This window comes from Pseudomonas sp. JDS08PS003 (assembly GCF_045013505.1).
In the GTDB taxonomy this organism is placed as follows: Bacteria; Pseudomonadota; Gammaproteobacteria; order Pseudomonadales; family Pseudomonadaceae; genus Aquipseudomonas; species Aquipseudomonas protegens_B.
Window position 1 is genome coordinate 2,395,474 of record NZ_CP120724.1, and the last position, 53,518, is coordinate 2,448,991.

The window sequence follows — 53,518 nt, forward strand, 5'->3', positions numbered from 1 at the left end:
CAAAGGTTCGCGCTATCGCGGTTGGCAGCGTCAGGCTTCTGGTGTGCCCAGCGTCCAGGAAACCCTGGAGAAGGCCTTGTCCAGGGTCGCGGACTCTCCCGTGGTGGTGGCCTGTGCGGGGCGTACCGATGCCGGCGTGCATGCCTGTGGTCAGGTGGTGCATTTCGATACTCAGGCCGTGCGTTCGATGAAGGCTTGGGTCATGGGGGCCAATATCAACCTGCCTCACGACATCAGTGTCAGTTGGGCCCAGGAGATGCCGGCGCATTTTCATGCTCGGTTCAAGGCCATCGCCCGCCGCTATCGCTATGTGATCTACAACGATCAGATCCGTCCGGCCCATCTCAATGAGGAGGTCACTTGGAATCACCGGCCGCTGGATATCGAACGGATGGCTCAGGCTGCCGCGTTTCTGGTGGGCACCCATGATTTCAGTGCGTTCCGGGCCGGCCAGTGTCAGGCCAAGTCACCAATCAAGGAGATTCACCACCTGCGGGTCACCCGGCACGGCAAGATGATTGTCCTGGATATTCGCGCCAGTGCGTTCCTGCATCACATGGTGCGCAATATTGCCGGGGTCTTGATGACCATCGGTGCGGGCGAACGGCCGGTTGAGTGGGCGCGGGAAGTGCTGGAGAGCCGGATTCGCCGCACGGGTGGGGTCACCGCCCATCCTTTCGGCCTGTATCTGGTGCAGGTGGAATACAAGGATGAGTTCCAGTTGCCGGAGCGATACATCGGGCCACATTTCCTCACCGGTTGGTCTGAACTTGACGGCTGACGCCCGGAAAAGCATTTGCTACCATCCGGAACTTTCCGAATTTGCCCCCGAGGTTCAAACGACATGTCAGCTGTTCGCAGCAAGATTTGCGGGATTACCCGCATAGAAGATGCGTTGGCAGCGGTGGCGGCGGGGGCCGATGCCATCGGTCTGGTGTTCTATGCCAAGAGTCCGCGGGCGGTCAGTGTGCAGCAAGCGCGGGCGATCATCGCCGCCTTGCCGCCGTTCGTGACCACGGTCGGGCTGTTCGTCAACGCCAGTCGCTGCGAGTTGGGGGAAATCCTCGATGCTGTGCCGCTGGACCTGCTGCAGTTTCACGGCGATGAGTCGGCGGCGGATTGCGAGGGTTATCACCGTCCCTATATCAAGGCGCTGCGAGTCAAGGCCGGGGATGACATTGCCGCGGTCTGCCAGGCTTATCCGCGTGCCAGCGGGATTCTGCTGGATACCTATGTCGAGGGGGTGCCGGGGGGAACTGGCGAGGCTTTTGACTGGTCCCTGGTTCCTCAGGGGCTGAGCAAGCCGATCATTCTGGCCGGTGGGCTGTCAGCGCAGAACGTCGCCGAGGCCATCGCTCGGGTTCGTCCCTATGCGGTGGATGTCAGTGGCGGTGTGGAACAGAGCAAGGGCATCAAGGATTCGGCAAAGATTCAGGCATTTATGCAGGCAGTGCGTCGCAGCAACGAGTCGATGTGACGGCTGGCAGTCTGCCGCCGTCCATAACACCACTGTACAAAACAGGCAGGCGCCGCCTTCAGGCGGGGTCGGAATCGAGTGGCAACCGCTCTATCGCGGGTTGTCGAGATGGCTGAGGAGCATTTCGTTGCAGGCAGGTCGAGCCCGGTGCTGACCGCGGTAGCGAAGTGATCATCGCCGCACACATGAATTTAGCTCAAGGGCATACGCGGGGTTGCGAACCAGAGCGTTCGGGCCGCCGGTACTGGAGAAAGAAAGCATGAGCAACTGGTTAGTAGACAAACTGATCCCTTCGATCATGCGTTCCGAGGTGAAGAAAAGCTCGGTGCCTGAAGGTCTTTGGCATAAGTGCCCGTCCTGCGAGGCAGTGCTTTATCGGCCGGAGCTGGAAAAGACCCTGGATGTTTGCCCCAAGTGCAATCACCACATGCGCATCGGTGCTCGCGCCCGTATCGACATCTTCCTCGACGCCGAAGGCCGTGCCGAACTGGGCGCTGACCTGGAGCCGGTTGACCGTCTGAAGTTCCGTGACGGCAAGAAGTACAAGGACCGCCTGACAGCGGCGCAGAAGCAGACGGGCGAGAAGGACGCTCTGATTTCCATGAGCGGCACCCTGCTGGGCATGCCGGTCGTGGTTTCGGCCTTTGAGTTCTCCTTCATGGGCGGGTCCATGGGCGCCATCGTTGGCGAGCGTTTCGTCCGCGCGGCCAACTACGCCCTGGAAAACCGCTGCCCAATGATCTGCTTCTCCGCCTCCGGTGGTGCGCGGATGCAGGAGGCACTGATCTCCCTGATGCAGATGGCCAAGACCTCCGCCGTGCTGGCGCGTCTGCGTGAAGAAGGCATTCCATTCATCTCCGTGCTGACCGATCCGGTCTACGGTGGTGTTTCCGCCAGTCTGGCGATGTTGGGTGATGTGATCGTCGCTGAGCCTAAAGCTCTGGTGGGCTTCGCTGGTCCGCGAGTGATCGAGCAGACTGTGCGGGAAAAACTGCCGGAAGGTTTCCAGCGCAGTGAGTTCCTCCTGGAGCACGGTGCCATCGACATGATCATCTCCCGTCAGGAGTTGCGTCCACGTCTGGGTAACCTGCTGGCCCAGCTGATGGGGCTGCCGACGCCGGAGTTCGTGGCTGCTCCCGTTGAGCCGATCGTGGTTCCGCCGGCTCCAGCAAACCTATGACCCAGCGTACCCTGGGCGATTGGCTCGCCTACCTTGAGCAGTTGCATCCTTCGGCCATCGATATGGGGTTGGAGCGCTCGCAGCAGGTAGTGGCCCGGATGGGGCTGGGCAAGCCGGCGCCTCGGGTGATCACGGTCACCGGTACCAACGGCAAGGGATCTACCTGTGCCTTTGTCGCTTCCCTGTTGCGGGCCCAGGGCCTGCAGGTAGGGGTCTACAGCTCGCCGCATCTGCTGCGTTACAACGAGCGGGTGCAGATCAACGGTCTTGAGGCCACTGATCAGCAACTGTGCGAGGCCTTCGCTGCGGTGGAGGCGGGGCGTGGTGATGTCTCCCTGACCTATTTCGAGATGGGCACCCTGGCGGCGTTCTGGCTGTTCCAGCGTGCGGCCCTGGATGCAGTCGTCCTGGAAGTGGGGCTGGGTGGGCGTCTGGATGCGGTCAATCTGGTGGATGCCGACCTGGCATTGGTCACCAGCATTGGTGTCGATCACATCGAGTACCTGGGAGATTCCCGGGAGTCCGTGGCTTTCGAGAAGGCTGGAATCTTCCGTGCCGGCGCGCCGGCGTTGTGTGGCGACCTGAATCCGCCGCAGCCATTGCTGGACAAGGCGCGGGAGCTGGGTTGTCCGCTTTTCCTTCGGGGGCGAGATTTCGACCTTGGGCTCACCGAAGAATATTGGCAATGGCGCGGTCTGGATGCCGAGGGCAATCAGGTCGAGCTGCGGGATCTGCCGCTGCTCGATCTGCCCATGGAAAACGCGGCATTGGCCTTGCAGGCCTACCTGCTTACCGGGTTGCCCTGGCAGCCTGAGCTGATCGGTGCCGCTCTGCAGCTGACCCGGGTGACCGGTCGTCTGGATCGTCGGCAGATCGAATGGCAGGGCAAGCGTCTGAACCTGCTGCTGGATGTGGGGCACAATCCCCATGCCGCGCAGTATCTGGCTGAGCGCCTGGCGCGTCGACCCGTAGCAGGCAAGCGCTTGGCGGTATTTGGTCTGCTGGCGGACAAGGATCTGTCAGGGGTGGTCGGCAGTTTGCAGTCCTCGGTCCAGCACTGGGCGGTAGCCCCCCTGGATTCGCCTCGGGCGCGTCCAGTGGAAGATCTGCAGGCCGCCTTGGAGAACCTTGGTGCTTCGGTAGCGTCTTATGCCAGTGTCGCTGCGGCGTTGGATGCGCAATGTGCACAAGCGACCGCAGATGACGAAATTCTGCTGTTCGGATCTTTTTATTGTGTTGCCGAGGCGCTTGAGTGGCTCGCCCGGCGCTCCACGGAGGAAGCTGCACATGGCAATGCTGGATAAGGTCTACAAGCAGCGAATGGTTGGAGCGCTGGTCTTGGTGGCTTTGGCGGTGATCTTTCTGCCGATGCTGTTCTCGCGAGAGGATGAGCAGCGCCACGTAACGGTTGAGGCGCCGCCAGCGCCACAGGCCTCGGCCATGCCTCAGGTTCAGGTTGAGCCGGTGGTTGTGCCTGAGCCCCAGGTGTTGCCTCAGGAGTCGGTTCCTGTCGAGGAGCCCGTGGTCCAGCAGGTTGCACCGTCGATGCCGATTGCTCCGAGTACGCCAGCGGTTGCACCGGCACCTGTAGTGGCTAGCAAGCCTGCGCCAAAGCCTGCTCCTGTGCCGGCCCCGGCCCAGCCGATTGTCGCTACCAAGCCTGATACCAGTCAGAGTCGGGTCGATGCCAATGGTCTGTCCATCAGTTGGTCGGTGCAGTTGGCCAGCCTGTCGAGCCGTGAAAGTGCGGAAAACCTGCAGAAAACCCTGCGCAGCCAAGGCTATAACGCTTATATCCGTTCCGCTGAAGGTAAGAATCGGGTATTTGTCGGGCCGTTGATCGAGCGTGCCGAGGCCGACCGTCTGCGTGACCTGTTGGGTCGTCAGCACAACCTCAAGGGGTTTGTGGTGCGCTTTCAGCCGGAGCGTGGCTGAGGCTATCTGGTTGATTTCAAAAGCACAGTGAATCGCAGCTTACCGACAGCCAAGCGCTCTGTTAAAATGCGCCGCCTTATCCGTCTGTAGGCTGCACTGTGCCATTTACCTGGGTTGACTGGGCGATCGTTGCAATAATCGCCATCTCCGCTTTGATCAGTTTGAGCCGCGGTTTCGTCAAAGAAGCCTTGTCGTTGCTTACCTGGATCATCGCAGGAGTCGTTGCCTGGATGTTTGGTGGCTCACTGTCCGAGTACCTCGGCGGTTATATCGAAACTCCTTCGGCTCGCGTGATCGCGGGCTGCGCAATCATGTTTGTCGCCACCTTGCTGGTGGGGGCAATGGTCAACTATCTCATCGGCGAATTGATTCGCGTCACCGGCCTCTCCGGGACCGATCGATTTCTCGGCATGGCCTTCGGCGCGGCGCGTGGCGCGTTGCTGGTGGTCGTGGCAGTCGGGCTCTTGAGCCTGGGGCCGGTTCAGCAGGATTCCTGGTGGCAACAGTCGCGACTGGTGCCACAATTTCTATTGGTTGCAGACTGGTCCAAGAACCTCATTCTGGGGTGGAGCAGTCAGTGGCTGGCCAGCGGTATCAGCGTACCCGCTGATATACCGTTCAAGGAGCACCTCTTACCGGCCAAAACGCCTCAGTAAGATGTGTTCAGTTCAGTTTCATTAAGTAGGGGTTGCGTCGCATGTGTGGCATCGTCGGTATCGTCGGTAAGTCGAACGTCAATCAGGCGCTGTATGACGCGCTAACCGTCCTCCAGCACCGCGGCCAGGACGCTGCCGGTATCGTGACCAGTCATGAAGGCCGGTTATTCCTGCGCAAGGACAATGGCCTGGTTCGTGATGTGTTCCAGCAGCGGCACATGCAGCGTCTGGTCGGTCACATGGGTATTGGCCATGTGCGTTACCCGACTGCGGGCAGCTCGACTTCGGCCGAGGCTCAGCCGTTCTACGTCAACTCGCCGTACGGCATCACCCTGGCGCACAACGGCAACCTGACCAACGTCGAGCAGTTGGCCAAGGAGATCTACGAGTCCGACCTGCGCCACGTCAACACCAACTCCGACTCCGAGGTGTTGCTCAACGTGTTCGCTCACGAGCTGGCCCAGCGCGGCAAGCTGCAGCCTACTGAGGAAGACGTGTTCGCCGCGGTGACTGACGTGCACAACCGCTGCGTCGGTGGCTACGCAGTGGTAGCGATGATCACCGGTTACGGCATTGTCGGTTTCCGTGATCCCCATGGTATCCGTCCGATCGTCTTCGGCCAGCGTCATACCGACGAAGGCGTGGAGTACATGATTGCCTCGGAAAGCGTTTCCCTGGATGTGCTGGGTTTCACCCTGATCCGCGACCTGGCGCCCGGCGAGGCGGTCTACATCACTGAAGAGGGCAAGCTCTACACCCGCCAGTGCGCGACCAATCCAAAGCTCACTCCGTGCATCTTCGAGCACGTTTATCTGGCTCGCCCCGACTCGATCATCGATGGTGTCTCGGTGTACAAGGCGCGCCTGCGTATGGGTGAGAAGCTGGCCGAGAAGATTCTGCGCGAGCGTCCAGAGCACGATATCGACGTGGTGATCCCTATTCCGGACACCAGCCGCACCGCGGCGCTGGAACTGGCCAACCACTTGGGGGTCAAGTTCCGCGAAGGCTTCGTGAAGAACCGCTACATCGGTCGTACCTTCATCATGCCGGGCCAGGCTGCGCGGAAGAAATCCGTGCGCCAGAAGCTCAATGCAATTGAGCTGGAGTTCCGTGGCAAGAACGTGATGCTGGTGGACGACTCCATCGTTCGTGGCACCACCTGCAAGCAGATCATCCAGATGGCCCGTGAAGCTGGTGCGAAAAACGTCTACTTCTGCTCGGCGGCCCCGGCTGTGCGCTACCCGAACGTGTATGGCATCGACATGCCAAGCGCTCACGAACTGATTGCCCATAATCGTTCGACCCAGGATGTGGCTGACCTGATTGGTGCCGACTGGCTCATCTATCAGGACCTGCCGGACCTGATCGAAGCGGTCGGTGGCGGCAAGATCAAGATCGAGAGCTTCGATTGCGCCGTGTTCGATGGCAAGTACGTCACTGGCGATGTGGATGAGGCCTATCTGAACAAGATCGAGAGCGCTCGTAATGATGCGTCCAAGGCCAAGACTCAGGCGGTCAGCGCCATCATCGATCTGTACAACAACTGATCCAGAGCATTTAAGAAGACATTAGGAGTAGGCGGCATGAGTCAGGATTGGGATGCCGGTCGGCTGGATAGCGACCTTGAAGGCGTAGCGTTCGATACCCTGGCGGTGCGCGCCGGCCAACACCGCTCGCCGGAAGGCGAGCACGGTGATCCGATGTTCTTCACCTCCAGTTATGTGTTCCGTACAGCCGCCGATGCGGCTGCGCGATTCGCTGGCGAGGTCCCCGGTAACGTCTATTCGCGCTACACCAACCCCACGGTGCGCTCGTTCGAAGAGCGAATCGCAGCGTTGGAGGGGGCGGAACAGGCAGTCGCCACGGCCACCGGCATGGCGGCCATTCTTTCGGTGGTCATGAGCCTTTGCAGTACTGGGGATCATGTGCTGGTGTCGCGCAGTGTATTCGGCTCGACCATCAGCTTGTTCGAGAAGTACTTCAAGCGTTTTGGTGTTGAGGTTGATTACGTACCCCTGGCGGAACTGTCCGGTTGGGATGCGGCAATCAAGAGCAACACCAAACTGCTGTTTGTCGAGTCGCCATCCAATCCCCTGGCCGAGTTGGTGGATATCGCTGCGCTGGCCGAGATAGCTCATGCAAAGGGCGCGATGCTGGTGGTCGACAACTGTTTCTGTACCCCTGCGTTGCAGCAGCCGCTGAAGCTTGGCGCGGACTTGGTGGTGCATTCGGCGACCAAGTTCATTGACGGTCAGGGCCGTTGCATGGGCGGTGTGGTGGCTGGCCGCAGCGAACAGATGAAAGAGGTGGTGGGTTTCCTGCGTACTGCAGGGCCGACCCTGAGTCCGTTCAATGCGTGGGTTTTCCTCAAGGGCCTGGAAACTCTGAGCCTGCGGATGCGTGCCCACTGCTCCAATGCCCTGGCCCTGGCGCAATGGCTGGAGCAGCAGGACGGTGTCGAGAAGGTGCACTACGCAGGTCTTGCCAGTCATCCGCAGCACGAGCTGGCCAAGCGTCAGCAGCGTGGCTTCGGTGCGGTGGTGAGCTTTGAGGTCAAGGGTGGTAAAGAGGGCGCCTGGCGCTTTATCGATGCGACTCGGCTGATTTCGATCACTGCCAACCTGGGCGACAGCAAAACCACGATTACCCATCCGAGCACCACTTCCCATGGGCGTCTCGCGCCTCAGGAACGCGAGGCTGCCGGTATTCGTGACAGTCTGATCCGCATTGCGGTGGGGCTGGAGGATGTGGCTGACCTGCAGGCCGACCTGGCTCGCGGTCTGGCAGCCTTGTGATCGAGTTGTCCACGCCTCAAGGCGGCAATGGTCGTGTTGCGCTGGTCACCGGCGCGGCGCGGGGCATTGGCCTGGGGATCGCTGCTTGGCTGATCAGTGAAGGTTGGCAAGTGGTGCTGACCGACCTGGATCGGGAGCGGGGTTCCAAGGTGGCCAAGGTGCTGGGTGAAAGCGCCTGGTTCATCACTATGGACGTGGCTGATGAAACTCAGGTGGCTCAGGGAGTGGCTGAGGTACTGGGGCAGTTCGGGCGCCTGGACGCCCTGGTCTGCAATGCTGCGGTGGCCGACCCCCACAACATTACCCTGGAAAGCCTGGATCTGGCCTATTGGAATCGGGTGCTGGCGGTGAATCTTGGCGGGCCCATGCTGCTTGCCAAGCATTGCGCGCCTTATCTGCGTGCCCATGGCGGTTCTATCGTCAATCTGGCTTCTACCCGTGCTCGGCAATCAGAGCCCGACAGCGAGGCCTATGCGGCGAGCAAGGGTGGTTTGCTGGCCTTGACTCACGCTCTGGCAATCAGCCTGGGGCCGGAAATCCGGGTCAACGCAGTGAGTCCTGGCTGGATCGATGCTCGTGATCCGGCAGCGCGACGTGCCGAACCATTGTCTGATGCGGATCATGCCCAGCACCCAGCGGGCAGGGTGGGGACGGTGGAAGACGTGGCGGCGATGGTGGCCTGGCTGTTGTCGCGCAACTCGGGATTCGTTACTGGCCAAGAGTTCGTGGTGGACGGTGGTATGACCAAGAAAATGATTTATCAAGGATGATGCGGTCTCGGCTTTTGCCTGAGCCTCGCAGCGTGTCGCTTGCTGCTGTTTTTTTAAAAAAACTTCAAGCCTGCTATTGACTTAGCTTCGTTACCTGCGTAAATTTCGCGGCCTCAGCGAAGCAAAGGGTGATTAGCTCAGCCGGGAGAGCGTCTGCCTTACAAGCAGAATGTCGGCGGTTCGATCCCGTCATCACCCACCATTTCCTGAGTGTCTTTCGCAAGAAAGACGGAAGCTTCCACGGAAGCCTCCAACCGACGCGCAGCGGTAGTTCAGTCGGTTAGAATACCGGCCTGTCACGCCGGGGGTCGCGGGTTCGAGTCCCGTCCGCTGCGCCATATTTTCCAGATCAGGCTTACCTGGTTTGAGACTGAAAAGTTTTAAGGCTTTTTAGTCAGACGATTTAAACGGTTCACATGGACGCAAGTCCAAGCGATACGCAGCGGTAGTTCAGTCGGTTAGAATACCGGCCTGTCACGCCGGGGGTCGCGGGTTCGAGTCCCGTCCGCTGCGCCATATCAGCCTCAAGGATCACTGAACACCTTGAGGCAACGGAACAAGCCTTTGGTTTGATTCGCATCGATAGCAAAGACCCTGGTCGAAAGACCGGGGTTTTTTGTTTTTGCGATCAGCGTGGGGTGGTTGTGCTGTTTGAGTGGCAATGTCCGAGCATAAAAAAACCGCCTGTTGGGCGGTTTTTTATTGGGGCGCAGAAAGGTCTTTTATCAGAAACCGAACTTGTCTCGCAGGCTGTAGTACCAGGCTCCTAGTGCCGTGAATGGGGTGCGCAGCAACTGGCCTCCAGGGAAAGGGTAGTGGGGTAGGTCGGCGAAGGCGTCAAAACGCTCTGCCTGGCCGCGTAGGGCCTCTGCCAGGACCTTTCCCGCCAGGTGGGTATAGGTCACGCCGTGTCCGCTGCAGCCTTGGGAGTAATAGATGTTGTCTCCCAGGCGGCCAACTTGTGGCAGGCGCGACAGGGTCAGCAGGAAGTTGCCGGTCCAGGCGTAGTCGATCTTCACGTTTTGCAGCTGCGGGAAGGTCTTGAGCATCTTCGGCCGGATGATCGCTTCGATATTGGCCGGATCACGGGCGCCATACACTACTCCGCCGCCGAAGATCAGGCGCTTGTCGCCGGAGAGGCGGTAGTAGTCCAGCAGGTAGTTGCAGTCCTCGACGCAGTAGTCCTGAGGCAGCAGGCTGGCTGCCAGCTCATCGCCTAAGGGCTCGGTAGTGATCACCTGGGTGCCGCAAGGCATGGATTTGGCTGCCAGCTCTGGAATCAAGTTGCCCAGGTAGGCGTTGCCGGCGACGATGATGAACTTGGCGCGGACTTTACCCTGCGGGGTATGCACTACAGGGCTGACGCCTCGTTCGATGCGTACTGCTGGGGATTGTTCGTAAATGGTCCCGCCCAGGGATTCCACGGCAGCCGCTTCACCCAGGGCCAGGTTCAGTGGGTGGATGTGGCCGCCACTCATATCGAGCATGCCGCCCTTGTACTGGTCGCAGGCTACGACTTCACGAATCCGCCGCTCGTCCAGTAACTCCAGCTGAGTGTGCCCATAGCGCTCCCAGAGACGCTTTTGCGACTCCAGGTGGCCCATCTGCTTGCCGGTCAGTGCGGCAAACACGCCCCCATCTTTCAAATCGCACTGGATCTGATACTTGGCGACGCGCTCGCGGATGATACGGCCGCCCTCGAACGCCATCTGGCCCAACAGTTGTGCTTGCTTGGGACCGACACTGCGTTCGATCACATCGATGTCGCGGCTGTAGCTGTTGACGATCTGTCCGCCATTGCGGCCGGATGCGCCGAAGCCGACCTTGGCGGCCTCGAGCACGGTCACCCGGAAACCGTTTTCCAGAAGAAACAGGGCGCTGGACAGGCCGGTGTAACCTGCGCCGATCACGCAGACGTCGGTTTCAACCTCGTCTTGCAATTGTGGGCGTTCCGGGGCCGCATTGGCGGAAGCAGCGTAATAGGACTGTGGGTAAGGAATGTTCGCCATCCTGCGACCTCATGTGTTTAATATATTTTACGAGTGCGTCGATGCTACCTGAGTTGAAAATCCGCTACCAGACAGGAAGAAAAACTTCTTCGCAGCCCCGGAATTAAAAAATTCGCATATTCATAGGCTTAGCTGCAAAAAAGGTGTTGACACCCCTTTGGAATTCCGTAGAATGCCGCCTCACAGCAGGCACGTAGCTCAGTTGGTTAGAGCACCACCTTGACATGGTGGGGGTCGTTGGTTCGAGTCCAATCGCGCCTACCAAACAAAATCCGCTCTGCTGGGCGGTCTAGAAGGGCTCACCGAAAGGTGGGCCCTTTTTTGTTGTCAGCGATTTTCAAGGCTTTGCAAAACGCCCACCTCAGAACGCCAATTCGGCGCCTACCTCCAGGTACTTGATCTTCTTTTCGCCGTGCCCCTCTTGATAGTGTTTTGTCATCTTCTCGTCCGAGTGCCCATAAGCGTCTGGATGTATTCCTGGGGGAATTGCTGCTGCTCATACAGCCAGGCGCCCAGTGCCCGGATCTGATGAAAAGTGGGGCGCTCACCGGCTGGAACTTGGTCATGTGCGTACGCTGCGTCCCTGGCTTTACTGCGCTTCTTGGTCGGGTAGTCAGGTGTGACCGACGTCTAGTGGTTCTTGGCGTCGATCTGTTCCCGCCGGCGGGCCTTGGGCTTGTAGTGGATGGGTATGGCGAGCCCAGTTGCGAGCGCAGGCATTCCCTGACCACGTCCCGAAGCTCAGCGTCCATGGTGATTTTGAGGTGCGCAGGGTTTTCATTGTCCTGGGGCTTTCCTGGCGAAACGGTTGGCGTGTTCTTCTCTATGTCGGCAGCCGACTTCAGCCAGGTCACGATGTCGTCCCGGCGCTGAAGGCTGGCTAGGGGAGGCGGATTGCACGCTTCAGCCAGGGCGGCGAGGTCGCGGCGTCGATGATCAGCTTTCCCATGGCGCACAAGTAACGCGACACGCGCACGTATGTCCGAACCCGAACATTGAGCCGGGTTTTTATTACCTGAAATTCATCCACGGCAAAGTCGGCCTCACAGGCGATCTGGATACTTATAAGCCGATAGCGCAGTGCTAAGGCAGTCTGTCTTCGTCTTATATATTTGCTGGGCGGGGTGATGTTGGCGCCGTTGGTCGAGTTTTTGATATCGACAATCTAGGTGATGGCTTACTAATTTATTTGAGCAAAGCTCTGCTTTAGTGCTTAGGCACTATCTGATCCGCTTTTGGTACAGATTTGCACAATGATTGATGCGGTAAGTTAGGTTTTTTGACAGCTGTCGATAAATTTGCTTTCAAGAAAAAGTGCTACTCTCAAGTTTCCGTCAGGATTGTTTGAATGGAGTTAGGCGGATAACTTATACAAAAGGAGTGTTGTTATGGCGAATGTTGATACTGGAAACGCTGCTGGCTTCAAAGATATCAATGTCTTGGTTGTGGTGGATGTTGAGAATGCTTTGGCAACGAAAAACCTACAAGATAATGCATATTTGGTAGACAATAATAAAAGCTCAGGGTCTGTTTCTGAAGGCCGGTCAGGGCTCATTACAGCCTGTCTGAATGGGCAGTTCGTCAACTGGCGTGTGGCCCCGGTTGTGCCTCAGAACCATGTAAAAATCATCAGCTTTTCCGGGCCGATGATTGCCGAAGAAATCTGCGTGCCAATGGAAATAAAGAGCCCTGGCGATCATCACTTTCGCGGTCAGATCCAGTCGCGGAGTAAAACGGGTAGGTGGGAATACGAAGTTGCTCTTGAAATGAATGGTGCGGTTCTGAAGTGCAAGACATTCATTCAGGTGAGCCAGAAATTGTGAGGAGCGTAGTCACAGCGTAGATAAACTACAGGTAGATTGCTTTTGCTTGTAAGGCAGTTTGTTTGGTTGCCTCAGTATGAAGTTTAAAAAAGCCCAGTCATCGAACTGGGCTTTTTTGTGTTTTTTATCTGTCTGTATCCAGGATAGCCCTCGGGAAGATCTAGATGTCGAGAGCCGTATGGTGCAGTGAACTGAATCAACACTGACAGCCCGCGCACCCTTGCTTCACCTGCTGTCGGGGTAGCGCGAGACTGGAATAGCGAGATCGATGCAGTGGGGCGTCGACGTTGTGGTCCTCCTCGGCGGACAGAGGGAAATACTGCGTATCTAATTCGATTGCAAACCATAGAATCCGCTCGCTCTCCGGTCACGAATGTTTGATTGAATCTGGCAGTTTTTCGTTGCCTCTACTGTGAGTAGATGGTGGTTCAGGCAGATGTGATAACCATTAGGATTGCTCCTGAGCGTCAGCTAAATGTGTCTATTGGAGTGCGCATGATAAAGGACTGCTTCGGTTGCGCTCCTTGGTAATGTCCGCAGCGAGCTTTTAAAGATGCCCGCTCTTCAGTAATCCATTTGAACTCAGTTCGAGGGCGGGGAGCTTTAGTAAGCAGATCATCGTTTTGCTGCTGTTCGTCTTTGGGCTGGTTGTAGTGGCTTTTTAACAGTATTTGCCGCCATGCGCTTTATGGTGAGAGTGGACTTGGCGGCTGGATTCAGGAGGTATGAGTTATCAATTTTTCTTGTGTTGTTGGCCTGGTTCTTATTCTCGTCCAATTTTAAGGGGCTTGGATACAATATTTCTTGCGTTATTATCAAGGATGATAATTATCCGGCGCTCAGTCTCAGTGGGCCTTCCATTGGAAGATGTAACGTGAAAGTGTTCGTCACTATCCGGAGCGGTTTTAGAGAAGTAGTAATTTGAAACGCAGCAGCGTGGAAAATCGATATTTACTCCGCTGGCTGAGTGTCAGGAAGTTTTATTTGTTTCCGTTGCGACTAGTCGATTGAGTTTTGAAGTAATAGTCTTTTGGGTTTTTACTTTGTCATCCCAGCGCTCAAGGTTTTCTCCACTTTCAAGTGTCCAGTCTGGAGGGGCGTAATAAAGCAAGTTTAAGCGTCGGTAAAGATTTCTCGAGCTGTCATGGCTGTTGTCAATGTGAGAGTTTAAGAAGTCGTCTTTAAACATCGTTGAGAGCCCTCCGACATAGAGGGTCGGGTCTGGGACTATATTTTCAAATCCCAGAAGTGAGGCGATTTTATTGACGACCGAAGGGTGTTGCATTGCATAAGTGATGGTTCCGAGGACTTCGGAGTGATTATCCTATGGCACGTGGTCTTGAGGGGTGAATCCGTTGCCGTTGAAGCTGCGTACCGGGTTGCCGCGCTCCACTCGATGGTGGGCGTCGCGGCGTTGCAGGCGCAGTGCTTCCTCGGATTGTTGTTGCCGATCTGCCAAGCGCTGCAGGATTAGCAGGCGTGCTACGCGCTTGTTGTCGTGCTGGCTGCGTTCGGACTGCACTTTGACGCTGATTCCGGTTGCCAGGTGCGTGGCGCGTACGGCGGAGTCGGTGGTGTTCACGTGTTGCCCGCCCGGACCTGAGGCGCGCATGGCTTCAAAGCGGATTTGGCCGTCCATGCTGTCCTGTGGAGTCTTGAACAGTTGTCCGGCTAAATACCAGTTCTTGCGTTTGTGTCCAGGCCGGAACGGGCTCTTGCAGGTCCAGAGCAGGGTGCCGGTCCAGCGTTCGGCCAGTCTTGCAGCCTGTTCGCCATCGAGGCTTATCAGGACCGACTTGTGGGTGTCCCGGGCGTGGCCAGCTACCTGCTCGACGAGGCTGGTAAGTACGCCTTGTGCCTCGGCTTCGCGATACAGGAGACGCAAAGCCTTGGTCACCGCCAGCTCGCACTCGGCAGGCCCCTGGGCAGAGGACAGTTGTAAGAGCAGCATCAGCAGCACCCCCGGCGTTTGTAAGTCAGTACCGGCTTGAGCCGGGCGATGATCTGTACCAGGCCGGCGTCCCGCAGGCTGCCGACTACGCTGTCGATGCTCTTGTAGGCTTCGGGTGCTTCCTCGTACATCAATCCGCGGTCCTCGCAGATCACTCGGCTGCCCAGTTGAGTGCGCTTGAGCTGGTCGAAGCTGAAGCGGGTCGCCAGCCGGCCCTTGCAGTCGCTGCGCAGCCATTTGCGTCCGGCGCCGTGGGCCAGGGAGAACAGGCTGACAGGCGTCGGATTGGGCTGTACCAGGTAGCTGTAGTCACCCCGGGAGCCCGGAATGACCACCGGACCCTGGTCCGATGGTGTGGCGCCCTTGCGATGCAGCCAGCCCGCGACGCCATCGATATTCGCCGGGGACACCAGGTTGTGGTTGATGTCCAGAGTGGCGTGCCCCTTGGCTCGTAGGTTGTGCAGCAGGCGTTCGGCAATCAGTCGTCGGTTGGCTTCGGCGAAGCGCAGGGCTTCGTCGTGCTCTTGCAAGTACCGGATGCCAGCGGCGCTGGTCATCTCCAGACCGTTGTGCCTGTGCTGATCCACATGGCGCCGCAGGATGGCCTCTCCCAGGCCTCGAGAGCCGCTATGCACTAGCAGCAACAAGGTTTTTGGATTCAGTTCCAGAGCCTGCAAGGCTGCGGCGTCATACACCTGATCGAGCTGCTGCAGTTCGGCGAAGTGATTGCCGCCGCCAATGGTGCCCAGTGAGTGCTCGTGGCCGGTGAGGGGCAGTCCCAGTTGCGCTCGTTCTTCATCCCACTGTTCATCCAGAGGGAGGTCGATATTGCCAATTTTCTTTTCCAGCTTGTCGAGGTTGAGGCGGCTGCTGGAGAGGTCGGTTTGCCACAGCGCCATGCCGCAGCCGATGTCATTGCCCACCAGGGCCGGGTAGGCCCGCTCGGTGGAAAAAAATGCCGCACCCACCGGGTAGCCCCGGCCTGGGTGCAGGTCCGGCATGCCGACAACCTGGCGCATGCCGGGTAGTTGGGCGGTGGTGTGCAGTTGTTGGAGCGCTTTGTCTTCGATCCAGGTGGTGTCGGAGGCGATAAGAGAGACGCCATTCGACAAATGACGGATGCAAGTGTCCATGTCCAATTCCTGATTGGAAAAAAATATTCAGGTAGTGGCAGGACGGAACGGGGTTAAGCGAAGACGCTAACGGGTAGCGGATACAGCGTTTAAACCAGGCACGTCCTGCAAGGGGTGATCAGCTGTTGCATGGTGGATCTCCTTGGCAAAAGTGTGGGAAGGGGCGCGAAGATTAATCCTTTGCCTGAGGCCTGGCAATGGGGTTTGTAAACAAAAGGCATCTGGCCTCGCGGCATTTTTTCTTCTGCCCAAACGGCTTTTTCCCGCCGTGTAAGCGATACTCTCGCGTTTTATGGACGAGGTGGCAGCATGCGGGTTTTGATGGCAGTGATGGTTGCAGTGTTATTGGCTGGCTGTGCGAGTTCCACCATGGACGATGCCCGGACAAGAACACCCAACAAGACCCTGACCTCGACCAAGGCCGATCAACTGGTGGCGCAATGCGTACAGTTCGCCTGGCAGGATGAAGCGGTCTTTGGTGTGGATGCGGCGGCCTACCTGCAACCTGGCAAGGTAGGCGGATATACGGTGTATACCCGTTCTGCGGAAGTCTTCGTGGATATCAAGGCCGAGCCCTCGGGCACCGCTGTCCACTATTTCGCGATCGAGGACAACTCTGTTTCGAAGCGTCGACTGGCGGCGTTGGCGACCTGTCTGTAAGCCCAGGCAGCGCTTCAGGCGCAGGCACTCAGCCTTTCTGGCAGCAAACCCGGCAATCGCCGGGTTTTGTTGTTTCTGGGTGTCGTGTTTTCAACGCAAGTTGTGCGGCTTGATATTTTATCTCGGTAGAAAGTATGAGTTTTAGTGTAGAAAAGCGTGTAATACATTGACTCTTTAAAGTGTCAGTTCAAATAACGAAGTCTAGGGTTTAATAGGGCTGGCGCTGAGTTGTGCAAATTGTTCTGAATGGTTAGTTTGTGGCGTGATGAAAAAAGTCGAGAAAAGTGCGCTAAGTTAAAGGTGCTCAACAAGGAGCAAGACTTAATTAATCAATGGAGTGAAATATATGAACAAGCCACAAGCTCAACTTAAACATGGTCGCGTCGTTTCGCCTTCCAGTCGTGGTGCGGTTGCTGTAGAGCTGGGATTGCTGGGAACCTGGCAGGTGAATGAAATGGAAGGCGGGAAAAACTTCCCGGCTCTGACCGCCGGGCCTTTCCCGAAACCTTACGACAGCGATGTAGGGAGCGCCGTACCACCCGCAGATGGCCACATTCTCAGTGGTGGCAAGGTGGATGAGCGCGACTGCATCAACTTCACCAACGAGGAAATGTCGAAGAAAATCAATCGTGCCTTCAGCTGGCCGCTGCTCAATGTGGACCCCGGCCAGGTATTCCAGGTGCAATGGGAGTACACCGCGCCTCACGTCACTCGTGGCTACAGCTGGTTCATCACTAAAGATGGTTGGGACCCTAAGCAGCGCATCAGTCGCGCGCAGCTGGAGCCTCAGGCTTTTTATCAGGATTTTTATACCGAAGTTCCATTCGACAAGTTCGGCTCGGTATTGAAGGCCAAAACTAATCATGAAGTTGTGCTGCCAAAAAACAAGAAAGGCCACCATGTTGTGGTGCTGGTGTGGGTTGTCGCCAATACTGGAAACGGGTTTTATCAGGCCTTCGATCTGGACTTCAAGTAAGTCTCGGTCGTACAGCACCCTTTAACAGTTCTGAAGGATTAGAGCGTGAATAAAATCGACTTTGCATTAATCAAGAGTCAAGCAGCAGATGCGGCATCCATGATGCCGAGCATTGCCGGCAAGAAGATCCTCATGGGTTTCTGGCATAACTGGGCCGCCGGTCCTGCCGATGGTTATCAGCAGGGGCAGTTTGCCAACCTGAACCTGTTGGATGTCCCCAAGGAATACAACGTGGTGGCGGTAGCCTTCATGAAAGGCAACGGCATTCCCACCTTCAAGCCCTACAACCTCTCGGACGCCGAGTTCCGGCGTCAGGTCGGTGTGCTTAACAGCCAGGGGCGGGCCGTGCTGATTTCCCTGGGCGGTGCCGATGCGCATATCGAGTTGCACAAGGGCAACGAGCAGCCTTTGGCCAACGAAATCATCCGCCTGGTGGAGACATACGGCTTCGATGGTCTGGATATCGATCTGGAGCAGAGTGCCATTGATTACGCCGACAACAAGAGCGTGCTGCCGGCAGCCTTGAAGCTGGTGAAGGATCACTATGCAGGCCAGGGCAAGCATTTCATCATCAGCATGGCGCCGGAGTTTCCGTACCTGACCAGCAACGGCAAGTACGTGGCTTACCTGCAAGCCCTGGAGGGCTATTACGACTTTGTCGCACCGCAATACTACAACCAGGGTGGCGATGGACTCTGGGTGCAGGAGGCCAACGGCGGGCAGGGTGCATGGATTGCCCAGAACAATGATCAGATGAAGGAGGACTTCCTGTTCTACCTGACTGATAGCCTGGCTTCGGGCTCTCGCGGTTACACCCGAGTTGCGGCGGACAAGCTGGTAATCGGTTTGCCCAGCAACGTCGATGCTGCGGCCACTGGCTATGTCATCGATTCTGCGGCTGTGAGCAATGCGTTCAAGCGCCTGCAGGATGCTGGTCACGCCATCAAGGGCTTGATGACCTGGTCGGTGAACTGGGATGCCGGAGTCAGCCGGCAGGGTGTGCAGTACAACTGGGAGTTCCGTAACCGTTATGCGCCGCTGATCCATGGCGATGGCGCAGAGCCTGAGCGTCCCGGGGCGCCGGGCAATCTGCAGGTGGTGGGCACCAGTCGCAGTAGCGTCAGTTTGAGTTGGAGCGCTTCCAGTGGTGTGCGTCCGGTGGAGTTCTACACCCTGTACCGCGATGGCAATGCAGTGGGGCAGGCGACTTCCCTGGGCTTCGAAGACAAAGGGTTGAGTGCCGATACCCAGTACAGCTACTTCGTCACGGCCACTGATACTCAGGGTCGTGAATCGTTGCCCAGTCGTAGCCTGAGTGTCAGGACCGCGGGTGGCGTCGTCGATCCGAGTTTCCCTGAGTGGCGTACCAACCAGCGCTATCTCCGGGAGGACGGGGTGAGCTATGAGGGTAATCGCTATCTCTGCCTTCAAGAGCACACTTCAAACCCGGCATGGACGCCCTCGGTGGCTTTCACCCTGTGGAGCAAGGTGTTGCTGGAGCGTCATGGCTGAGCAGTGACGTCATTGTTCTGCTCAATGGCAAGGCGACCCGCACGGATGTTGTCGATCCGAATGCGGGTCGCCTTTATTTGTCTCCTGAAGGCTGTCCATGGCTGACCGGCGGCAGGTGTGTGGGCATGGCGCGGGGTGTGACTTTGGCCCAGTTGTAATCATTGGTAAGCGGGGGTGCACCTGGGGGCGGCTTGGGAGTAGTCTCGCGGCTCGATCAATGAGCAATGGAAGCTTGCGATGTTTCAAATGAATAACCTGGTTCCGGAAATGCTGGTCACGGACCTGGAGCGCAGCCTGTCTTTCTATCGCGATACCCTCGGCTTCAAGGTGGAGTATCAGCGTCCGGAACACTTCTTTGCTTTTCTCTCTTTCAATGGCGCTCAGTTGATGCTGGAACAGGATGATCAGGAGGAGTCCGCGTGGCGCGTCGGCCCCTTGCAGGCGCCTTTTGGCCGAGGCATGAACTTGTCCATCGAGTGCCCGGACATTCGCCAACTGGCTGCCGCTCTGGCGCATGCCGGTTTCGCCCTGCGCAGGGAGATCCAGGAGTGCTGGTACCGGCATGATGAGTTGCTGCACGGTGAATTGAACCTGCTAGTGCTCGATCCGGACGGCTACTTGCTGCGGTTCACTGAGGGTCTGGGGTTCAAGCCAGTGGTCAGCGCCTGACCGCCGAACCCCGGTGCGACGCCTGCATTGCTGAGGCGCCGCGTACCGGGAGGCCGCGGTCGGTTATTTGCCAGAAAAGGGCGATAGTCAGTGCTTGACGATAATCCAGTGGGCGGGAATCTGTTGTAGCCGCAATCCGGTCAGAGCATGCAGGTGTTCTGTGGGAGAAGCTCAAGGCAAACAGGGCACGCGCCGCGCCAGCTGTTGGGCACAGGCAGGGAGCGGGTGCTCATTGGATTCATGGGGTTTCGCGTTTGTCCGGGGCGGTCAGTCCGGCTTGAATGCGTTGATAGATTTCCTCGCGGTGTACCGCGACGTCTTTTGGCGCGTTGATACCGATGCGGACCTGTTGGCCGCTGACGCCAAGAATGGTGATCGTAATGTCGTCACCGATGTTTATGCTTTCACCGACTTTGCGGGTGAGTATCAGCATGATCTTCTCCTTGATGGCTTTGTAGGGCACCAGATTCAAACAGTGCAGAGGTCGGTCTTAGGTATAGATTAGTGCGAAGTTCCACTGAGTGGGTGCCTCTTTCTGACGCGCATACGATCTATTAATTCCCAAGGCGCAACTATACAGAGCCAATAAATATCATTCTTCCTGTTTCGACCTGATTTTGTGACGAGGTCTCTCGTGCCTTGAGTGCTAAAATCGCCGCCTCAGACTTTCTAGGGGTAGGTTGTGCGCACAGTAGCGATGATGATGGCGGCGTTGGCATTGGCCGGTTGCGGCGAAGGCAAGCAAGTCGAGGCGAACAAGAGTGCTTCAGCGGCGGCGCAGGTTCAGCCGGTTCAGGCCTCCACCACGCCGCAATGGGATGTGTGGGTGGGCAGCGAACTGCCCCTGGCGGTAAGTGATCTCACCGGTTGGCTGATCGAGCACGGGATCATGTCCAATGTGGTGACCGTGGAAGGCAAGAAGCGGGTGCTGCTCGGGCCTTTTGCTTCCCAGGCCGAGGCCGAGGCGAAAAAGACTGAAGTGGTCGAGAAACTCGTGAAGGCCAAGAAACGTGACATCGATGTCACGGTCATCGAGCACCAGGCTGCGCAGTAAATCCTCTTCCCGCCACATCGAGAGGCGCCCGTATCCAGGGGGCGCTTCTGGGTCAGCCGCAGCTCTTGAGGTTGACGGCTCCGACAAACTCGTTTCCGCGCCCCATCACGCAAGCCACGCTTTGATTGCGTTGGCGTTCCCAATCCTGCACCGGATAGGTTTTGTTCCAGGCCTCGAAGAGCTGTCGATCCTGCTTCGACAGGCGCAGACCGTATTGCTTGCTCATGTAGAAGTAGGTGCGGGCGATCATGCCGCGAATCGAAGGGCGGGGCATGACCTTCTTGGCCTTGAAGTCCACCTGGGTCAGGCATGAGCCATATTGCCCCGATTGCTCCGGCAGCCAACCGAAACTGAAGTTGCTGCGGTCGCCATTCACTTCGCCAATGCTTGGTACCAGGTTGTGCAAGTCGGCTTCGGCGCGCTGATAAACCGAGTCGGTACGGGTGCAGTTCTTGCGCCCGCCTTGCTGCCAGCATTGGCGCTGATGACCGATTTGCCAGGCCGGCACTATGTGTTCCCATTCGATGCGTTCTGCGCGCTTGGCGTTCTTGCGCGGTACGTAGCCACAAGCGGCGAGGTTTACCCGGTTGCCGTTGTATTTACAGCCGCAGTAGAACTCGGTTGATTGAGGGGCATAGAGTTTCCAGGCAACTTTCTTGGCTTCGCTGAAGGTGCGTGGGGCATCGGCTTGGGCGGTGAAGGTGACGAAAAACAGCAGTACGGCAAAACAGCGGACACTCATCAACTCAGTCTTCCTTCGGTACGACCCAGAAAATTTGCACGCCACCATCGTCGCGATAGGCGAGGGTGACGTTGTCGTTCTCGGCGATTTCCTCCAGGAGCCGTTCCCACTCGTCCTGAGGCTCATCGGCGAGACGGAAAATCAGGGCTGCCTTGGCTTTCTGTGCGGTAGGGGAGTTGATGATTTTCTGGATGCGTACTCCCAGGCGTTCGTAGGAGCTGAGGGGCGTTTGGGTCGTGGCCACGGAACAATCCTTAATAAGCTGTACGTGTATACAGTATTTAACTGTAGGACATTTCGCAACTGCTTAAGATTCAAGAAGTTCCCCTGACCACGCTTTACGCATTTGTCTCGCGGGTGGGGGAGAATTTTTACGGGGGGAGGGTGCGGCGAGGCTGTCAGGGGGGGGCGGAACCACTCGCCCGGAGGGGGCGAGTGGTTGACGCCTGCTCGACCGGGACCGGTCGAGCGGGGGGGCTGTCAGTATTCCCAGAACATGCGTTGCAGTTCTTTACTGTCCTGAGTCTTGGTCAGGGCGACCATGGCCAGGATGCGGGCTTTTTGTGGGTTCAGGTCGTGAGCCACAACCCAGTCGTTCTTGTCGTCAGGCTGTTCGGCGTTGCGCAGTACGAAGCCGCCAGCATTGACGTGGGAAGAGCGAATGATCTGCACGCCATTTTTGCGCAGCTCTTGCAGGGCTGGCACTACGCGGGAGGACACAGAGCCGTTACCGGTACCGGCGTGAATGATGGCTTTGGCGCCGCTTTGCGCCAGGGCCTTGTAGGCAGTGTCGCTGACGTTGCCGTAGCCGTAGGCGATTTCTACGTCAGGCAGGCTCTTGATGTTCTTGATGTCGAACTCCGAATCCATGGTGTGACGCTTGGCAGGCAGGCGGAACCAGTAGGATTTGCCTTCCACTACCATGCCCAGTGGGCCCCATGGGCTCTTGAAGGCTTCGGTCTTGATGTTGATCATCTTGCTGACATCGCGACCGGATTGGATTTCGTCGTTCATGGTAACCAGCACGCCTTTGCCGCGGGCGTTCTTGCTGCCGGCTACGGCTACTGCGTTGTACAGGTTGAGCATGCCGTCAGCCGACATGGCGGTGCCTGGGCGCATGGAGCCGACGACCACGATCGGCTTGTCGGTCTTTTCCACCAGGTTGAGGAAGTAGGCGGTTTCTTCCAGGGTGTCGGTGCCGTGGGTGATGACGATGCCATCGACGTCTTTGCTGTCGGCCAGCTCGGCGACGCGGCGACCCAGTTGCAGCAGGTTCTCGTTGGTGATGCTTTCCGAGGCGATCTGCATGACTTGCTCGCCACGCACGTTAGCCAGTTGGCTCAGCTCGGGGATGCCGGCGATCAGTTGTTCGATGCCGACTTTGGCTGCTTGGTAGGTGGCGCTGTTGGCGGCGCTGGCGCCGGCGCCGGCGATGGTGCCACCGGTGGCGAGGACCACGACGTTGGCGAGTTTCTGTTGGGTTTCAGCCTCTTTGGCCTGCACGGCCGCAGGCAGAAGCAGGAGGAGGGCCAAAGCGCCCGGAACGAAGGTTTTGAAGGCAGATTTCATTATTTTCTCTCTAGTAGTGAGACGGTGCTGATGCAGGTTCATCTAGAAACACCTCGGCCGCAGATCTGTATGCGGCGAGGCAGTGAGGATTGAGCAGGATCTGTACCAGCGCTACCTTGGCCTGATAAGTATTTTAAGTTACTGATTTATATCAATTTTATTTCTATTTTTGATGACGGCGGAGTGGTGCGCGTCCGGGTTTCCGAACGTTTGCGCGGGTGGGCGTTCGGCAATCCGAAAATGCCCGTCAGTGGTTCGGCACAAGGGGGGAGGGGCCGTCATTAAAGAATGTCGCGGGGCGGTCGATGACCCGACAGGATCTTTTTTTTCAGGAGTTCATATGTCTCTGTCAGTCGGATTTCCTGGCGCAGGAGCGATTTTGATCAATGGCAAATCGCCGGCGACCATTGATGCATTGAGTAAGGCCGCTGCCGAGGAGGCATCCACGGCGCTGGGTACCGATGAGTCGGGCACCCTCCGGGTTGGTTCCAGCAAGCAGGCCGAAAAGTCCGAAGCCGCAGACTCGGGTGGAGATAATCAGAGTATCGTCGTCAAGATGCTGCTCAAGCGCATGCAAGAGTTGCAGGAGCAGCTCAAACAGCAGCAACAGCAACTGGCTGCCGCCCAGGCCGCCGACTATCCGACCCCTGAAGCCAAGCAGACCGTGGTCATGGGGCTTCAAGGGCAGATCGCCCAAACCAACGGGGCCCTGGCAGAGGTATCGGGCAATCTGGTTCGTGAGCTGGCCAAGGACTCCTCCTCCTCAGGCGGCCTGTTAAACACCACTGCATGACCCTCAGAGCCTGTTCGCCGCTACGGTGCGGACAGGCTTCTCCTCTCGTACAGCTGGGTTTTGCCCGCTGTCTGTGTCCTTTTTCCAGGCTCTGATCGGCGTTGACAAACTCTGGCGAGGTTCGCATAGTTCGTTTTACGCAAACGTTTGCGCGGCCTTTGGATAACGACAATCGTCTATCTTTCCAGGGTGCGGCACCGGCCTCCCATCCATGCCGATGACGGCCTGCTCACCCTGCCGTGCGAACGCTGCTCACAATAATCATAAGATCGGAGTGAATTCATGAAGCTGCCCTTCGCTGGACGTTTACTCGCTGTTGCTGTTCTGGCTGCTGCATCCGCTGCCCTCCCTCTCTCATCGGCCTATGCCGAGACCTCGCAGAAACCCAAGGTCGCCCTGGTCATGAAGTCCCTGGCCAACGAGTTCTTCCTGACCATGGAAGACGGCGCCAAGGCTTATCAGAAAGAGCATTCCGCCGATTTCGACCTGGTGTCCAACGGCATCAAGGACGAAACCGACACCGCCAACCAGATCCGCATCGTCGAGCAGATGATCGTCTCCAAGGTCAATGCCCTGGTGATTGCACCCGCCGACTCCAAGGCCATGGTGCCAGTGATCAAGAAGGCGGTGGATGCCGGGATCACGGTGATCAATATCGACAACCAACTCGATCCCGGTGTGCTGAAAAGCAAGAACATCAGCGTACCTTTCGTAGGTCCGGACAACCGCAAGGGGGCTCGCCTGGTGGGTGAGTACCTGGCCAAGCAACTGAAGGCCGGCGACGAAGTGGGGATCATCGAAGGGGTCTCCACCACCACTAACGCACAGCAGCGCACTGCTGGCTTCAAGGACGCAATGGACGCCGCGCAGATCAAGGTGGTCTCGCTGCAATCCGGCGACTGGGAAATCGACGCAGGCAACCGTGTGGCTTCGGCGATGCTCAGTGAATACCCGAATCTCAAGGCATTGCTGGCCGGTAACGACAGCATGGCAGTGGGGGCGGTCTCCGCGGTGCGGGCTGCCGGTAAGGCAGGCAAGGTCCAGGTGGTGGGCTACGACAATATCAACGCCATCAAACCAATGCTCAAGGATGGCCGGGTCCTGGCCACTGCCGACCAGTTCGCTGCCAAGCAGGCGGTGTTCGGCATCGAGACCGCACTGAAGATCCTCAAGGGCGAGAAAGTCGACAGCGGTGCCAACGGCGTGATCGAAACTCCAGTCGAGCTGGTCACCAAGTAGTCCTTCCGGCGGCACAACGGCGCTCGCCCGTTCAGGCGAGCGCATGGAGAGTTTCTTATGTCAGTTTCCGCTGCGAACGCTGTCCTCTCGGTCAGCGGTATCGGCAAGACCTATGCACAACCGGTATTGACCGGCATCGACCTGACGCTGATGCGCGGGGAGGTGCTGGCCCTGACCGGTGAGAACGGCGCCGGCAAGAGCACCTTGTCGAAGATCATCGGTGGCCTGGTCAGCCCCACCACCGGCCACATGCAGTTCAACGGCCAGGACTATCGTCCCGGTAGCCGGACCCAAGCGGAAGAGGCGGGGGTTCGCATGGTCATGCAGGAGCTCAACCTGTTGCCAACCCTGTCGGTGGCCGAGAATCTGTTTCTCGACAACCTGCCCAGCAACGGTGGTTGGATCAGCCGCAAGCAATTGCGCAAGGCGGCAATCGAGGCCATGGCCCAGGTCGGCCTGGACGCTATCGATCCCGACACGCTGGTGGGTGAATTGGGCATCGGTCATCAGCAGATGGTGGAGATCGCCCGCAATCTGATCGGTGATTGTCATGTGCTGATTCTCGATGAGCCGACGGCCATGCTCACTTCCCGTGAGGTGGAGATGCTCTTCGAGCAGATCACCCGCCTGCAGGCCCGGGGCGTGTCCATCATCTATATCTCCCATCGCCTGGAAGAACTGGCCCGCGTAGCCCAGCGCATTGCTGTGTTGCGTGATGGTTGCCTGGTGTGTGTCGAGCCCATGGCCAACTACAACAGCGAACAGCTGGTGAACCTGATGGTGGGGCGCGAGCTGGGCGAACACATTGATCTGGGCGAGCGCAAGATTGGTGCGCCGGCGCTGACGGTGAACAACCTCAGTCGCTCGGACAAGGTTTGTGATGTGTCCTTCGAGGTACGCAGTGGCGAGATCTTCGGTATTTCCGGCCTGATCGGGGCAGGGCGTACCGAGTTGCTGCGGCTTATCTTTGGTGCCGACGTCGCCGACAGCGGCAGCATTGCCCTGGGCACGCCGGCCCGGCCAGTAAGCATTCGCTCCCCGGTGGATGCGGTGGCCAACGGCATTGCGTTGATCACTGAAGATCGCAAGGGCGAAGGGCTGCTGCTGACCCAGTCCATCAGCGCCAATATCGCCTTGGGCAACATGCCGGCGATTTCCAGCGGCGGCCTGGTCAATGCTCAGGACGAAGAGCAACTGGCCCAGCGGCAGATCGATGCCATGCGCATTCGCAGTTCCAGTCCGGCGCAATTGGTGTCCGAATTGTCCGGCGGCAACCAGCAGAAGGTGGTGATCGGCCGCTGGCTGGAGCGCGACTGTTCGGTGTTGCTGTTCGACGAGCCCACTCGCGGTATCGACGTCGGCGCCAAGTTCGATATCTATGGCTTGCTGGGGGAGTTGACCCGCCAGGGCAAGGCCCTGGTAGTGGTGTCCAGCGACTTGCGTGAGTTGATGCTGATCTGCGATCGCATTGGCGTGCTCTCGGCTGGGCGTCTGATCGACACCTTCGAGCGTGACAGCTGGACCCAGGATGAATTGCTTGCCGCCGCCTTTGCCGGCTATCAAAAACGAGATGCGTTGCTCAGCGAAGCGACGCCTAGGAATGCATCATGAAAACTGCACCTGCAAGCGGCAAGCGAGGCGGCCATTACTACGGCCTCGGCACCTACCTGGGCCTGGCGGGGGCGTTGTTGGGGATGATCGTTCTGTTCTCCCAGCTCAGCAGCCACTTCCTTTCCTATGACACCTTCAGCACCCTGGCCAACCAGATCCCCGACCTGATGGTGCTGGCGGTAGGCATGACCTTCGTCCTGATCATCGGTGGTATCGATCTGTCCGTGGGGTCGGTGCTGGCCCTGGCGGCCTCGACGGTCAGCGTGGCAATTCTCGGCTGGGGCTGGAGCGTGGTGCCTGCGGCGTTGCTGGGCATGGCCTGTGCGGCGCTGGCGGGAACCATCACGGGCTCGATCACTGTGGCCTGGCGCATCCCGTCGTTCATCGTTTCCCTGGGGGTGCTGGAAATGGCCAGGGGCGTTGCCTACCAGATGACCGGCTCGCGCACGGCCTATATCGGTGATGCTTTCGCCTGGTTGTCGAATCCAATTGCCTTTGGCATTTCGCCGTCGTTTATCATTGCCCTGCTGATTATCTTCCTGGCCCAGGCGGTGCTGACGCGCACCGTGTTCGGCCGCTACCTGATCGGCATCGGTACCAACGAAGAGGCGGTGCGTCTGGCGGGGATCAATCCCAAACCCTACAAGATCCTGGTGTTCAGCCTGATGGGGTTGTTGGCGGGCATTGCAGCGCTGTTTCAAATTTCTCGCCTGGAAGCGGCAGACCCGAATGCGGGCTCCGGTCTGGAGTTGCAGGTCATCGCCGCGGTGGTGATTGGCGGCACCAGCCTGATGGGCGGACGCGGTTCGGTGATCAGTACCTTCTTCGGCGTCTTGATTATTTCCGTGCTGGCTGCAGGCCTGGCGCAAATCGGCGCATCAGAACCGACCAAGCGCATCATCACCGGTGCGGTCATTGTGATTGCCGTGGTGCTGGATACCTATCGCAGCCAGCGCGCCAATCGGCGGGTTTGATTCATGGCAACAATCAAGGATGTGGCGGCGCTGGCGGGGATTTCCTACACCACGGTGTCCCATGTACTGAACAAGACGCGGCCGGTCAGTGAAGAGGTGCGGGTCAAGGTCGAGGCGGCGATCAAGCGCCTCGACTATGTACCCAGTGCAGTGGCTCGTTCACTCAAGGCCAAGACCACCGCGACCATCGGCCTGCTGGTGCCCAACAGTCTCAACCCTTACTTCGCCGAACTGGCACGAGGGATCGAGGACTACTGCGAGCGCAACGGTTACTGCGTGATCCTCTGCAACTCCGACGATAACCCGGACAAGCAGCGCAACTATCTGCGGGTGCTTCTGGAAAAGCGCATTGATGGACTGATCGTGACATCCGCTGGTGGCGACAGTGGCCTGGCTCAGGGCCTGGCCGGGGTGCGCACGCCGATGGTGATTGTCGATCGCGGGCTGGAAGGGGTGGACGCCGATCTGGTGCGTATCGACCACCATTACGGTGCCTACCTGGCGACCCGCCACCTTCTGGAGCTAGGTCACCGGGACATCGCCTGCATCGGCGGCCCGGCCAACACCAGTGTGGCGCAAATGCGCCTGGCGGGGTTTCGCCAGGCATTGCAGGAGGCCGGCGTCGAGGTGCCGGCAGGGCGCATCCTGGAAAGTGACTTCAGTAGCACCGGTGGTTATCGCGCTGCGGCGCAGTTGCTTGAGGGGCGCCGGCCAAGCGCAATTTTCGCCGCCAACGACATGATGGGCATCGGTGTGTTGCGGGCTGCGGCGGAGCGCAATATCCGTGTGCCCAGTGAACTCTCGGTGATTGGCTTCGACGACATCCTCATGAGCCGTTATGTCTACCCGGCGCTGACCACGGTGGGTCAGTCGATCCTGCAACTGGGTGAAACCGCGGCAGAGTTGCTGCTGCGCCGTATTGCCTCGCGGGATTTGCCGGTCGACCAGCGCATCGTTACGCCGAATATTGTCTTGCGGGAATCGACTGCGCCGCTCAGCAGCGCATTTGCCGAGTTCCGCTGAATCCAAACGATTGAGTATCGATGTATGCCAGCAAAAGTAGTGGTAGTGGGAAGCCTCAATATGGACCTGGTGACCCGGGCCGAGCGCCTGCCGCGAGGGGGCGAGACGCTGATTGGCAAATCCTTTGCCACGGTATCCGGTGGCAAGGGGGCCAATCAGGCAGTGGCGGCGGCCAGGCTGGGGGCGCAGGTGTCGATGGTCGGCTGTGTCGGCGATGACGCCTATGGCGAGCAATTGCGCAGTGCCTTGCTCGCCGAGCAGATCGATTGCCAGGCGGTGAGCGTGGTGGAGGGTTCCAGCGGCGTCGCTCTGATCGTGGTGGATGACAGTAGCCAGAATGCAATTGTCATCGTCGCCGGTGGCAACGGCCTGCTCAGCCCCGAGAAGGTTGCGGGGTTCGATCGGGTGTTGCAGGAGGCCGACGTGATCATCTGTCAGTTGGAGGTGCCCTTGGCAACGGTGGGGTACACCCTCAAGCGCGGGCGTGAACTGGGCAAGACGGTGATTCTCAATCCGGCGCCGGCCAGTGGCCCGCTGCCGGCGCAGTGGTACGGCTCGATCGACTACCTGATCCCCAATGAAAGCGAGGCGTCCGCGCTCAGTGGCGTGGCGGTGGACTCCCTGGCGAGTGCCGAGACTGCGGCAGGTCGCTTGATCGCCGCTGGAGCCGGTAAGGTCATCATCACCCTGGGGGCGCAAGGTTCGCTGTTTGCCAATGGCCGCAGTTTCGAGCATTTTCCGGCGCCTAAGGTCAAGGCCATCGACACCACGGCAGCGGGGGATACCTTCGTCGGTGGTTTTGCCGCCGCCCTGGCTGCCGGCAAGAGTGAGGCCGAGGCGATTCGCTTTGGTCAGGTCGCCGCAGCGCTGTCGGTGACTCGTGCCGGTGCACAACCTTCCATTCCCACGCTGTCCGACGTTCAGGCCTTTGTCCCTTCATGAAAAAGACACCTTTGCTCAATATTGCCCTGTCACGCTTGATTGCCTCTTTGGGCCACGGTGACATCGTGGTGATTGGTGATGCCGGCCTGCCTGTGCCTCCTGGCGTCGAGTTGATCGATCTGGCCCTGACTCACGGCGTTCCCGATTTTCTCGGCACCCTCAAGGTAGTGCTCAGCGAGATGCAGGTGGAGAGTCATGTGCTGGCCGAGGAGATTCTGCTCAAGCGGCCGCAGCCCTTGTTGGGGCTGGACGTGCTGAACCTCGGTGGCGAACTGGGGACCCGGAGATTGATGAGTCACGAAGATTTCAAGGTGCTCAGTCGTCAGGCTCGTGCGGTGATTCGCACGGGAGAGTGCCAGCCGTATTGCAACATCGCCCTGGTTGCCGGGGTGACCTTCTAGGCCGCTGTCCGGCTTTTCCTTATCTTGCACAAGGAGTGCGCCATGCACCGCTATGCTCTGCTGTTTCAACACTGGTTCCGGAGTCTGCTGCTCTTGTCTCTACTCACTGCTACCGGCGCTCAGGCGGCGGAAAAAATCGATCTGATCATCGACACCGATCCGGGGGCCGACGATGTGGTGGCCCTGTTGTTCGCCCTGGCCTCACCCGAGGAGTTGCATATTCGTGCCTTGACCACGGTGGCGGGCAACGTGCGCCTGGACAAGACCTCGCGGAATGCTCGTCTGGCCCGTGAGTGGGCTGGTCGCGATGAAGTCCCGGTCTACGCCGGGGCGCCAAAACCGCTGCTGCGTACGCCAATCTATGCCGAGAATATCCACGGCAAGGAAGGCATTTCCGGGGTAACTGTGCATGAGCCCAAGGCGCCACTGGCCAAAGGTAATGCGATCAACTATCTGATCGATACGTTGCGGGCGGCCAAGCCCCACAGCATCACCATCGCCATGTTGGGTCCGCAGACCAACCTGGCACTGGCATTGATCCAGGCGCCGGATATTACCCAGGGCATCAAGGAAGTGGTGGTCATGGGGGGGGCGCACTTCAATGGCGGCAATATCACCCCGGTGGCGGAGTTCAACCTGTTCGCCGATCCTCAAGCGGCCGAAGTGGTGCTCAAGAGTGGCGTCAAGCTGACCTACCTGCCACTGGACGTGACCCACAAGGTGCTGACCAGCGAGGCGCGACTGCAGAAGATCGCCGCCTTGAACAACAATGCCAGCAAGGTGGTAGGGGATATCCTCAATGAGTACGTCAAGGGCGACATGGAGCACTACGGTATTCCTGGTGGCCCGGTGCATGACGCGACGGTGATCGCTTATCTGCTAAAGCCTGAGCTGTTCAGCGGACGTCAGGCCAACATGGTTGTCGACAGTCGTGAAGGGCCGACGTTCGGCCAGACCATCGTTGACTGGTACGACGGTCTGAAGCAGGAAAAGAACGTGTTCTGGGTTGAGAGCGGTGATGCTCAGGGCTTCTTCGACTTGCTCACCGAGCGTCTGGCTCGCCTCAAGTAAGCAGAGCCCCCGCAGGCTCCTGCCTGCGGGGTTCTATTCTCGTTCCGGGTCCTGTGCGCCCGGGTGATCGGCCGGGTACTTCTCGAAAACCTGCTCGATGAACGCTCGGGCGGACTGGGTTCCCAGTTCCTTGACCAGCAGGTCTATGCCAATGATCGCCAACTCTTCCGGGCTCCCTGGGCTATAGGAGCACTGGCCCTGTGGCCATTTGGCTTTGATGTCGGCGTCGATACTCACGGTGGCCATGAAAGTCTCACGAATTCGGATAAGGCGGGCACCAGGGCTGGGCCTGGGCGGGTGTTTGCTGCGTCGCAGAGTTAACCATGTTGCCGGACGTTTGGCACTCCGACTTAGGCATCAAGCGGGGGGCTATGCGACACTGGCGCTTTTCCTGCGCTCAAGGAAGCTTTTGTGCAAATCGATTTGAATCAGCCTGATGCCCTGACTCTGGAGGCGGTGCGCCAGCTTCTGGCGTCGGCCAGTGACAACGTTCATACCCAGTTGCGTGTCACCAAGACCGGGATTGCTTACATCTCTTCGGGAGTTGTGGGAGGTGTCGAGATCGAGGGTTTGTTGTTTCGCCTGGAAACCTGGGCCGCTGGGTCCGGCTATGTCGGAAACGTGGCGGCCAGCGATGAGGTCTGGGTAATGCAGATATTCAATGCGCTGAAGCAGAACTGGCCGAAGCCGGCGTTCGACTACATCGATGTCTATTGATTCTTGTTCATATTCAGTGACGATTGTCCTGTGAATATGTCGCAATGCCTGAGGCAGACTTATCCGCTGTCCGTGGCATAGGGCAAAAGGCCATTTTGTTTTGAAACCAAAAGGCTAATCGGCTGTCGCACGATCTCTGCTTAATTTTGAAAAGGAGGCTTCATGCCTTGGAAGCTCGCTTCATTCGGAACCTTGTTGGCCGCTGTTGTACTCAGTGGATGCAGCGCCACCGGGTCGACAAAGGAACCTGTGGCCTCTGAGTCCGGGCACACTCGTTGTGAAGCAACAGCTGCCGAATTTGCCGTCGGCAAGAAGGCTTCTCCCGAGCTGTTGGAGCAGGCCCGTACTCGCGCAGGAGCGCAATATGCGCGTTTCCTCAAGCCTAATGACATGATTACTCTGGAGTACCGCTCCGACCGCCTGAACCTCAATACCGATGCTGGTCTGGTGGTTACTCGGGTCAACTGTGGTTGAGGCTTAGTTTTTTTTCCCGCCCATAAAAAACCCCGTCACATGGACGGGGTTTTTTTAGCTCGCTGAGAACTTACTCAGGGCGAACTTGTGCAGCTTGCATACCCTTTTGGCCTTTCTCAGCCACGAAGGAAACGGTTTGGCCTTCTTTCAGGCTTTTGAAACCGTCGCTTTCAATAGCTTTGAAGTGTACGAACAGGTCGTCACCGCCACCTTGAGGAGTGATGAAGCCGAAGCCTTTTTCATCGTTGAACCATTTTACGGTGCCGGTTTGGCGATTAGACATGGTGTATCTCCAAGAAACATATATTTTCAGTAGTGCTGTGCTGCTCAGGCCAACTGGGCACACCGAGCTATCATAGTCGAAATGTTCGGCTTGGGAGCCCCCTGTAGGTGCTCTTTGCCCGATGTGTCCGTGTATTTTACCGTTCGAGTTGGCTGCAGGCCCCGGTTTAAGGGGCTTTCACGGAAAACAAGCGGTGATAAAAAAACCCGTAAAAGCTGCGTAAATTGTGAAAAAAACCGCGTTTCAGGCCTCCTGACAGGCGTTGGCACAGACTGTTTCGAGCCTTGTCAGGTTATTTGACCACTCGGCAAGCAGCGATGGCGTCCAGAGCTCGGGTTCTCAGCTCAGCACTAGGCTGCTTGGATTTGCTCATCAGCTCCTTGATTTCCTCGGTGGTGAATTTTTCATTCAGCTTGTCTGCACCGCAGGCGCAATGTTTCTCGGCGCTTTTGGCGTCGATGCTTTGGCTGGCTGCTGCAGTGCAGTCCTTCATATAGTCGGCACGAGCTCCGGCAGGCCATGCAGCTTGTGCGCTCAAGGGCAGGAGCAGGGCGAGTGGGGTGGCAAGGGCAAATAATTGGGTAAGGCGCATGAGTCGAGTTCTCCTGAGGTCGATAGCAAGGACGACGATTCTCCGGGTATTTGAGGTTCGGCGTACATCGCAAGTTCACTTTCCTCAATAAAAGACTGGAAAGTATCTTTTGGGAAACTTGCTGCGCGGTGATTGCGATTTATCTGTGCTAGCATGCCCGGCTTGGGTGTTTTCAAGCTTTGGGTGTTTCATTTCTCCCTCGCGGTCTATGCCTCATTAATTTTGATTTGAACCCCAGTCACTCTGGTTCGGTTTATCGGTTGGCCGCAAGGCTCTTGCCACTGTGAGGCAGGCGTTTGTTACAGAACGGCCGGACTGAATCGCGTACTGGCTCATCCCAACCCACGTGACCTTTGGTAGGGGTCACCACTAGGAGAGGAGGCGCCATGCCCACTATTACTCTTCCCGACGGCAGTCAACGTTCATTCGATCATGCGGTTTCCGTAGCTGAGGTCGCTGCATCCATTGGCGCAGGTTTGGCTAAAGCCACCCTGGCCGGCAAGGTCAATGGCAAGCTGGTCGACGCCTGCGATGTGATTGACGGCGACGCAACCCTGCAAATCATCACGCCAAAGGACGAAGAGGGGCTTGAGATCATTCGCCACTCTTGCGCTCACCTGGTAGGGCATGCGGTCAAGCAGCTGTATCCGACCGCCAAGATGGTCATCGGCCCGGTCATCGATGAAGGTTTCTATTACGACATCGCTTATGAGCGTCCCTTCACGCCCGAAGACATGGCCGCTATCGAGCAGCGCATGCAGCAGCTGATCGAGAAAGACTACGACGTTATCAAGAAGGTCACTCCGCGAGCCGAAGTGATTGATGTGTTCAAGTCTCGTGGCGAGGACTACAAGTTGCGCCTGGTGGAGGACATGCCGAATGAACAGGCAATGGGCCTCTACTATCACGAAGAATATGTCGACATGTGCCGCGGTCCGCACGTGCCGAACACGCGTTTCCTGAAGTCGTTCAAACTGACTAAGCTGTCGGGTGCCTACTGGCGCGGCGATGCCAAGAACGAGCAGTTGCAGCGGGTTTACGGTACTGCCTGGGCGGATAAGAAGCAGCTCGCTGCCTATATCCAGCGTATCGAAGAGGCTGAAAAGCGCGACCATCGCAAGATCGGCAAACGTTTGGGGCTGTTCCATACCCAGGAAGAAGCGCCGGGCATGGTGTTCTGGCATCCCAATGGTTGGACCCTGTACCAGGTGCTTGAGCAGTACATGCGCAAAGTGCAGCGTGAAAACGGCTATCTGGAGATCAAGACTCCGCAAGTGGTCGATCGCAGCCTTTGGGAAAAGTCCGGGCATTGGGCCAACTATTCCGAGAACATGTTCACCACCGAATCGGAAAGTCGCGACTACGCGATCAAGCCCATGAACTGCCCGTGCCACGTGCAGGTGTTCAATCAGGGCCTGAAGAGCTACCGCGAGCTGCCGATGCGACTTGCCGAATTCGGTGCTTGCCACCGTAACGAGCCTTCGGGAGCGCTGCACGGCATCATGCGTGTGCGTGGTTTTACTCAGGACGATGCTCACATCTTCTGTACTGAAGATCAGATGCAGGCCGAGTCCGCTGCGTTCATCAAGCTGACTATGGATGTCTATGCCGACTTCGGCTTCAAGGACATCGAGATGAAGCTTTCCACTCGCCCTGAAAAGCGCGTGGGTTCCGATGAGTTGTGGGACCGTGCGGAAAATGCGCTGGCTGCGGCTTTGGATAGTGCCGGGTTGCCGTATGATCTGCAGCCGGGTGAGGGAGCGTTCTATGGTCCGAAGATCGAGTTCTCGTTGAAAGACTGCCTGGGCCGTGTATGGCAGTGTGGTACCTTGCAGTTGGACTTCAACCTGCCGATCCGCCTGGGTGCTGAATACGTATCCGAAGACAACAGCCGTAAGCATCCGGTGATGTTGCACCGGGCGATTCTCGGCTCATTCGAGCGTTTTGTCGGGATTCTGATCGAGCATTACGAGGGTGCGTTCCCTGCGTGGCTGGCTCCGACTCAGGCCGTGGTGATGAATATCACTGATAAACAGGCAGATTTTGCCCTTGAAGTAGAAAAAACACTCAATCAAAGCGGATTTCGTGCCAAGTCCGACTTGAGAAATGAAAAGATCGGCTTTAAAATCCGCGAGCATACTTTGCTCAAGGTTCCCTATCTCTTGGTTATTGGAGATCGGGAGGTCGAGATGCAGACTGTCGCTGTGCGTACCCGTGAAGGTGAAGACCTGGGCTCGATGCCTGTGGACCAATTCTCGGCGTTCCTCGCACAAGCGGTTTCCCGGCGTGGTCGCCAAGATTCGGAGTAATTATTATTAAGCGTGATATGAGACAAGATAAACGAGCTGCACCGAAAGCCCCGATCAACGAGAATATCTCGGCACGCGAGGTTCGGTTAATTGGCGCTGACGGCGAGCAGATTGGCATCGTCTCGATTGATGAAGCGCTTCGTATAGCTGAAGAAGCCAAGCTGGATCTGGTGGAAATTTCCGCCGACGCAGTCCCACCTGTTTGCCGGGTGATGGATTACGGCAAATCGATCTTCGAAAAGAAGAAACAGATTGCTGCTGCGAAGAAGAACCAGAAGCAGATTCAGGTTAAAGAAATCAAGTTTCGTCCAGGGACGGAGGAAGGGGATTACCAGGTAAAACTGCGCAACCTGGTACGTTTCCTGAGTGACGGGGACAGGGCCAAGGTATCCTTGCGATTCCGCGGCCGTGAGATGGCCCACCAGGAGCTGGGGATGGAACTCCTCAAGCGGGTTGAAGCTGACCTGCAAGAGTACGGTTCGGTCGAACAGCATCCTAAGATGGAAGGACGCCAGCTGATCATGGTCATCGCCCCGAAAAAGAAGAAGTAATCAACAGGGCACGGCAGGCCTTCTGATTATGTTTATCAACTGAATGCGGAGTATCCGAACATGCCAAAGATGAAAACCAAAAGTGGTGCTGCTAAGCGGTTTCTGAAAACTGCTAACGGTATCAAGCACAAGCACGCTTTCAAGAGCCACATCCTGACCAAAATGTCGACCAAGCGTAAGCGTCAACTGCGCGGTAGCAGCTTGCTGCATCCGTCTGACGTGGCAAAAGTCGAGCGCATGTTGCGCCTTCGTTAATTTTTGGATCAAGAATAGAGGAAGTAACTCATGGCTCGTGTAAAGCGTGGCGTCATTGCCCGTAAACGTCACAAAAAAATTCTGAAACTTGCTAAAGGCTACTACGGCGCACGCTCGCGCGTATTCCGTGTTGCCAAGCAAGCGGTAATCAAGGCAGGCCAATACGCCTACCGTGACCGTCGTCAGAAAAAGCGTCAGTTCCGCGCTCTGTGGATCGCTCGTATCAACGCTGGTGCTCGTATTAACGGTCTGTCTTACAGCCGTCTGATCGCTGGCCTGAAAAAGGCTTCCATCGAGATCGACCGTAAGGTTCTGGCTGATCTGGCAGTGAACGAAAAAGCGGCGTTTGCTGCGATTGTCGAGAAAGCTAAAGCCACCTTGGCTTAAGTACCCCCGACAGTCATCCGGGCTCACCTTTCGTGGGCTCTGGTGTTAAACGTCATAAATAGGGGAAGAGCCTTCAAGCTCTTCCCCTATTTTGTATCTGGAGTCTGTACATGGAAAACCTGGATGCGCTGGTTTCTCAAGCACTTGAGGCCGTGCAACACGCTGAAGACATCAATGCCCTGGAACAGATCCGGGTTCACTTCCTTGGCAAGAAGGGCGAACTGACTCAGGTGATGAAGACCCTGGGCAACCTGCCTGCCGAAGAGCGTCCGCAAGTCGGAGCGCTGATCAACGTTGCCAAGGAGCGTGTAACAGAGGTTCTCAATGCGCGCAAAGCGGCTTTCGAGGAGGCGGAACTCAGCGCCAAACTCGCTGCCGAGTGCATTGACGTAACTCTGCCGGGCCGTGGCCAGACCTCTGGCGGTCTGCACCCGATTACGCGGACCCTGGAACGTATTGAGCAGTTCTTTACCCACATTGGCTACGGCATCGCCGAAGGCCCTGAGGTCGAAGACGACTATCACAACTTCGAGGCGCTCAACATCCCAGGCCATCACCCGGCCCGGTCGATGCATGACACCTTCTATTTCAATGCGAACATGCTGTTGCGCACCCATACCTCGCCGGTACAGGTCCGCACCATGGAATCGCAGCAGCCGCCGATTCGCATCGTCTGCCCAGGCCGTGTCTATCGTAGCGACTCCGATATCACCCACTCGCCGATGTTCCATCAGGTCGAAGGCCTGCTGGTGGATCGTGATATCAATTTTGCCGACCTGAAAGGCACCATTGAAGAGTTCCTGCGGGTGTTCTTTGAAAAAGAATTGGCCGTACGTTTCCGTCCTTCGTACTTCCCATTCACCGAGCCATCCGCTGAAGTTGATATGGAGTGCGTGATGTGCAGCGGTAAAGGTTGCCGCGTCTGCAAACAGACCGGTTGGCTGGAAGTCATGGGCTGCGGCATGGTTCACCCAAATGTGCTGCGTATGTCCGGGATCGATCCGGAAGAGTTCCAGGGCTTTGCCTTCGGCATGGGCGCCGAGCGTTTGGCCATGCTGCGTTACGGTGTCAATGACTTGCGCCTGTTCTTCGACAACGACTTGCGGTTCCTTGCGCAATTTCGCTAGTCGCGCGTCCGTAACGAATCTATTAGGAGAGCAGGATGAAATTCAGTGAACAATGGCTGCGTGGCTGGGTTAGCCCGCAGGTGAGTCGTGACGAGCTGGTTGCTCGTCTGTCGATGGCCGGTCTTGAGGTTGACAGCGTAACGCCAGCCGCCGGTGATTTCAGTGGTGTAGTGGTGGGCGAAGTGCTCAGCACCGAGCAGCACCCAGATGCCGACAAGCTGCGCGTATGCCAGGTCAGCAACGGCGCAGAGACCTTCCAGGTGGTCTGCGGTGCACCTAATGTGCGTCCAGGCTTGAAGATCCCATTCGCGATGATTGGCGCCGAGCTGCCGGGCGATTTCAAGATCAAGAAAGCCAAGCTGCGTGGCGTTGAATCCAACGGCATGCTGTGTTCCCAGGCCGAACTGCAGATTGGCGAAGGCAATGATGGTCTGATGGAGCTTCCGGCCGATGCTCCAGTGGGGGGGGACGTTCGCGTCTATCTGAACCTGGACGATGCCAGTATTGAGGTCGATCTGACGCCAAACCGTGGTGACTGCCTTTCGCTTGCTGGTCTGGCCCGTGAGGTCGGTGCGCTCTATGCCGCTAAAGTGCAGCGCCCTGAAGTGAAAGTGGTTGCCGCAGTGCACGACGAAGTACGCCCTGTGGAAGTATTGGCTCCGACGGCCTGCCCGCGCTATCTGGGTCGGGTTATTCGCAATGTCGATTTGTCCAAGCCGACCCCTCTGTGGATGGTTGAACGCTTGCGTCGTGCCGACGTGCGCAGTATCGATGCCGCAGTGGATATCACCAACTATGTGATGCTCGAACTGGGCCAGCCGCTGCATGCTTTCGATCTCGCCGAAATCAACGGCGGTATTCGGGTGCGCATGGCTGAAGAGGGCGAGAAGCTGGTACTGCTCGACGGCCAGGAAGTTACCCTGCGTAGCGATACCCTGGTGATTGCAGACCACACCCGTGCTCTGGCAATCGCTGGTGTTATGGGCGGTGAGCACAGTGGTGTTACCGCAAACACTCGCGATGTGTTTTTGGAAAGCGCCTTCTTCGACCAGATTTCGGTGGCTGGCAAAGCCCGTTCCTATGGCCTGCATACCGATGCTTCTCATCGCTATGAGCGTGGTGTGGACTGGCAGTTGGCTCGCGAGGCCATGGAGCGTGCAACTGGCTTGTTGCTTGAGATCACTGGCGGCGAAGCTGGTCCGATCATCGAAGCGGTCAGCGAGCAGCACTTGCCATCTGTTGCACCTGTAACGCTGCGCGCTGAACGCATCACTCAGATGCTGGGCATGGAAATCGATGGCTCCGAGGTCGAGCGTCTGCTCACCGCGTTGGGCCTGGCAGTCACTGCCAATGGTGCAGGCCAATGGCGCGTTGAAGTGCCAAGCCACCGTTTCGATATCAGCCTTGAAGTCGACTTGATCGAAGAGTTGGCGCGTCTCTACGGCTATAACCGCTTGCCGGTTCGTTATCCGCAGGCTCGTCTGGCTCCTCAGGCCAAGGCGGAAGCGCAAGGTGATCTGCCTGCCCTGCGGCGCCTGCTGGTAGCCCGTGGGTATCAGGAAGCAATCACTTATAGCTTCATCGATCCGAAACTGTTTGAGCAGTTCAATCCAGGTGTTGAACCGTTGCTGTTGGCCAACCCGATTTCGGCTGACATGGCGGCCATGCGCTCCTCCTTGTGGCCAGGCCTGGTCAAGGCACTTCAGCACAATCTGAATCGTCAGCAGGATCGCGTCCGCATGTTCGAAAGCGGCTTGCGTTTTGTCGGTCAACTGGAAGGCTTGAAGCAGCAGCCAATGTTGGCTGGCGTCGTTTGCGGCAGTCGCTTGCCTGAAGGTTGGGCGCAAGGTCGCGACGGTGTGGACTTCTTTGACGTCAAGGCGGATGTCGAGGCAGTGCTGGGCCTTGCTGGCGCACTGGATGAATTCACTTTTGCTCCGGGCAAGCATCCTGCGCTGCATCCTGGCCAGACTGCACGTATCGAGCGTGATGGTCGTGAGGTCGGTTACCTGGGGGCTATTCATCCGGAATTGGCAAAAAATCTCGGCTTGGATCGTCCGGTCTACGTGTTTGAGCTGGTTCTGGGTGAGGTGGCTCAAGGTCGTCTTCCGAAGTTCCACGAGCTTTCGCGTTTCCCAGAAGTGCGCCGTGACCTGGCGTTGCTGGCGGATCGTGACGTTGCGGCGAGTGACGTTCTGGACGTAATTCGTGAAAATGCAGGCGAATGGCTGACAGACCTCAGGCTCTTTGACGTCTATCAGGGTAAAGGCATTGATCCGCATAGAAAAAGCCTTGCCGTCGGCTTGACCTGGCAGCATCCATCGCGCACTCTTAATGACGATGAGGTGAATTCCACGACACAAAACATCCTCACCTCGCTCGAACAAAGGTTGAACGCCACGTTAAGGAAGTGACGTATGGGGGCTCTGACGAAAGCTGAAATGGCCGAACGTCTCTACGAAGAGCTAGGCCTGAATAAACGCGAGGCCAAGGAATTGGTCGAGCTATTCTTTGAAGAAATCAGGCACGCTCTCGAAGACAACGAACAGGTCAAATTGTCCGGTTTCGGTAACTTCGACCTTCGGGATAAACGCCAGCGTCCTGGCCGCAACCCGAAAACGGGTGAAGAAATCCCGATCACGGCTCGCCGTGTGGTCACCTTTCGTCCAGGGCAGAAGTTGAAGGCCCGAGTTGAGGCTTATGCTGGAACCAAGTCATAACGACGAGCTCCCGGTCATTCCGGGTAAACGCTACTTCACCATCGGTGAAGTCAGCGAGCTCTGTGCGGTCAAACCGCATGTGCTGCGTTATTGGGAGCAAGAGTTTCCTCAACTCAACCCCGTCAAACGCCGCGGAAATCGCCGGTATTATCAGCGCCAGGACGTGTTGATGATCCGGCAGATCCGCGCGTTGCTTTATGACCAGGGGTTTACCATCGGCGGAGCGCGTTTGCGCCTTTCCGGCGATGAGGCCAAAGATGACACCACCCAGTACAAGCAACTGATCCGTCAGATGATCTCTGAGCTGGAAGATGTGCTTGTGGTGCTCAAGAAGTAATTCATCGTATTAAATACTTCCACTTTTCAAAAGCTTGCGGTATATTCCTCAACGTTTCCTGAGAAGTGAAACGGGTTTCACGCCTAGTCGGGGCGTAGCGCAGTCCGGTAGCGCACTAGCATGGGGTGCTAGGGGTCGAGTGTTCGAATCACTCCGTCCCGACCATATTTTTCAATGACTTAGCCCAATCTTCACAGGTTGGGCTTTTTCATGCCCAGGGACTTTTGCGGGGGTTCAACCCGTTTTCCTCCTCAAGATGGTCAGTGCCGGCCCTCGCGAATCGGTCGCTGATACTTTGTTCGCTGCCTCAATCAGATGCTGCAGCTCCGGGGTAGAATAGTGGCTCGTAATGCTGCCGTTCTTATGTCCCAACAATGCCTTCCGATCTTCTTCTGTCACGCTTGCTGCACGTAGCCTTCTGCCAAAGGTGTGCTTTAAGTCGTGAATCCTGATCGATCTGAACCCGGGGTGCGCAGGTGTCCGGTGGTCCTTCTCCCACTTGTCTGCTGCGCGCACTCTGGCCTTCTTCCATGCTGAATCATTCATCCGATGCATGGCCGTGGGCCCGAATTGATCTGGTTGCCCATAGGGGAACACCAGCTCCCGGTGTAGGCCGCGCTGACCATCAATGATGGACATTGCTACTTTGTTCAGAATCACCAGGCGTTCATCGCCGTTCTTCACTCCAGCCTTGGCACTTCGTCCGCCAAACCCGGCCGGTATCAGAAACACGCTGGTGCTGAGCTCAGGCACCCGTATCTCCCAATCCCACCGCAACTTGCAAACCTCCTGTTCCCGGCATCCGGTATTGACCTTGTAGAGGGTCATCCTCAACAGGTGGTCCGGCAGTTCGGCAAACAGCATGGATTGCTCTTCCCAGGACAGCGGGTAAGGTTTCCGGCTGGACTTCTTTTCCTCCATCATCGATATCATCGGCACGCTATCAAGCCACGGCCGCTTTTCTGCATCCCGCCACTTGCGATGGCAAAGGTTCAAGATTCTGACGACTCGTTGTAGGGCGATGTTCACCGTCCTGTTCGATACGCCCGGCTTAACCTTTCCCTGCGCCGTCTTGGTCGGCTTCTGGCGGTCACGCACAAACGGCGCCAGGGTTCCGTCATCGATGTGCGTGATCGGCAGATCGCCGATATACGGGTCAAGCTGTTCAAGATGCGAGGCGGATAGCCCGATTGATGGCTGGTCCTTGAACTCCACCAGAAAGCGGGTGGCAGCTTCACGCCATGTTCTGACCTGTCGCACGCCGTAAACCTTTTCCTGCCGAAGCTTCTCCAGTCGGTGGATCAGGTACTGCTCCGCTTCCTCCCTTTCGCTTGCTCCAGTGCTTTCCTGAAGTCGGCTACCTCTGACGACTTTGTCGATGTGCCAAATCCCGTTCCTCTGGTAGAGGCCTGAGATCGTTTTTCGCGCCATGTTTTAACTCCTTGGCGCCCACTGCGGGGCGGATTGTTGTCCTCATTGCTCGCTTTTTCAATTGCGACCGACTGGATGTAGGCATCTGCCCAGGCGTCGAGCTCGTTGCGGTCGAATGCAACGCCCTGTTTTCCAATGCGGATTTCAGTCAGGTGCGGCCTGACGGTGTTCTTGAATTCTTCTCTGCACATACCGAGGTATGCGGGAGCCTTCATTGCTCTGATGAAGCGGGGCGCAAGCTCTACGGCCTGCGTTGCCTTTGTATTGGCCATAGGGATTCCTCGCCCGCCATCGCCGGCAGGCTTTCCGATTGTTGAGGGTGTTGTTTCAGATCGTGCTGATCGCCGCCGGCGTTACGCCGTGGCACTGTTCAGGCGTTTGCCCGGTTCGTTGTCAGGCTGCTGCAGCGGCCGGCTTATGCCGGGCCGGGCGGACTCTTAATCTCGCTTGCTGACTCAGGCGCTCGCACTCAGCTGCCAGCGCCATAAGGTTTTGCGTGGTTGGTCGAAAGCCTTCAGTGTTTGGGTAGAACTGATGCCGATGCCCCTCCGGGTAGGTTTCGAACGGCCCATGCCAGCACCAGTTCATCTTCCAGATTTCCCAGGTGGTGTAGGCATCGCATCCTTCGCCCCAGTAGTCGACTCCGCCGCCGACGCTCCAAACGTGACTGACCCGGGTGCCCTGCTCGTAAGCCAGTTCGCTTGGCTCGTCTTTATCGACCCATGCGCCGTTGAACTGCGATGGAGCAAGCTCGACCAGGCGCTTGCTGAGCTTCTTCTCGATGCGCGCTTTCATGACCTTGGCCCCTTGTAGCCGGAGCTGATGCGGTCGGCGATCCCTTCCAGGCTCTCAGCCATTCCCCACATGTCGTTGTTGTCGCGGCGGGATACGACCTTGCAACGGGCAACGTTGCGGCCGATCAAGATCCATGCAGCCAGTCTGATCAACCAGGCCTCGGCCTTTCTGCGAAAGAACCTGTTCATGGCATTGGCCCCGTGTAGATGTTCCAGGTTGCGAAGAGCAGGGCGGGGAGGATCATGGCTGCACCCTCCGAAACTCGACGACCCAGACCCAGGGGTTGGCGTTCCAGTCGCCGCCGGTGGATTGCCAAAGCATCTCGAAGCTTTCTCGAGGATCTGCGCCAACGAGGACATTTTTATCGACTTCGAAGAAGCCATCGTCAGCGGGACGAATCCCCTCGGCAATTGCCTGGTCTGGCGTGATGTCCTGCAGCCGCTCGACGCGCACGTCGGTGATCTCCAGCAGGATGCGGCTGTAACGCCGGTGCAGGTGGATGCTTGGAACGGATCGCTCGGGCAGCAGACCGTCATAGCTTGGGCCTGTCTGGGCATCCTCATCATCGAACAGCGAGCACAGATAGACCGTTTCGCCATGCTTTCCGCCGGCGGCGAAGTAGTGACCGTATTCGCAGTCATAGCCGAGGCTCTCGCGCACCCACAGCTGGTCGCCGGGCTGGCCGTAGGGGCAGGCTATCGGGTGCTCGGTGCCTTGGTCATCCATGCAGCTCTCGTCGAACGTGTGCATCGGGCGCCATGACCCGTCATCCTGCTGGTGCAGTTCGAACGAGACATCGAAGCCTCTCATGCTTGGCTTGATTGGGCGCCGCGTGACAGTCTTCCGACCTTCCAGAATGGCGCGCACCATCGGCGCTGAGAACAGGATCGGCCGTTCTTTTATTTCAGGCATGACTTAGTCCTTGGCCGCTGCTGCGGCTGGCTTGAAAGTGGGGACGGGGTGAGGTTTTTGCGGGAGGAGTACAAATGTACTCCTAACGGGTTTTGTTGCCCTGGCGCGCATGAAAGCGCTCGTAGGGGCCGTCAGGTAGGCCGCCGATTGCATTCGCCGCTTTGATCAGGATGTCGCCCAGGCGCATCTGGGCTTTGGGCGTGAAGTGCTTAAACCCTGGTCCCAGGCGGGTAGTACGCCTCATGAGCCATGCGCTGACAGACTTTCGATGCCTCCTCAAGCCCACAGTTGCGCCCCCCAGGCGATCAGCCTCTGGCGCTCAGGGTCTTCGAGCTGCAGTTCTTGCTTCGCAATCGGCGCACCCGGTTCTGCGCTGGCGGATAGGGCAGAGCGCGCAACCCATCCATCTTCGATGAAGTCAGGCTCATCGCCGCACCAAAGGATATTCAGCGGTTCTCCGCTCACTGTGTCCCAGTTACCGCTCTCAAAGTGGTAATGCTCCCGGTCGGCATAGAATTTCAGGGCCTTGCGCAGAGCCTCAACCTCCTTCTCCAGCCGCTTCGCTTCATCGAACCATGATCGCCGGGACAGCTCGCGGTCGTTGTCGCTGAAGGTCAGAGCGTCTATCTGCTCGTCCTTGGTGTTCAGGTCGGACTGAAGGGCAGCTACTCGCTGCTCCAGGTGTTGAGTTTCTGTGGGCATGGGAATACCTCAAGCTATGCTGAACTTGTATTCAAGGAGGAATAAGAATGGCGCCGAAAATCCCGCAATATGCTTCGAGACATCCGGTCGACCAGCTGGCGCAGTACTTTTGCAAAACATGCTCGAAAATGAGGCTTGGCCGCGTATCTCGGTCAGGCTGGACCACCGACGGCAGCCATCTGGATCGTGAGCTTTATGTGATCTGCCTTAAATGCGGGAATCGCCAGTACGACAATTACAACTGGCTTTCTCTTTAAGCTGCTGAGGCCACCTGATCCCTGGTTAGCCACGGGTCGTTTGCCCGGGCCAGCGCGGCCATTGGCGGCGGGCTGACACTGTTGCCGCACATATGAACCTGCTGGGTCTTGGTGAATGGCTTGCCGTCGGCGCCGTGGCTGATGATGTAATCCGCCGGGAAGCCTTGCGCCTTGTACAGCTCAGCCGGTTGCAGCATCCGCAGGCAGATATCGACGATCACATACGGCGTTCCCTTAATCGTGACGGTGACCAGGCCCAGGCGATCCTTGGTGGTGATCGTCGGGGTTGGATCGCCGGCAGCGCTCACATTCTCGGTGCCGTAGTAGCTGATGAGGAATGCCGCGACGCGCAAGGCTCCCTCTTCGTGTTCCGGTGATAGGGTGTACTCGACCACGCCGTGATGAGTGCCAGCTGCGCTGACGGTGTGCAGTGGTTCGGCACAGTCCTTCGCATCACAGTTGCCGCGCAGGTGCAGCAGGTTTGCCGTCACCAGCTGTTGCTGGCTGCCTGTGTTGGTAACCGTGGTCATTGGGGCTTCGACGCTTTTGGCATGCGTGGCGTTGAAGCCGCCATTCATCTGGGCCATGAACACCGTTGAGATACCCATAGCGTGGGCGGCGCCGGCCGGGCGCTGGTAGTTGCCGCCGCTGGTAATGGTCGGCAGCGGTTCGTCGAGCGCCTTGCCTTCATCCGAGAACCGGAACTTCACCAGGTGAGCGGCTGCAACTGAATGCCCGCCGCTGGCTGTCACCGTCCCCAGCGGGGCACCGGCAAACTTGCTGCCGTCGCCCCAGCGTTGAACACCGCCAGGCTTCCCTTCGCCATGCGCAGCAGTGACCATCACCGGACTGATCAGCGTCAGTTCACCTCGATTCGCGCAGGTCACAGTCGGCAGCGGGGCGGCAGGGTCGTTGATGCGATCGCTGCCCTGGTGCGTGGCTGGGGCGATGATTGGGCTTGCCATGGCGAACGATCCGCCGCGGGGCCAGGATGTCACGGTCCGCAGCGGCTCATGGGCTGACTGCACGCTGTCGCCGGACCAGTTCGCAATAGGCACGATGAACGGGTCAGCGGCATCGATGACGAATTTCTTCATGCCCTTGGCGATTCGCCGCAGGGTTGCAGGTGCCAGCGGTTTCGGCCTGTCGAAAATGCTTTTGCTCGGGATCGTCCAGTCAATGCACTCGGCGGCGGTGCGCCACTTCTTCTGGCCCTTGGCCGGGTTCTTGGCATGGGTTGGCTCTGGCCATACGATGGGCTTGCCGTCGCAGCGGGCGATCATGAACAGGCGTTCCCGGCTGGTCGGCGCGCCGAAGTCGCACGCCTTGATCACGCGCCACTCGACGGCATAGCCAAGGCGTTGCAGCTCGGCGACGAATACGGCCCAGGTCCGCCCGCGTCTGGCTGGATCTGGCACCAGGAACTGCTGGTGGACCGGCACAACCTCACCAGGGGCAGCCACACTTCCACCGAGTTTCACTACTCGGCCTGTAGCCTTGTCGCGCTTTGCAACGAGGGGGCCCCACTGCAGGATCTGCTTCACGTTTTCCAGGCTGATCACCCGTGGCTTCTTCTTGCCTGCCCACTTGAGGCCGATCCACGACAAGTTTCGGATCTCGCGCTTGCGTGGCTGGCCGCCGGCAGCCTGGCTGTGGTGTGTGCAGTCCGGCGACATATGGAACCAGCCAACGGCCTTGCCGCCGCATTCGGTGTCGGGATCGCCGTCGAACACATCTGTGGTGTAGTGCACAGCACCCGGGTGGTTCACGGTGTGCATGCTGATTGCTGCAGGGCTGTGGTTCTTCGCCACGTTCACCGCGCGACCCAGGCCCATTTCTAGGCCAGTACCAGCGCCGCCACCCCCGCAGAAGAAGTCGACAACGATCTCATCGTCCTGAGTGCTGAAGCCGAGTCCGTATTGAGTTTTGAAATCGAAGGGGTGTTTCTTCTGTTTTGCGGACATGCGGAATCCTCGCTGGCTGGCGTAATAGGTTGGATTGATCTATTTCTATGAGAGCCGGAAGGAATCCGGTCCAAGGAGGGCAAGATGAGTAAGAAACCCACCAACAAACTGATCGCTGAAGTTTCTGGTTTGACTGAAGTGCAAGTTGGAATGCACTTGGCAGAACTGAAGCAACAAGCAAATGGCGATTGGTTAGCCTATTTCGGTATCGAGATCGAGCAATACCCGGAAGCCTGCAATAAGCTAGAGCCTTCAAAGATTGTTCGAATTCCTGTTGATCTAGCTAACAACTGGTACGACCGAGGCAATGGATAGTCCATTGGATTGAAGATGGAAAAAGCATCACAGCGACTCTTCGCCGGTATCGATCTTGCGGAGTTCGAGCACTTCGATTTTCTGCATGCCATCGGTGATCACCCAGCAGGGCAGCTCAAGGTTTCGAAAGGTGCCGTGGTAGTTCCGGTACGCGCCTAGCGCGGCCTTTCGGAAGGAATCGGCCACAACCTTGCCGATCGGCATCGGACTGCCCCCCCCCCCCAGTAGGCTCAGCTCGAAAACAGATGTGTTGGAGATGCGTTTCTCAGCTGCGCGGATAGTGCCCGGGGAAAGCTGGAACTCCCGGGCTACCTCGATCACACGCTTGTAGATCAGGGCATCGTGGATCTTCTGGTCGCGGGCGCCGTTCCGCAGGCCAGCGTAGATGACTGCTTGCATAGTTTTCTCCGGGCAGCCGATGGCCGTGGCCTGGCTGGAGCGATCGATGGGGTTTGGCGCTGGCGGGCAGCGCCAGATATAGCAGTTTCAACAGATGCAGACGCATCCTTGGGTAATAGGCATGATGGCTCTTGGCCGGTATAGTGTTTACCACCAGTAGACTATAGGTTCATACTCATTATGGAAGCGGACAAAAACTTGGAAGATGGATTCTTTAGCAATAGTGAAATGCATCGCCTCCTCCTAGAAACAGAACAGCGTTTTAGAAGTCTAGTTACCACTGATGGAGGGGGCAATGTTAGTGATATACACTTTTTCATAATTGTTTCTCTAGCCGCGATGAGAAATAATTTTTTGTCCTTTGAAAGTGGATGTTTATTTAATATAGAGATTATTGGGGGTAGCTTTAGAAAGCTGTTGGAAGAGGTAGACCCCTTGAATTCCAGTCAGTACGAATTACTGGCAGCTTATCTATTTCGGTTCGTTCAGGAGTATCAGGTCACGCGTCCTCAAGAGCTATCTGAGGAATTGGTGCGCGGCCTTACGTCCATTAGAAAGATGAATCTAGAGCACCCCGCCGGAACCGAAATAGAATACGGCCAGCATTCAATGCTAATTGGTGTACTGAAAAAGTATCTGCATCATGAAGAAGTTGTTGCAATCAAAAAACTACCATCGACCATTGATCGCGCTATCAAAGCAAGCTCTGATAGCGAGATTCTGCTAGGCAAGAGGGAAGAAAGAGTAAAGCACCTTGATGCAGCGCTAAAAAAAATAAAGATTAGCGCTGACTTTGTGGAGTTGGCTTCAGGTTTTTCATCTATGAGGTTTCGAAAGGCGCTCGAAAAGCATTTCAATTTTTTGTGCCTGTTGGTATTAGCAACTATATTGGTGTCTCCAGCGGCATATAAAGTGTATGCGTATTATACCGAAGCAAAAATTCCGAGCATAGACGTGTATACGGCGGTTTCTATCGCCGCCTTGGAGTTGGTGTTTGTTTTCTTCTTTCGTGTTGCGCTTCATAACTTCAGAAGCGTGAAGGCGCAAATTCTCCAACTGGACTTGCGTATTGCGCTGCTTCAATTTATTCAAAGTTACGTAAAGTTTTCGGGCGAAGCTAGAAAGCAAGTAGGTGCTCCTCAGGATGGTAATGCATCTAAAGATTCAACCCTGGAAAGATTTGAGCAGGTAATTTTTAGCGGTCTGGTGAGTGGTGAAGATAATTTGCCTTCAACGTTTGACGGTTTGGAAGGATTAGCAAAAATTATCGAAAAGGTTAAAGGAAAGTGATTGAAACAATAATTCGTGAAGATCCGCGTAGCGCTCGTTGTAGACTGTTTGCCCTAGCATTCAACAATGAGTGGCACTCAGGCTGAATAATGGCTTCTACGTGGATACACCGCCCTCCGTGATCGGTGGTGGCATGTTAGAATCAGCTACACAGTTGTCATTCGGAGTGAGAAGTGGGGATTTTGCAAAGTGTAGAAAGTTTTCTTCCGCTCACTGTTATCAGTGCTGTCGGCTTGTTTTTTTTGAAGGAAGTTATGGAGTTCTTTAAGAAACGCTCAGAGAAGTTACGCAAGATCAGAGCGTACAAGATACTAATAGCGGAGGAGCTACAAAAAAACGCGTGGACCATCAAACAATTGAAATCGTTAATGCGTGATATTGAAGACGATTCCTTCGAGGCTTTGACGTTCTCAAAAAACTCGGTTGGCGAGTACAGAGTGTATATACGAAGAGAAGACGGTGGCGGTGGATCTACAGTTCTTCCTGTTGTACATACATCCATTTTTGATAAGGCCGTTGTGGAAATTGCCGCGATCGACTCATCTTTGTTCGAAGTTGCTAAAGTAGCTTACGAGCATTTTGCTGAGGTTAGGCACATCCGGGATTCCGTTATTACCATTTCCGAAGACGAAGATCGAGCTGAGTTCCTAAAAAGTCTTCCATTCTATGCAAGTGAAAAGCTAGACGCTGCTGAGGAAGCCTCCAAGCTGCTGTTCAAAGCTTGCGCAGGCACTGAAATGCCAAAGCACAAATTGAGATCTTTCGCTTAACGCCATCAGAGGGGGGCGAAGCTTGGAGTGGGGGTGACTGACATTGCGCCGGATCAGACGTCACCGTCTTCGGCGTTCATCTGGAGCGATTCGGCAAAGCCTGCCTGCCGTAGTTTGCGCGCCACGTTTTGTTGAACTTCGATTTTGTGGCGCGGAATCTTGAAGAGCAGTGCGGAGCGGTCGGGACCAAGCGAGTGTGCATATGCGATCAGCCGCCAGATCGTGTTTCGCTCCTTGGATTCGCCCAGGGCGGCGGTGATGGTCGCTAACCTGTCGCGCATTCCCTGGCGGAAGTAGTGCCTAATGATGTCTGACGGGCCTTTTACCTTCGGCGGCGCCGGCGGCAGATCCTCGGGCCTGACGTTGATCACCAGCAGCTGCACCGCCTCGCTGACCTCCTCGATCTCATGCCAAAGCATCAGCTCGTCGAGCATCCGCCGCGTTCCGTAGGGAACTGTGTGTCGTAGCTCCTGCTCGCCCAGCTCCTGCCGCCTCTCGGCAAGCTTGGCTGTTCGTTCTTCCTGAGTTGCAGCCATGGCCCACCTCTTCGATGCCGCTGGCCGGTATCGTCGACCAGGCTTGACGTTTGCGCTGTTGCGGGCGGTTGCTGAAGCGCCTCAAGCTCGCTTCTCCCAGCGCTTGGGGAAGTTGAAGTCGTAGTCGAGCACCAGTCGGTTCAGCAGGGTGTCAGAGATCCCGACCTTCCTGCAGGCAGCGATGCGTGACACTCCAGCGTCCCGCAGGGCAGCTAGGCGCTCGATGAGCTTCAAATCCCGCTCCCTATCAACGACCTTGCTCTTGAACGTGAAGCCGCCTTCATGGGAGGCGCGGCGCATGGCTGACTCGGACTTTCCGGTGGCGGCCATGGCCTGGTCGATGGTCATGGTCTTGGCGAGCTCTCGGATCGTGTCGACGTAGGCCTTGCGCTGGGCGAAGTGGTCTTCGTAGGTGCGCTTTGGCTGCGGGCGGGTGGCGCGTTTGCCATGCTGGCCACCCAGGTCCTTGCGTGGCCGGCGAGGCTGGAACCTGAAAGACTCCAGCACCTGGACCTTGTTGCCGGACATGAAGAAGGCAGCCTTAGCTGCCTCCAGTTCTGCCTGGCGCTCGGAGCAGACCAGGATGAAGTTGTTGCTCATGGTTACCTCACTTGATGCGAATAGAGCTCTCGCCGCGCTCCAGGTGGGCCCAGCTTGGTTCTTCCAGAAGTTCGGCTTCCGCGTCCTCGCCGGCGGCCATACGCTTACGCACCGCCTCGTTGTGATCGCGGATTTCCTTGAGCCGGATGGCGATGGTTTTCTTGTCCGGGGTGATCACGCTCTTCAGCGATACGAACTCGTCAGGCACGGCCTTCTCGTCATCGACGATCACCTTCTCTGGCGAAAGGGCGAGGGTGATGGTGAACAGCGGGCGCTTGATCGATTTGATATCTGCCGCCTCCATGTTCCGGCGCAGGTAGTCGCTGATCTGGCCAACGGTGTTTTTCTTGATGCGCTTGAGCTCATTCAGACGATCGACTTCCTTGTCGATGGCGTCGATGTCGCCCTCGATGTTCCGGCGCAACATGACGATGCTGTCGGCCTTCACTTCGAACTCGCCCTTGATGCCGTCCATGGTGTCTTGGATGGCCTGGCGCAGCCCTTCGTCGTCGGTATCTGCCAGGGCAGCGAGTTCGGCCATCTGGCCAGTCAGTGCGTAGAGCTCGGTCATGCTGCACCTTCCATAGAGTCTTCAAGGTCCGCTTTGCGGGCGTCCTTAGCGCGGGTGAATTTGAGTTTGTGGGCTTCGCGTTCTGGATCGTTCTGACGAAGGTCCAGCTTGCGCATGGCCGATTTGTAGAGCTGCTGCAGCTCGTTGAGTGACTGCGCGGTGCCGATCAGATGGAGCGTCTCAGCCAGCCATTCGCGGTACTCGGCGGCCAGTCGCTCCTTCGCTTCGATCTTGTCTTCGGCGCGCTCGATCTCGGCTTCACCCAGGCGCTCGTTGACGTAGTGAATGTCGTCGTAGAGACCCAGGCGAACGTCGGCGGAGAAGCCAAGCTGGCTAAGGCATTTGCCGATCGCATCGGTGAGGGACTTCTTCGGCGCGTCAAAGTCGGTGCCGATGCTTCCGAATTTGTTTTGAGTGATGAAAGGCGTGTGCCCGTAGTGCGTGATCGTCTTGCGCTCACCGTCGCCGCCCAGGTACCACAGGGCGACCTTGAGGGTGTGCACCTGGGCGTGTGCCAGCACCACGCCTTCCTTGCTCAGCAGCGGGCCGCCGATGTCGAAGCGCTCCTCAATCACGTCATAACCCCAGCCGGTGCCGCAGGGGCCGAACTGTTCCGTGGCGCGCTTGGCCAGGTACTGGGCATTCACTGCGGTACCGCTGAAACCACCAGGGCCGGTGTACTCCTTGGTGAACTTGGGGTCGGTCTTTTCGACCTCTTCCCAAAGGGCGAGGTTAGGTACAGGCATGACTATCTCCCGCCGCGCAGGTGCGCAGCTTTGAAAGATGTGAGTTATTGGGTGAGGTGATCGGCGAGGGCGCTGATCAGCATTGCGGCGGTGCAGAGCGCGAGGGCAGGGAAGGAGCTACGCCAGAAGAGAATTGCGATCACGACTCGACCAGCGAGAGCAGGCGCTCGCCCAGGGTGATCTTGGCGTTGGCCTGCTCTTTCTTGATGCCGGTGGCCTGGGCCACCTCGGAAAGGGATAGGCCCTCGCGTCGGAGTTTCGCGCAGCGGATCGCCAACTGCTGGCCGCGCTTGTGCGCGCCGGCGCCGCTCATTGCCGCTGCTCCAGCTGGGCCACGCGATAGCGCAGAACCTGCAGTACCCGGCCGCGGTAACCTGGCTCCGCATACTGCTCAACTGGCGGTCCGAAAAAGCCCCGGCGCTCGGCCAGGCTGTAGGCATCACGCAGGTTGTGGGCGGTGATGTCTTCCAGTTGCTCCTCGATGAGCGACTTGACTGGGGACGTGGTCATTCTGCCTCCTTGCGCCGGTGACAGGCTTCCATCAGGCGCTTGCAGTAGTGGGTGAATTCGTCGGTAGTGATCGCCCCGTCAGTGAAGAGTCGGGTGATCAGGCCTTGCACCAGGACATCGATATCGGACTGACTGTTGGGATCGGCAACGCCTTCGAGGGCTTGGTCGATGAGAATGTGAGGGCTCAAAAACCGCACTCCTGCTCTAGGCGCGCCTGCTCCTGTTCAAAGGCCACCGCGGCCTCGGCGTGGGGCTTCAATAGCTCGAGCGCGATGTCCTTCAAGGCTGACTTTTTACCAAGCAGGTACACCGCCAGATCCATCAGGAGCCCCGAGCTGCGAAAGCCCATGGCATTGATCACCAACTGGCCGAAGGCGTCTTTCTGATCCTCACCGTCGATCTGGCGCTGGTTCAGATGGTCCTGCACCGCCCTTGCAAAGTCGGCCTGGGTGACCTCGCCGCGCTCTGAAGGCTGGTAGCCCCAGGAGATCCGGTATCCCATCAGCAGGCGCTCGGCGTTTGCCTCAAGCCATTCCGATTCGGCCAGGTCGTCCTCGCTTACCGGTGGTGGCATACGGTTGTCGTATTCGAGCTGTGCCTTGCGTAGTGCTGACATGATTGCCTCCAGAGTGGCGGGTGCTGGTCCAACAAAACTCGGCTGCACTCATCCGCTCCGCTGGTTGCCGATGGGCGCGGAGGGGAGTGCTGATGGTTTGAAGGGGGGAGTAGGGTTGCTGTTGCATCCGGCGACTGTTAAAAAGCCGGCCCAATGTGTCGCCAAGGACTGCAATCAATGTTTCTGCTAATGATGGTTCTTTCGTTCTGGGCGGAGGATCCCGCTTATGTCGTTAACGAAGAAAACTGCACATTTGGGCATCTTATTGAGCTACCGAACGACAACAGACAGAGGCGACTGACTAAGGCGTGCATATATCGAATGGAAGGTAAAACCCCGCCTATTATTGAACGTGTGCAGGCGAATCCGGTACGTCCACTGACAGAA

The 53,518-nt window shown here is 57.5% G+C and carries 62 protein-coding genes and 5 tRNA genes (1 of these 67 cut by a window edge); 41 read left to right on the top strand and 26 right to left on the bottom strand.

Annotated features, from left to right (window positions below; genetic code table 11):
* The 12 genes from truA to P7C00_RS11015 all read left to right on the top strand — a co-directional run.
* Positions 1-781: the 3' portion of a tRNA pseudouridine(38-40) synthase TruA gene (gene truA, locus P7C00_RS10960; RefSeq protein WP_346632067.1), read on the top strand. 44 nt of this gene lie to the left of the window's left edge; the window shows 781 of its 825 coding nt (coding positions 45-825); its start codon lies beyond the left edge, outside the window; it ends in the stop codon at positions 779-781.
* Between the two features lie 63 nt (positions 782-844).
* The gene (locus P7C00_RS10965) at positions 845-1,477 is read left to right on the top strand and encodes a phosphoribosylanthranilate isomerase (protein WP_346631696.1); all 633 of its coding nucleotides are present in this window, start codon (positions 845-847) and stop codon (positions 1,475-1,477) included.
* Positions 1,478-1,736: 259 nt separating this feature from the next.
* Positions 1,737-2,657, top strand: coding sequence for an acetyl-CoA carboxylase, carboxyltransferase subunit beta (gene accD, locus P7C00_RS10970; protein WP_019094939.1), 921 nt, complete (start codon positions 1,737-1,739; stop codon positions 2,655-2,657).
* Positions 2,654-3,961 (top strand): bifunctional tetrahydrofolate synthase/dihydrofolate synthase, encoded by a 1,308-nt coding sequence (gene folC, locus P7C00_RS10975; RefSeq protein ID WP_404938911.1) that lies wholly within the window; start codon positions 2,654-2,656, stop codon positions 3,959-3,961. The genes accD and folC overlap by 4 nt, the downstream gene beginning before the upstream one ends.
* The gene (locus tag P7C00_RS10980) at positions 3,945-4,592 is read left to right on the top strand and encodes an SPOR domain-containing protein (RefSeq protein ID WP_404938913.1); all 648 of its coding nucleotides are present in this window, start codon (positions 3,945-3,947) and stop codon (positions 4,590-4,592) included. Before folC ends, P7C00_RS10980 begins: the two co-directional genes overlap by 17 nt.
* Before the next feature lie 98 nt (positions 4,593-4,690).
* Positions 4,691-5,248 carry a CvpA family protein gene (locus P7C00_RS10985; protein WP_025130180.1) on the top strand — a complete coding sequence of 186 codons (558 nt, stop codon included), beginning with the start codon at positions 4,691-4,693 and terminating at the stop codon, positions 5,246-5,248.
* 41 nt (positions 5,249-5,289) lie between these two features.
* Positions 5,290-6,795: an amidophosphoribosyltransferase gene (gene purF / locus P7C00_RS10990; protein ID WP_346631693.1), complete on the top strand. Its 1,506-nt coding sequence runs from the start codon at positions 5,290-5,292 to the stop codon at positions 6,793-6,795.
* 36 nt (positions 6,796-6,831) lie between these two features.
* Positions 6,832-8,043, top strand: a complete 1,212-nt coding sequence (locus P7C00_RS10995; protein ID WP_404938915.1) for an O-succinylhomoserine sulfhydrylase — start codon at positions 6,832-6,834, stop codon at positions 8,041-8,043.
* Complete coding sequence (locus tag P7C00_RS11000; protein WP_404938917.1) at positions 8,040-8,813, top strand: SDR family oxidoreductase; 774 nt, start codon at positions 8,040-8,042, stop codon at positions 8,811-8,813. Before P7C00_RS10995 ends, P7C00_RS11000 begins: the two co-directional genes overlap by 4 nt.
* A 126-nt stretch (positions 8,814-8,939) precedes the next feature.
* Positions 8,940-9,015 (top strand) — tRNA-Val (locus P7C00_RS11005).
* A 59-nt stretch (positions 9,016-9,074) separates the two neighbouring features.
* Positions 9,075-9,151, top strand: a tRNA-Asp gene (locus tag P7C00_RS11010).
* 101 nt (positions 9,152-9,252) lie between these two features.
* Positions 9,253-9,329, top strand: a tRNA-Asp gene (locus P7C00_RS11015).
* 209 nt (positions 9,330-9,538) lie between these two features.
* Here P7C00_RS11015 and P7C00_RS11020 read toward each other — a convergent pair.
* Positions 9,539-10,822, bottom strand: a complete 1,284-nt coding sequence (locus P7C00_RS11020; protein WP_404938919.1) for an NAD(P)/FAD-dependent oxidoreductase — start codon at positions 10,820-10,822, stop codon at positions 9,539-9,541.
* A gap of 187 nt (positions 10,823-11,009) precedes the next feature.
* Between P7C00_RS11020 and P7C00_RS11025 the strand changes: the two genes are divergently transcribed.
* Both P7C00_RS11025 and P7C00_RS11030 read left to right on the top strand, forming a co-directional pair.
* Positions 11,010-11,086 (top strand) — tRNA-Val (locus P7C00_RS11025).
* A 1,124-nt stretch (positions 11,087-12,210) separates the two neighbouring features.
* Positions 12,211-12,645 (top strand): hypothetical protein, encoded by a 435-nt coding sequence (locus P7C00_RS11030; RefSeq protein WP_404938921.1) that lies wholly within the window; start codon positions 12,211-12,213, stop codon positions 12,643-12,645.
* 970 nt (positions 12,646-13,615) lie between these two features.
* On the opposite strand, the gene P7C00_RS11035 is transcribed toward P7C00_RS11030, so the two are convergent.
* Genes P7C00_RS11035 through P7C00_RS11045 form a run of 3 tightly spaced genes read right to left on the bottom strand, consistent with a single transcriptional unit; the run spans position 13,616 to position 15,729 of the window.
* Complete coding sequence (locus P7C00_RS11035; protein WP_404938923.1) at positions 13,616-13,930, bottom strand: 2OG-Fe(II) oxygenase; 315 nt, start codon at positions 13,928-13,930, stop codon at positions 13,616-13,618.
* A 39-nt stretch (positions 13,931-13,969) separates the two neighbouring features.
* On the bottom strand, positions 13,970-14,596 hold the full coding sequence (prfH, locus tag P7C00_RS11040) for a peptide chain release factor H (RefSeq protein ID WP_404938925.1): 627 nt from the start codon (positions 14,594-14,596) through the stop codon (positions 13,970-13,972).
* On the bottom strand, positions 14,596-15,729 hold the full coding sequence (locus tag P7C00_RS11045; protein ID WP_346631687.1) for an RNA ligase RtcB family protein: 1,134 nt from the start codon (positions 15,727-15,729) through the stop codon (positions 14,596-14,598). Before P7C00_RS11045 ends, prfH begins: the two co-directional genes overlap by 1 nt.
* A 309-nt stretch (positions 15,730-16,038) precedes the next feature.
* Here P7C00_RS11045 and P7C00_RS11050 point away from each other — a divergent pair, with 309 nt between their 5' ends.
* The 4 genes from P7C00_RS11050 to P7C00_RS11065 all read left to right on the top strand — a co-directional run bounded on the left by P7C00_RS11050 (position 16,039) and on the right by P7C00_RS11065 (position 19,546).
* Complete coding sequence (locus tag P7C00_RS11050) at positions 16,039-16,389, top strand: hypothetical protein (protein ID WP_346631686.1); 351 nt, start codon at positions 16,039-16,041, stop codon at positions 16,387-16,389.
* Between the two features lie 346 nt (positions 16,390-16,735).
* Positions 16,736-17,365 (top strand): lytic polysaccharide monooxygenase auxiliary activity family 9 protein, encoded by a 630-nt coding sequence (locus P7C00_RS11055; RefSeq protein ID WP_346631685.1) that lies wholly within the window; start codon positions 16,736-16,738, stop codon positions 17,363-17,365.
* 45 nt (positions 17,366-17,410) lie between these two features.
* A complete protein-coding gene (locus tag P7C00_RS11060; RefSeq protein ID WP_404938928.1) occupies positions 17,411-18,877 on the top strand; it encodes a carbohydrate-binding protein in 1,467 nt (488 codons plus the stop codon).
* Between the two features lie 237 nt (positions 18,878-19,114).
* Positions 19,115-19,546 carry a VOC family protein gene (locus tag P7C00_RS11065; protein WP_346631683.1) on the top strand — a complete coding sequence of 144 codons (432 nt, stop codon included), beginning with the start codon at positions 19,115-19,117 and terminating at the stop codon, positions 19,544-19,546.
* Positions 19,547-19,784: 238 nt separating this feature from the next.
* Here the strand turns inward: P7C00_RS11065 and csrA are convergent, their stop codons facing one another.
* Entirely contained in the window at positions 19,785-19,979 is a 195-nt protein-coding gene (gene csrA, locus P7C00_RS11070; RefSeq protein ID WP_007920550.1) for a carbon storage regulator CsrA, read from the bottom strand.
* Between the two features lie 264 nt (positions 19,980-20,243).
* Between csrA and P7C00_RS11075 the strand changes: the two genes are divergently transcribed.
* On the top strand, positions 20,244-20,600 hold the full coding sequence (locus P7C00_RS11075; protein ID WP_346632066.1) for an SPOR domain-containing protein: 357 nt from the start codon (positions 20,244-20,246) through the stop codon (positions 20,598-20,600).
* A gap of 52 nt (positions 20,601-20,652) precedes the next feature.
* Here the strand turns inward: P7C00_RS11075 and P7C00_RS11080 are convergent, their stop codons facing one another.
* The 3 genes from P7C00_RS11080 to P7C00_RS11090 all read right to left on the bottom strand — a co-directional run bounded on the left by P7C00_RS11080 (position 20,653) and on the right by P7C00_RS11090 (position 22,911).
* A complete protein-coding gene (locus tag P7C00_RS11080) occupies positions 20,653-21,342 on the bottom strand; it encodes an endonuclease I family protein (RefSeq protein WP_346631682.1) in 690 nt (229 codons plus the stop codon).
* 4 nt (positions 21,343-21,346) lie between these two features.
* A complete protein-coding gene (locus P7C00_RS11085) occupies positions 21,347-21,616 on the bottom strand; it encodes a DUF1654 domain-containing protein (RefSeq protein ID WP_102863635.1) in 270 nt (89 codons plus the stop codon).
* A gap of 206 nt (positions 21,617-21,822) precedes the next feature.
* Positions 21,823-22,911 (bottom strand): asparaginase, encoded by a 1,089-nt coding sequence (locus tag P7C00_RS11090; protein WP_123725710.1) that lies wholly within the window; start codon positions 22,909-22,911, stop codon positions 21,823-21,825.
* A gap of 340 nt (positions 22,912-23,251) precedes the next feature.
* On the opposite strand from P7C00_RS11090, the gene P7C00_RS11095 reads away from it, so the two are divergent.
* The 8 genes from P7C00_RS11095 to P7C00_RS11130 all read left to right on the top strand — a co-directional run bounded on the left by P7C00_RS11095 (position 23,252) and on the right by P7C00_RS11130 (position 30,965).
* Positions 23,252-23,704: a hypothetical protein gene (locus tag P7C00_RS11095; protein WP_346631681.1), complete on the top strand. Its 453-nt coding sequence runs from the start codon at positions 23,252-23,254 to the stop codon at positions 23,702-23,704.
* Between the two features lie 282 nt (positions 23,705-23,986).
* The gene (locus P7C00_RS11100; protein ID WP_123725709.1) at positions 23,987-24,943 is read left to right on the top strand and encodes a sugar ABC transporter substrate-binding protein; all 957 of its coding nucleotides are present in this window, start codon (positions 23,987-23,989) and stop codon (positions 24,941-24,943) included.
* 57 nt (positions 24,944-25,000) lie between these two features.
* On the top strand, positions 25,001-26,554 hold the full coding sequence (locus P7C00_RS11105; protein ID WP_346631680.1) for a sugar ABC transporter ATP-binding protein: 1,554 nt from the start codon (positions 25,001-25,003) through the stop codon (positions 26,552-26,554).
* Complete coding sequence (locus P7C00_RS11110) at positions 26,551-27,528, top strand: ABC transporter permease (protein ID WP_404938930.1); 978 nt, start codon at positions 26,551-26,553, stop codon at positions 27,526-27,528. The genes P7C00_RS11105 and P7C00_RS11110 overlap by 4 nt, the downstream gene beginning before the upstream one ends.
* A gap of 3 nt (positions 27,529-27,531) precedes the next feature.
* Positions 27,532-28,551 (top strand): LacI family DNA-binding transcriptional regulator, encoded by a 1,020-nt coding sequence (locus P7C00_RS11115; RefSeq protein ID WP_404938932.1) that lies wholly within the window; start codon positions 27,532-27,534, stop codon positions 28,549-28,551.
* Positions 28,552-28,575: 24 nt separating this feature from the next.
* On the top strand, positions 28,576-29,493 hold the full coding sequence (gene rbsK, locus P7C00_RS11120; protein WP_404938934.1) for a ribokinase: 918 nt from the start codon (positions 28,576-28,578) through the stop codon (positions 29,491-29,493).
* On the top strand, positions 29,490-29,894 hold the full coding sequence (gene rbsD, locus P7C00_RS11125) for a D-ribose pyranase (protein ID WP_346631677.1): 405 nt from the start codon (positions 29,490-29,492) through the stop codon (positions 29,892-29,894). The genes rbsK and rbsD overlap by 4 nt, the downstream gene beginning before the upstream one ends.
* Before the next feature lie 42 nt (positions 29,895-29,936).
* A complete protein-coding gene (locus tag P7C00_RS11130) occupies positions 29,937-30,965 on the top strand; it encodes a nucleoside hydrolase (protein ID WP_346631676.1) in 1,029 nt (342 codons plus the stop codon).
* 33 nt (positions 30,966-30,998) lie between these two features.
* Here the strand turns inward: P7C00_RS11130 and P7C00_RS11135 are convergent, their stop codons facing one another.
* A complete protein-coding gene (locus tag P7C00_RS11135) occupies positions 30,999-31,211 on the bottom strand; it encodes a hypothetical protein (protein ID WP_123725702.1) in 213 nt (70 codons plus the stop codon).
* A 165-nt stretch (positions 31,212-31,376) separates the two neighbouring features.
* Here P7C00_RS11135 and P7C00_RS11140 point away from each other — a divergent pair, with 165 nt between their 5' ends.
* Positions 31,377-31,682, top strand: a complete 306-nt coding sequence (locus P7C00_RS11140) for a hypothetical protein (protein WP_346631675.1) — start codon at positions 31,377-31,379, stop codon at positions 31,680-31,682.
* A 162-nt stretch (positions 31,683-31,844) separates the two neighbouring features.
* Entirely contained in the window at positions 31,845-32,156 is a 312-nt protein-coding gene (locus P7C00_RS11145; RefSeq protein ID WP_221808749.1) for an I78 family peptidase inhibitor, read from the top strand.
* Between the two features lie 70 nt (positions 32,157-32,226).
* Here the strand turns inward: P7C00_RS11145 and P7C00_RS11150 are convergent, their stop codons facing one another.
* Both P7C00_RS11150 and P7C00_RS11155 read right to left on the bottom strand, forming a co-directional pair.
* Positions 32,227-32,439 carry a cold-shock protein gene (locus P7C00_RS11150; RefSeq protein WP_003179963.1) on the bottom strand — a complete coding sequence of 71 codons (213 nt, stop codon included), beginning with the start codon at positions 32,437-32,439 and terminating at the stop codon, positions 32,227-32,229.
* Between the two features lie 292 nt (positions 32,440-32,731).
* Positions 32,732-33,031, bottom strand: a complete 300-nt coding sequence (locus P7C00_RS11155) for a hypothetical protein (protein ID WP_346631674.1) — start codon at positions 33,029-33,031, stop codon at positions 32,732-32,734.
* Positions 33,032-33,417: 386 nt separating this feature from the next.
* On the opposite strand from P7C00_RS11155, the gene thrS reads away from it, so the two are divergent.
* The 9 genes from thrS (at position 33,418) to P7C00_RS11200 (ending at position 40,882) form a co-directional block, all read left to right on the top strand.
* Positions 33,418-35,340 (top strand): threonine--tRNA ligase, encoded by a 1,923-nt coding sequence (gene thrS, locus P7C00_RS11160; protein WP_346631673.1) that lies wholly within the window; start codon positions 33,418-33,420, stop codon positions 35,338-35,340.
* The gene (infC, locus tag P7C00_RS11165; RefSeq protein WP_169893379.1) at positions 35,340-35,891 is read left to right on the top strand and encodes a translation initiation factor IF-3; all 552 of its coding nucleotides are present in this window, start codon (positions 35,340-35,342) and stop codon (positions 35,889-35,891) included. Before thrS ends, infC begins: the two co-directional genes overlap by 1 nt.
* 60 nt (positions 35,892-35,951) lie before the next feature.
* Positions 35,952-36,146 (top strand): 50S ribosomal protein L35, encoded by a 195-nt coding sequence (rpmI, locus tag P7C00_RS11170; RefSeq protein WP_002553160.1) that lies wholly within the window; start codon positions 35,952-35,954, stop codon positions 36,144-36,146.
* A gap of 30 nt (positions 36,147-36,176) precedes the next feature.
* Positions 36,177-36,533: a 50S ribosomal protein L20 gene (gene rplT / locus P7C00_RS11175; RefSeq protein WP_081818697.1), complete on the top strand. Its 357-nt coding sequence runs from the start codon at positions 36,177-36,179 to the stop codon at positions 36,531-36,533.
* 110 nt (positions 36,534-36,643) lie between these two features.
* A complete protein-coding gene (pheS, locus tag P7C00_RS11180; protein ID WP_011060419.1) occupies positions 36,644-37,660 on the top strand; it encodes a phenylalanine--tRNA ligase subunit alpha in 1,017 nt (338 codons plus the stop codon).
* Between the two features lie 35 nt (positions 37,661-37,695).
* Positions 37,696-40,074 carry a phenylalanine--tRNA ligase subunit beta gene (pheT, locus tag P7C00_RS11185; RefSeq protein WP_404938936.1) on the top strand — a complete coding sequence of 793 codons (2,379 nt, stop codon included), beginning with the start codon at positions 37,696-37,698 and terminating at the stop codon, positions 40,072-40,074.
* A 3-nt stretch (positions 40,075-40,077) separates the two neighbouring features.
* Positions 40,078-40,380, top strand: coding sequence for an integration host factor subunit alpha (gene ihfA, locus P7C00_RS11190; protein WP_002553164.1), 303 nt, complete (start codon positions 40,078-40,080; stop codon positions 40,378-40,380).
* Positions 40,361-40,717, top strand: coding sequence for a MerR family transcriptional regulator (locus P7C00_RS11195; RefSeq protein WP_007920509.1), 357 nt, complete (start codon positions 40,361-40,363; stop codon positions 40,715-40,717). The genes ihfA and P7C00_RS11195 overlap by 20 nt, the downstream gene beginning before the upstream one ends.
* Before the next feature lie 88 nt (positions 40,718-40,805).
* Positions 40,806-40,882: transfer RNA gene (locus tag P7C00_RS11200), tRNA-Pro, on the top strand.
* Positions 40,883-40,951: 69 nt separating this feature from the next.
* Here P7C00_RS11200 and P7C00_RS11205 read toward each other — a convergent pair.
* The 6 genes from P7C00_RS11205 to P7C00_RS11230 form a co-directional block, all read right to left on the bottom strand.
* Positions 40,952-42,148 carry a tyrosine-type recombinase/integrase gene (locus P7C00_RS11205; protein ID WP_404938938.1) on the bottom strand — a complete coding sequence of 399 codons (1,197 nt, stop codon included), beginning with the start codon at positions 42,146-42,148 and terminating at the stop codon, positions 40,952-40,954.
* Between the two features lie 393 nt (positions 42,149-42,541).
* On the bottom strand, positions 42,542-42,943 hold the full coding sequence (locus P7C00_RS11210) for a hypothetical protein (RefSeq protein WP_404938940.1): 402 nt from the start codon (positions 42,941-42,943) through the stop codon (positions 42,542-42,544).
* Positions 42,940-43,131, bottom strand: coding sequence for a hypothetical protein (locus P7C00_RS11215; RefSeq protein WP_342403653.1), 192 nt, complete (start codon positions 43,129-43,131; stop codon positions 42,940-42,942). The genes P7C00_RS11210 and P7C00_RS11215 overlap by 4 nt, the downstream gene beginning before the upstream one ends.
* A 52-nt stretch (positions 43,132-43,183) precedes the next feature.
* Entirely contained in the window at positions 43,184-43,855 is a 672-nt protein-coding gene (locus P7C00_RS11220; RefSeq protein WP_404938942.1) for a hypothetical protein, read from the bottom strand.
* Positions 43,856-44,131: 276 nt separating this feature from the next.
* Positions 44,132-44,557 carry a hypothetical protein gene (locus tag P7C00_RS11225; RefSeq protein ID WP_404938944.1) on the bottom strand — a complete coding sequence of 142 codons (426 nt, stop codon included), beginning with the start codon at positions 44,555-44,557 and terminating at the stop codon, positions 44,132-44,134.
* A gap of 253 nt (positions 44,558-44,810) precedes the next feature.
* On the bottom strand, positions 44,811-46,778 hold the full coding sequence (locus tag P7C00_RS11230; protein ID WP_404938946.1) for a DNA cytosine methyltransferase: 1,968 nt from the start codon (positions 46,776-46,778) through the stop codon (positions 44,811-44,813).
* Between the two features lie 84 nt (positions 46,779-46,862).
* Between P7C00_RS11230 and P7C00_RS11235 the strand changes: the two genes are divergently transcribed.
* Positions 46,863-47,093 carry a hypothetical protein gene (locus P7C00_RS11235; RefSeq protein WP_025129945.1) on the top strand — a complete coding sequence of 77 codons (231 nt, stop codon included), beginning with the start codon at positions 46,863-46,865 and terminating at the stop codon, positions 47,091-47,093.
* Positions 47,094-47,120: 27 nt separating this feature from the next.
* Here the strand turns inward: P7C00_RS11235 and P7C00_RS11240 are convergent, their stop codons facing one another.
* Complete coding sequence (locus P7C00_RS11240) at positions 47,121-47,492, bottom strand: hypothetical protein (RefSeq protein ID WP_404938948.1); 372 nt, start codon at positions 47,490-47,492, stop codon at positions 47,121-47,123.
* 180 nt (positions 47,493-47,672) lie between these two features.
* Here P7C00_RS11240 and P7C00_RS11245 point away from each other — a divergent pair, with 180 nt between their 5' ends.
* Positions 47,673-48,782: a hypothetical protein gene (locus P7C00_RS11245; protein ID WP_404938950.1), complete on the top strand. Its 1,110-nt coding sequence runs from the start codon at positions 47,673-47,675 to the stop codon at positions 48,780-48,782.
* A gap of 173 nt (positions 48,783-48,955) precedes the next feature.
* Positions 48,956-49,552 (top strand): hypothetical protein, encoded by a 597-nt coding sequence (locus tag P7C00_RS11250; RefSeq protein ID WP_404938952.1) that lies wholly within the window; start codon positions 48,956-48,958, stop codon positions 49,550-49,552.
* Between the two features lie 53 nt (positions 49,553-49,605).
* Here the strand turns inward: P7C00_RS11250 and P7C00_RS11255 are convergent, their stop codons facing one another.
* The 8 genes from P7C00_RS11255 to P7C00_RS11290 form a co-directional block, all read right to left on the bottom strand.
* Positions 49,606-50,088 carry a hypothetical protein gene (locus P7C00_RS11255; RefSeq protein ID WP_404938954.1) on the bottom strand — a complete coding sequence of 161 codons (483 nt, stop codon included), beginning with the start codon at positions 50,086-50,088 and terminating at the stop codon, positions 49,606-49,608.
* A gap of 81 nt (positions 50,089-50,169) precedes the next feature.
* Complete coding sequence (locus P7C00_RS11260; RefSeq protein ID WP_404938956.1) at positions 50,170-50,688, bottom strand: hypothetical protein; 519 nt, start codon at positions 50,686-50,688, stop codon at positions 50,170-50,172.
* A 7-nt stretch (positions 50,689-50,695) separates the two neighbouring features.
* Positions 50,696-51,259, bottom strand: coding sequence for a siphovirus Gp157 family protein (locus tag P7C00_RS11265; protein ID WP_210713306.1), 564 nt, complete (start codon positions 51,257-51,259; stop codon positions 50,696-50,698).
* A complete protein-coding gene (locus tag P7C00_RS11270; protein WP_404938958.1) occupies positions 51,256-52,005 on the bottom strand; it encodes a hypothetical protein in 750 nt (249 codons plus the stop codon). The genes P7C00_RS11265 and P7C00_RS11270 overlap by 4 nt, the downstream gene beginning before the upstream one ends.
* A gap of 139 nt (positions 52,006-52,144) precedes the next feature.
* The gene (locus P7C00_RS11275) at positions 52,145-52,318 is read right to left on the bottom strand and encodes a hypothetical protein (RefSeq protein ID WP_011062073.1); all 174 of its coding nucleotides are present in this window, start codon (positions 52,316-52,318) and stop codon (positions 52,145-52,147) included.
* A complete protein-coding gene (locus P7C00_RS11280; RefSeq protein WP_041118604.1) occupies positions 52,315-52,515 on the bottom strand; it encodes a hypothetical protein in 201 nt (66 codons plus the stop codon). Before P7C00_RS11280 ends, P7C00_RS11275 begins: the two co-directional genes overlap by 4 nt.
* Complete coding sequence (locus P7C00_RS11285) at positions 52,512-52,703, bottom strand: hypothetical protein (RefSeq protein ID WP_041118603.1); 192 nt, start codon at positions 52,701-52,703, stop codon at positions 52,512-52,514. The genes P7C00_RS11280 and P7C00_RS11285 overlap by 4 nt, the downstream gene beginning before the upstream one ends.
* On the bottom strand, positions 52,700-53,131 hold the full coding sequence (locus P7C00_RS11290) for a hypothetical protein (protein ID WP_404938960.1): 432 nt from the start codon (positions 53,129-53,131) through the stop codon (positions 52,700-52,702). Before P7C00_RS11290 ends, P7C00_RS11285 begins: the two co-directional genes overlap by 4 nt.
* Positions 53,132-53,518 lie beyond the last annotated feature (387 nt).

What these genes read in the sequence shown, in the direction of transcription:
- P7C00_RS10965 (WP_346631696.1), top strand. Translation starts at nt 845, where the DNA reads ATGTCAGCTGTTCGCAGCAAGATTTGCGGGATTACCCGCATAGAAGAT.
- accD (WP_019094939.1), top strand. Translation starts at nt 1,737, where the DNA reads ATGAGCAACTGGTTAGTAGACAAACTGATCCCTTCGATCATGCGTTCC.
- folC (WP_404938911.1), top strand. Translation starts at nt 2,654, where the DNA reads ATGACCCAGCGTACCCTGGGCGATTGGCTCGCCTACCTTGAGCAGTTG.
- P7C00_RS10980 (WP_404938913.1), top strand. Translation starts at nt 3,945, where the DNA reads ATGGCAATGCTGGATAAGGTCTACAAGCAGCGAATGGTTGGAGCGCTG.
- purF (WP_346631693.1), top strand. Translation starts at nt 5,290, where the DNA reads ATGTGTGGCATCGTCGGTATCGTCGGTAAGTCGAACGTCAATCAGGCG.
- P7C00_RS10995 (WP_404938915.1), top strand. Translation starts at nt 6,832, where the DNA reads ATGAGTCAGGATTGGGATGCCGGTCGGCTGGATAGCGACCTTGAAGGC.
- P7C00_RS11020 (WP_404938919.1), bottom strand. Translation starts at nt 10,822, where the DNA reads ATGGCGAACATTCCTTACCCACAGTCCTATTACGCTGCTTCCGCCAAT.
- P7C00_RS11030 (WP_404938921.1), top strand. Translation starts at nt 12,211, where the DNA reads ATGGCGAATGTTGATACTGGAAACGCTGCTGGCTTCAAAGATATCAAT.
- P7C00_RS11035 (WP_404938923.1), bottom strand. Translation starts at nt 13,930, where the DNA reads ATGCAACACCCTTCGGTCGTCAATAAAATCGCCTCACTTCTGGGATTT.
- prfH (WP_404938925.1), bottom strand. Translation starts at nt 14,596, where the DNA reads ATGCTGCTCTTACAACTGTCCTCTGCCCAGGGGCCTGCCGAGTGCGAG.
- P7C00_RS11045 (WP_346631687.1), bottom strand. Translation starts at nt 15,729, where the DNA reads ATGGACACTTGCATCCGTCATTTGTCGAATGGCGTCTCTCTTATCGCC.
- P7C00_RS11050 (WP_346631686.1), top strand. Translation starts at nt 16,039, where the DNA reads ATGCGGGTTTTGATGGCAGTGATGGTTGCAGTGTTATTGGCTGGCTGT.
- P7C00_RS11055 (WP_346631685.1), top strand. Translation starts at nt 16,736, where the DNA reads ATGAACAAGCCACAAGCTCAACTTAAACATGGTCGCGTCGTTTCGCCT.
- P7C00_RS11065 (WP_346631683.1), top strand. Translation starts at nt 19,115, where the DNA reads ATGTTTCAAATGAATAACCTGGTTCCGGAAATGCTGGTCACGGACCTG.
- csrA (WP_007920550.1), bottom strand. Translation starts at nt 19,979, where the DNA reads ATGCTGATACTCACCCGCAAAGTCGGTGAAAGCATAAACATCGGTGAC.
- P7C00_RS11075 (WP_346632066.1), top strand. Translation starts at nt 20,244, where the DNA reads ATGATGATGGCGGCGTTGGCATTGGCCGGTTGCGGCGAAGGCAAGCAA.
- P7C00_RS11080 (WP_346631682.1), bottom strand. Translation starts at nt 21,342, where the DNA reads ATGAGTGTCCGCTGTTTTGCCGTACTGCTGTTTTTCGTCACCTTCACC.
- P7C00_RS11090 (WP_123725710.1), bottom strand. Translation starts at nt 22,911, where the DNA reads ATGAAATCTGCCTTCAAAACCTTCGTTCCGGGCGCTTTGGCCCTCCTC.
- P7C00_RS11095 (WP_346631681.1), top strand. Translation starts at nt 23,252, where the DNA reads ATGTCTCTGTCAGTCGGATTTCCTGGCGCAGGAGCGATTTTGATCAAT.
- P7C00_RS11100 (WP_123725709.1), top strand. Translation starts at nt 23,987, where the DNA reads ATGAAGCTGCCCTTCGCTGGACGTTTACTCGCTGTTGCTGTTCTGGCT.
- P7C00_RS11105 (WP_346631680.1), top strand. Translation starts at nt 25,001, where the DNA reads ATGTCAGTTTCCGCTGCGAACGCTGTCCTCTCGGTCAGCGGTATCGGC.
- P7C00_RS11110 (WP_404938930.1), top strand. Translation starts at nt 26,551, where the DNA reads ATGAAAACTGCACCTGCAAGCGGCAAGCGAGGCGGCCATTACTACGGC.
- P7C00_RS11115 (WP_404938932.1), top strand. Translation starts at nt 27,532, where the DNA reads ATGGCAACAATCAAGGATGTGGCGGCGCTGGCGGGGATTTCCTACACC.
- rbsK (WP_404938934.1), top strand. Translation starts at nt 28,576, where the DNA reads ATGCCAGCAAAAGTAGTGGTAGTGGGAAGCCTCAATATGGACCTGGTG.
- rbsD (WP_346631677.1), top strand. Translation starts at nt 29,490, where the DNA reads ATGAAAAAGACACCTTTGCTCAATATTGCCCTGTCACGCTTGATTGCC.
- P7C00_RS11130 (WP_346631676.1), top strand. Translation starts at nt 29,937, where the DNA reads ATGCACCGCTATGCTCTGCTGTTTCAACACTGGTTCCGGAGTCTGCTG.
- P7C00_RS11135 (WP_123725702.1), bottom strand. Translation starts at nt 31,211, where the DNA reads ATGGCCACCGTGAGTATCGACGCCGACATCAAAGCCAAATGGCCACAG.
- P7C00_RS11145 (WP_221808749.1), top strand. Translation starts at nt 31,845, where the DNA reads ATGCCTTGGAAGCTCGCTTCATTCGGAACCTTGTTGGCCGCTGTTGTA.
- P7C00_RS11150 (WP_003179963.1), bottom strand. Translation starts at nt 32,439, where the DNA reads ATGTCTAATCGCCAAACCGGCACCGTAAAATGGTTCAACGATGAAAAA.
- P7C00_RS11155 (WP_346631674.1), bottom strand. Translation starts at nt 33,031, where the DNA reads ATGCGCCTTACCCAATTATTTGCCCTTGCCACCCCACTCGCCCTGCTC.
- thrS (WP_346631673.1), top strand. Translation starts at nt 33,418, where the DNA reads ATGCCCACTATTACTCTTCCCGACGGCAGTCAACGTTCATTCGATCAT.
- rpmI (WP_002553160.1), top strand. Translation starts at nt 35,952, where the DNA reads ATGCCAAAGATGAAAACCAAAAGTGGTGCTGCTAAGCGGTTTCTGAAA.
- rplT (WP_081818697.1), top strand. Translation starts at nt 36,177, where the DNA reads ATGGCTCGTGTAAAGCGTGGCGTCATTGCCCGTAAACGTCACAAAAAA.
- pheS (WP_011060419.1), top strand. Translation starts at nt 36,644, where the DNA reads ATGGAAAACCTGGATGCGCTGGTTTCTCAAGCACTTGAGGCCGTGCAA.
- pheT (WP_404938936.1), top strand. Translation starts at nt 37,696, where the DNA reads ATGAAATTCAGTGAACAATGGCTGCGTGGCTGGGTTAGCCCGCAGGTG.
- ihfA (WP_002553164.1), top strand. Translation starts at nt 40,078, where the DNA reads ATGGGGGCTCTGACGAAAGCTGAAATGGCCGAACGTCTCTACGAAGAG.
- P7C00_RS11195 (WP_007920509.1), top strand. Translation starts at nt 40,361, where the DNA reads ATGCTGGAACCAAGTCATAACGACGAGCTCCCGGTCATTCCGGGTAAA.
- P7C00_RS11205 (WP_404938938.1), bottom strand. Translation starts at nt 42,148, where the DNA reads ATGGCGCGAAAAACGATCTCAGGCCTCTACCAGAGGAACGGGATTTGG.
- P7C00_RS11210 (WP_404938940.1), bottom strand. Translation starts at nt 42,943, where the DNA reads ATGAAAGCGCGCATCGAGAAGAAGCTCAGCAAGCGCCTGGTCGAGCTT.
- P7C00_RS11215 (WP_342403653.1), bottom strand. Translation starts at nt 43,131, where the DNA reads ATGAACAGGTTCTTTCGCAGAAAGGCCGAGGCCTGGTTGATCAGACTG.
- P7C00_RS11220 (WP_404938942.1), bottom strand. Translation starts at nt 43,855, where the DNA reads ATGCCTGAAATAAAAGAACGGCCGATCCTGTTCTCAGCGCCGATGGTG.
- P7C00_RS11225 (WP_404938944.1), bottom strand. Translation starts at nt 44,557, where the DNA reads ATGCCCACAGAAACTCAACACCTGGAGCAGCGAGTAGCTGCCCTTCAG.
- P7C00_RS11230 (WP_404938946.1), bottom strand. Translation starts at nt 46,778, where the DNA reads ATGTCCGCAAAACAGAAGAAACACCCCTTCGATTTCAAAACTCAATAC.
- P7C00_RS11235 (WP_025129945.1), top strand. Translation starts at nt 46,863, where the DNA reads ATGAGTAAGAAACCCACCAACAAACTGATCGCTGAAGTTTCTGGTTTG.
- P7C00_RS11240 (WP_404938948.1), bottom strand. Translation starts at nt 47,492, where the DNA reads ATGCAAGCAGTCATCTACGCTGGCCTGCGGAACGGCGCCCGCGACCAG.
- P7C00_RS11245 (WP_404938950.1), top strand. Translation starts at nt 47,673, where the DNA reads ATGGAAGCGGACAAAAACTTGGAAGATGGATTCTTTAGCAATAGTGAA.
- P7C00_RS11255 (WP_404938954.1), bottom strand. Translation starts at nt 50,088, where the DNA reads ATGGCTGCAACTCAGGAAGAACGAACAGCCAAGCTTGCCGAGAGGCGG.
- P7C00_RS11260 (WP_404938956.1), bottom strand. Translation starts at nt 50,688, where the DNA reads ATGAGCAACAACTTCATCCTGGTCTGCTCCGAGCGCCAGGCAGAACTG.
- P7C00_RS11265 (WP_210713306.1), bottom strand. Translation starts at nt 51,259, where the DNA reads ATGACCGAGCTCTACGCACTGACTGGCCAGATGGCCGAACTCGCTGCC.
- P7C00_RS11270 (WP_404938958.1), bottom strand. Translation starts at nt 52,005, where the DNA reads ATGCCTGTACCTAACCTCGCCCTTTGGGAAGAGGTCGAAAAGACCGAC.
- P7C00_RS11275 (WP_011062073.1), bottom strand. Translation starts at nt 52,318, where the DNA reads ATGAGCGGCGCCGGCGCGCACAAGCGCGGCCAGCAGTTGGCGATCCGC.
- P7C00_RS11280 (WP_041118604.1), bottom strand. Translation starts at nt 52,515, where the DNA reads ATGACCACGTCCCCAGTCAAGTCGCTCATCGAGGAGCAACTGGAAGAC.
- P7C00_RS11290 (WP_404938960.1), bottom strand. Translation starts at nt 53,131, where the DNA reads ATGTCAGCACTACGCAAGGCACAGCTCGAATACGACAACCGTATGCCA.